General features: G+C 74.5%; 45 protein-coding genes (1 of these 45 only partly in view). 21 read left to right on the forward strand and 24 right to left on the reverse strand.

Annotated features, from left to right (window positions below; genetic code table 11):
* The first annotated feature begins 90 nt into the window (after positions 1–90).
* The 4 genes from H9657_RS00290 (at position 91) to acnA (ending at position 6,792) form a co-directional block, all read left to right on the forward strand.
* A complete protein-coding gene (locus H9657_RS00290) occupies positions 91–2,094 on the forward strand; it encodes an APC family permease (protein WP_191779198.1) in 2,004 nt (667 codons plus the stop codon).
* Positions 2,084–3,346, forward strand: coding sequence for a class I SAM-dependent RNA methyltransferase (locus H9657_RS00295; RefSeq protein WP_191779200.1), 1,263 nt, complete (start codon positions 2,084–2,086; stop codon positions 3,344–3,346). The genes H9657_RS00290 and H9657_RS00295 overlap by 11 nt, the downstream gene beginning before the upstream one ends.
* A 136-nt stretch (positions 3,347–3,482) precedes the next feature.
* Positions 3,483–3,659: a translation initiation factor 2 gene (locus tag H9657_RS00300; protein ID WP_191779202.1), complete on the forward strand. Its 177-nt coding sequence runs from the start codon at positions 3,483–3,485 to the stop codon at positions 3,657–3,659.
* A 313-nt stretch (positions 3,660–3,972) separates the two neighbouring features.
* The gene (acnA, locus tag H9657_RS00305; protein ID WP_191779204.1) at positions 3,973–6,792 is read left to right on the forward strand and encodes an aconitate hydratase AcnA; all 2,820 of its coding nucleotides are present in this window, start codon (positions 3,973–3,975) and stop codon (positions 6,790–6,792) included.
* Between the two features lie 84 nt (positions 6,793–6,876).
* On the opposite strand, the gene H9657_RS00310 is transcribed toward acnA, so the two are convergent.
* Both H9657_RS00310 and H9657_RS00315 read right to left on the reverse strand, forming a co-directional pair.
* Complete coding sequence (locus H9657_RS00310) at positions 6,877–7,773, reverse strand: aminoglycoside phosphotransferase family protein (RefSeq protein WP_318241195.1); 897 nt, start codon at positions 7,771–7,773, stop codon at positions 6,877–6,879.
* A gap of 14 nt (positions 7,774–7,787) precedes the next feature.
* Entirely contained in the window at positions 7,788–8,798 is a 1,011-nt protein-coding gene (locus tag H9657_RS00315; protein ID WP_191779208.1) for a LacI family DNA-binding transcriptional regulator, read from the reverse strand.
* A 147-nt stretch (positions 8,799–8,945) separates the two neighbouring features.
* Here H9657_RS00315 and H9657_RS00320 point away from each other — a divergent pair, with 147 nt between their 5' ends.
* Together H9657_RS00320 and H9657_RS00325 are read left to right on the forward strand one after the other, a co-directional pair.
* A complete protein-coding gene (locus H9657_RS00320) occupies positions 8,946–10,160 on the forward strand; it encodes a Gfo/Idh/MocA family protein (RefSeq protein WP_191779210.1) in 1,215 nt (404 codons plus the stop codon).
* The gene (locus H9657_RS00325) at positions 10,157–11,239 is read left to right on the forward strand and encodes a Gfo/Idh/MocA family protein (RefSeq protein WP_191779212.1); all 1,083 of its coding nucleotides are present in this window, start codon (positions 10,157–10,159) and stop codon (positions 11,237–11,239) included. The genes H9657_RS00320 and H9657_RS00325 overlap by 4 nt, the downstream gene beginning before the upstream one ends.
* A 52-nt stretch (positions 11,240–11,291) precedes the next feature.
* On the opposite strand, the gene H9657_RS00330 is transcribed toward H9657_RS00325, so the two are convergent.
* From H9657_RS00330 to H9657_RS00340, 3 genes are read right to left on the reverse strand one after another with little or no spacing between them, the layout of a single operon-like run.
* A complete protein-coding gene (locus H9657_RS00330; RefSeq protein ID WP_191779214.1) occupies positions 11,292–11,972 on the reverse strand; it encodes an NUDIX hydrolase in 681 nt (226 codons plus the stop codon).
* Positions 11,969–12,673, reverse strand: a complete 705-nt coding sequence (locus H9657_RS00335; RefSeq protein ID WP_318241196.1) for a type 1 glutamine amidotransferase — start codon at positions 12,671–12,673, stop codon at positions 11,969–11,971. The genes H9657_RS00330 and H9657_RS00335 overlap by 4 nt, the downstream gene beginning before the upstream one ends.
* A gap of 5 nt (positions 12,674–12,678) precedes the next feature.
* A complete protein-coding gene (locus tag H9657_RS00340; RefSeq protein WP_191779217.1) occupies positions 12,679–14,133 on the reverse strand; it encodes a GuaB1 family IMP dehydrogenase-related protein in 1,455 nt (484 codons plus the stop codon).
* 89 nt (positions 14,134–14,222) lie between these two features.
* Here H9657_RS00340 and H9657_RS00345 point away from each other — a divergent pair, with 89 nt between their 5' ends.
* The 4 genes from H9657_RS00345 to pflA all read left to right on the forward strand — a co-directional run bounded on the left by H9657_RS00345 (position 14,223) and on the right by pflA (position 20,130).
* Entirely contained in the window at positions 14,223–14,831 is a 609-nt protein-coding gene (locus H9657_RS00345; RefSeq protein ID WP_191779219.1) for a DUF4126 domain-containing protein, read from the forward strand.
* Positions 14,832–14,889: 58 nt separating this feature from the next.
* The gene (dxs, locus tag H9657_RS00350) at positions 14,890–16,764 is read left to right on the forward strand and encodes a 1-deoxy-D-xylulose-5-phosphate synthase (RefSeq protein WP_191779221.1); all 1,875 of its coding nucleotides are present in this window, start codon (positions 14,890–14,892) and stop codon (positions 16,762–16,764) included.
* A gap of 131 nt (positions 16,765–16,895) precedes the next feature.
* Positions 16,896–19,166, forward strand: a complete 2,271-nt coding sequence (gene pflB, locus H9657_RS00355; protein ID WP_191779223.1) for a formate C-acetyltransferase — start codon at positions 16,896–16,898, stop codon at positions 19,164–19,166.
* 79 nt (positions 19,167–19,245) lie between these two features.
* Positions 19,246–20,130, forward strand: a complete 885-nt coding sequence (gene pflA / locus H9657_RS00360; RefSeq protein ID WP_191779225.1) for a pyruvate formate-lyase-activating protein — start codon at positions 19,246–19,248, stop codon at positions 20,128–20,130.
* A 270-nt stretch (positions 20,131–20,400) separates the two neighbouring features.
* Here pflA and H9657_RS00365 read toward each other — a convergent pair whose 3' ends face one another.
* The 6 genes from H9657_RS00365 to H9657_RS00390 form a co-directional block, all read right to left on the reverse strand.
* Positions 20,401–21,318 (reverse strand): type IV toxin-antitoxin system AbiEi family antitoxin, encoded by a 918-nt coding sequence (locus tag H9657_RS00365; protein ID WP_191779227.1) that lies wholly within the window; start codon positions 21,316–21,318, stop codon positions 20,401–20,403.
* 281 nt (positions 21,319–21,599) lie between these two features.
* Positions 21,600–23,717, reverse strand: a complete 2,118-nt coding sequence (locus H9657_RS00370; RefSeq protein WP_191779229.1) for a 3-hydroxyacyl-CoA dehydrogenase NAD-binding domain-containing protein — start codon at positions 23,715–23,717, stop codon at positions 21,600–21,602.
* Complete coding sequence (locus H9657_RS00375) at positions 23,714–24,955, reverse strand: thiolase family protein (RefSeq protein WP_191779231.1); 1,242 nt, start codon at positions 24,953–24,955, stop codon at positions 23,714–23,716. The genes H9657_RS00370 and H9657_RS00375 overlap by 4 nt, the downstream gene beginning before the upstream one ends.
* A gap of 141 nt (positions 24,956–25,096) precedes the next feature.
* On the reverse strand, positions 25,097–26,356 hold the full coding sequence (locus H9657_RS00380; protein WP_191779233.1) for an HRDC domain-containing protein: 1,260 nt from the start codon (positions 26,354–26,356) through the stop codon (positions 25,097–25,099).
* 137 nt (positions 26,357–26,493) lie between these two features.
* Positions 26,494–27,024: a helix-turn-helix transcriptional regulator gene (locus H9657_RS00385; protein WP_318241197.1), complete on the reverse strand. Its 531-nt coding sequence runs from the start codon at positions 27,022–27,024 to the stop codon at positions 26,494–26,496.
* Between the two features lie 54 nt (positions 27,025–27,078).
* Positions 27,079–27,660 (reverse strand): DUF3000 domain-containing protein, encoded by a 582-nt coding sequence (locus H9657_RS00390; protein WP_191779235.1) that lies wholly within the window; start codon positions 27,658–27,660, stop codon positions 27,079–27,081.
* Positions 27,661–27,840: 180 nt separating this feature from the next.
* Here H9657_RS00390 and gndA point away from each other — a divergent pair, with 180 nt between their 5' ends.
* From gndA to H9657_RS00405, 3 genes are read left to right on the forward strand one after another with little or no spacing between them, the layout of a single operon-like run.
* Positions 27,841–29,295 carry an NADP-dependent phosphogluconate dehydrogenase gene (gene gndA / locus H9657_RS00395; protein WP_191779237.1) on the forward strand — a complete coding sequence of 485 codons (1,455 nt, stop codon included), beginning with the start codon at positions 27,841–27,843 and terminating at the stop codon, positions 29,293–29,295.
* Entirely contained in the window at positions 29,292–30,548 is a 1,257-nt protein-coding gene (locus tag H9657_RS00400; protein WP_191779239.1) for a carboxylate--amine ligase, read from the forward strand. Before gndA ends, H9657_RS00400 begins: the two co-directional genes overlap by 4 nt.
* Positions 30,545–31,267 carry a cysteate racemase gene (locus H9657_RS00405; RefSeq protein ID WP_191779241.1) on the forward strand — a complete coding sequence of 241 codons (723 nt, stop codon included), beginning with the start codon at positions 30,545–30,547 and terminating at the stop codon, positions 31,265–31,267. The genes H9657_RS00400 and H9657_RS00405 overlap by 4 nt, the downstream gene beginning before the upstream one ends.
* Before the next feature lie 22 nt (positions 31,268–31,289).
* On the opposite strand, the gene H9657_RS00410 is transcribed toward H9657_RS00405, so the two are convergent.
* The 8 genes from H9657_RS00410 to H9657_RS00445 form a co-directional block, all read right to left on the reverse strand.
* Positions 31,290–31,775: a hypothetical protein gene (locus H9657_RS00410; protein WP_191779243.1), complete on the reverse strand. Its 486-nt coding sequence runs from the start codon at positions 31,773–31,775 to the stop codon at positions 31,290–31,292.
* Positions 31,772–32,569 (reverse strand): dihydrofolate reductase family protein, encoded by a 798-nt coding sequence (locus H9657_RS00415; RefSeq protein WP_318241198.1) that lies wholly within the window; start codon positions 32,567–32,569, stop codon positions 31,772–31,774. Before H9657_RS00415 ends, H9657_RS00410 begins: the two co-directional genes overlap by 4 nt.
* A gap of 72 nt (positions 32,570–32,641) precedes the next feature.
* Positions 32,642–33,847, reverse strand: coding sequence for a uroporphyrinogen-III C-methyltransferase (gene cobA, locus H9657_RS00420; protein WP_191779246.1), 1,206 nt, complete (start codon positions 33,845–33,847; stop codon positions 32,642–32,644).
* Positions 33,844–35,301: a sulfate adenylyltransferase subunit 1 gene (locus tag H9657_RS00425; protein WP_225214340.1), complete on the reverse strand. Its 1,458-nt coding sequence runs from the start codon at positions 35,299–35,301 to the stop codon at positions 33,844–33,846. The genes cobA and H9657_RS00425 overlap by 4 nt, the downstream gene beginning before the upstream one ends.
* On the reverse strand, positions 35,301–36,242 hold the full coding sequence (gene cysD, locus H9657_RS00430; protein ID WP_225214394.1) for a sulfate adenylyltransferase subunit CysD: 942 nt from the start codon (positions 36,240–36,242) through the stop codon (positions 35,301–35,303). Before cysD ends, H9657_RS00425 begins: the two co-directional genes overlap by 1 nt.
* A 2-nt stretch (positions 36,243–36,244) precedes the next feature.
* Positions 36,245–36,964, reverse strand: coding sequence for a phosphoadenylyl-sulfate reductase (locus H9657_RS00435; RefSeq protein WP_191779250.1), 720 nt, complete (start codon positions 36,962–36,964; stop codon positions 36,245–36,247).
* Positions 36,961–37,122 (reverse strand): hypothetical protein, encoded by a 162-nt coding sequence (locus H9657_RS00440; RefSeq protein WP_191779252.1) that lies wholly within the window; start codon positions 37,120–37,122, stop codon positions 36,961–36,963. The genes H9657_RS00435 and H9657_RS00440 overlap by 4 nt, the downstream gene beginning before the upstream one ends.
* Positions 37,119–38,789: a nitrite/sulfite reductase gene (locus H9657_RS00445; RefSeq protein WP_191779254.1), complete on the reverse strand. Its 1,671-nt coding sequence runs from the start codon at positions 38,787–38,789 to the stop codon at positions 37,119–37,121. Before H9657_RS00445 ends, H9657_RS00440 begins: the two co-directional genes overlap by 4 nt.
* 348 nt (positions 38,790–39,137) lie before the next feature.
* On the opposite strand from H9657_RS00445, the gene zapE reads away from it, so the two are divergent.
* The 6 genes from zapE to H9657_RS00475 all read left to right on the forward strand — a co-directional run bounded on the left by zapE (position 39,138) and on the right by H9657_RS00475 (position 47,757).
* Entirely contained in the window at positions 39,138–40,259 is a 1,122-nt protein-coding gene (gene zapE, locus H9657_RS00450) for a cell division protein ZapE (protein WP_191779255.1), read from the forward strand.
* Between the two features lie 592 nt (positions 40,260–40,851).
* Complete coding sequence (locus H9657_RS00455; protein WP_191779257.1) at positions 40,852–41,229, forward strand: hypothetical protein; 378 nt, start codon at positions 40,852–40,854, stop codon at positions 41,227–41,229.
* A 554-nt stretch (positions 41,230–41,783) separates the two neighbouring features.
* Positions 41,784–42,491, forward strand: coding sequence for a P-loop NTPase family protein (locus H9657_RS00460; RefSeq protein ID WP_191779259.1), 708 nt, complete (start codon positions 41,784–41,786; stop codon positions 42,489–42,491).
* A complete protein-coding gene (locus H9657_RS00465; RefSeq protein WP_191779261.1) occupies positions 42,488–44,581 on the forward strand; it encodes a YhgE/Pip domain-containing protein in 2,094 nt (697 codons plus the stop codon). Before H9657_RS00460 ends, H9657_RS00465 begins: the two co-directional genes overlap by 4 nt.
* A gap of 54 nt (positions 44,582–44,635) precedes the next feature.
* The gene (locus H9657_RS00470; RefSeq protein ID WP_191779263.1) at positions 44,636–45,169 is read left to right on the forward strand and encodes a hypothetical protein; all 534 of its coding nucleotides are present in this window, start codon (positions 44,636–44,638) and stop codon (positions 45,167–45,169) included.
* Positions 45,170–45,210: 41 nt separating this feature from the next.
* Positions 45,211–47,757, forward strand: coding sequence for a LuxR C-terminal-related transcriptional regulator (locus H9657_RS00475; protein WP_191779265.1), 2,547 nt, complete (start codon positions 45,211–45,213; stop codon positions 47,755–47,757).
* A gap of 37 nt (positions 47,758–47,794) precedes the next feature.
* On the opposite strand, the gene H9657_RS00480 is transcribed toward H9657_RS00475, so the two are convergent.
* From H9657_RS00480 to H9657_RS00500, 5 genes are all read right to left on the reverse strand, one after another.
* Positions 47,795–48,292 (reverse strand): DUF1269 domain-containing protein, encoded by a 498-nt coding sequence (locus tag H9657_RS00480; RefSeq protein WP_191779267.1) that lies wholly within the window; start codon positions 48,290–48,292, stop codon positions 47,795–47,797.
* 168 nt (positions 48,293–48,460) lie between these two features.
* Entirely contained in the window at positions 48,461–50,257 is a 1,797-nt protein-coding gene (gene treZ, locus H9657_RS00485) for a malto-oligosyltrehalose trehalohydrolase (protein WP_191779269.1), read from the reverse strand.
* Position 50,258: 1 nt separating this feature from the next.
* Entirely contained in the window at positions 50,259–52,778 is a 2,520-nt protein-coding gene (gene treY, locus H9657_RS00490; RefSeq protein ID WP_191779271.1) for a malto-oligosyltrehalose synthase, read from the reverse strand.
* Positions 52,775–54,970 carry a glycogen debranching protein GlgX gene (gene glgX / locus H9657_RS00495; RefSeq protein ID WP_191779273.1) on the reverse strand — a complete coding sequence of 732 codons (2,196 nt, stop codon included), beginning with the start codon at positions 54,968–54,970 and terminating at the stop codon, positions 52,775–52,777. The genes treY and glgX overlap by 4 nt, the downstream gene beginning before the upstream one ends.
* 90 nt (positions 54,971–55,060) lie before the next feature.
* On the reverse strand, positions 55,061–55,852 hold the full coding sequence (locus H9657_RS00500; RefSeq protein ID WP_191779275.1) for a transglutaminase-like domain-containing protein: 792 nt from the start codon (positions 55,850–55,852) through the stop codon (positions 55,061–55,063).
* A gap of 179 nt (positions 55,853–56,031) precedes the next feature.
* Between H9657_RS00500 and H9657_RS00505 the strand changes: the two genes are divergently transcribed.
* Positions 56,032–57,207: a glycosyltransferase gene (locus tag H9657_RS00505; protein WP_191779277.1), complete on the forward strand. Its 1,176-nt coding sequence runs from the start codon at positions 56,032–56,034 to the stop codon at positions 57,205–57,207.
* A gap of 70 nt (positions 57,208–57,277) precedes the next feature.
* A protein-coding gene (locus H9657_RS00510) for a hypothetical protein (RefSeq protein ID WP_191779279.1) crosses the window boundary here: on the forward strand, positions 57,278–57,671 show its 5' portion. Its footprint extends 152 nt past the window's final position; 394 of the gene's 546 nt are visible here — the first part of the coding sequence; its start codon is at positions 57,278–57,280; its stop codon lies beyond the right edge, outside the window.

Consider the following 57,671-nt stretch of genomic DNA (forward strand, 5'->3'; position numbering starts at 1 on the left):
CCGCCCGCGTGCGCAGCGCGGCGACCTGCGGCGGAGGTCTCTGGTCGATACGTGCCCGCCGGGCACCCGGCGGGCATACGATCGCTGATCGTGTCGGACCTCGCAGACGCCGCCAAGCGGCTCGTGCTCGGCCGGCCGGTCCGCAGCGACCGGCTCGGCCACACCCTGCTCCCCAAGCGCGTCGCCCTTCCCGTCTTCGCGTCCGACGCGCTGTCCTCGGTCGCGTACGCACCCGACGAGATCCTGCTGACCCTCTCGCTCGCCGGCCTGTCGGCCCTGACGATCTCGCCGTGGGTCGGGCTGGCCGTCGCGCTCGTCCTGCTGACCGTCGTGGCGTCGTACCGGCAGAACGTCCACGCGTACCCCTCGGGCGGTGGCGACTACGAGGTCGCGTCCGTCAACCTCGGTCCACGCGCGGGCGTCACGGTCGCGAGCGCGCTGATGGTCGACTACGTGCTGACGGTCGCGGTGTCGATCTCCTCGGGTGCGCAGTACGCCGCGACCGCGGTGCCCGCGCTGCGCGGCCACGAGACGTCGTTCGCGATCGTGCTGGTCGTGCTGCTGACGCTCGCGAACCTGCGCGGGGTCAAGGAGTCCGGCACCGCGTTCGCGATCCCCGTCTACCTCTTCATGGGGGCGATCGGGTCGCTCGCCCTGGTCGGCGCGGTGCGGTACTTCACCGGGACGCTCCCCGCCGCCGAGAGCGCCGGCCTCGGGGTCGCGTCGCAACCCGGCTTCGACCAGGGGCTGGCGGGTCTGGCGGGCGGGTTCCTCGTGCTGCGCGCGTTCGCGTCGGGCTGCGCCGCCCTGACGGGCGTCGAGGCCATCAGCAACGGCGTCCCGGCGTTCCGCAAGCCCAAGTCGCGCAACGCCGCCACGACCCTCGCGCTGCTCGGCTCGATCTCGATCGTCATGGTCATGTCGATCCTGCTGCTCGCGCAGGCCACCGGGGTGAAGTTCGTCGACGACCCCGCGACGCAGCTGCTGCGCGACGGCGTGCCCGTCGGCGAGGGCTACGAGCAGCACCCGGTGATCAGCCAGCTCGCCGGCTCGGTCTTCTCGGGCGTGCACGTGCTGTTCGTCGTCGTGTCGGTCGTCACGGGACTGATCCTGGTCCTCGCGGCGAACACGGCGTTCAACGGCTTCCCCGTGCTCGGCTCGATCCTGGCGCGCGACGGCTACCTGCCGCGCCAGCTGCACACCCGCGGCGACCGGCTCGCGTTCTCCAACGGCATCGTCACGCTGGCGGCTGCGGCGATCGCGCTCATCTGGGTCTTCGACGCGCAGGTCACGCGCCTCATCCAGCTCTACATCGTGGGCGTCTTCGTGTCGTTCACGCTGTCGCAGCTGGGCATGGTGCGGCACTGGACGCGCGGCCTGCGGACCGAGCCCGACCCGGCCGCGCGGGCGCGGATGCGCCGCTCGCGCGTCATCAACACCATCGGGCTGGGCATGACGGGCACCGTGCTGGTGATCGCGCTGGTCACCAAGTTCGCCCACGGTGCGTGGCTCGCGATCCTGGCGATGGTGGTCGTGTACGTCGCGATGCAGGGCGTGCACCGGCACTACGCCCGGGTGCGCGCTGAGCTGGCGCTGGACGAGGACCTGCAGGCCGCCCGTGCGCTGCCCAGCCGGGTGCACGCCGTCGTGCTCGTCTCGCACCTGCACCGCCCCACGATGCGTGCGCTGGCGTACGCACGGGCGTCGCGGCCCAGCGTGCTCGAGGCCGTGACCGTCGGTGTCGACGCGGACGAGGTCGCCGCGCTGAGGGCGCAGTGGGACGCCGCCGACCTGCCCGTGCCGCTCAAGGTCCTGGACTCCCCGTTCCGGGAGATCACGCGACCGGTCCTGACGTACGTGCGCTCGATCCGCCGCGACAGCCCTCGCGACCTCGTGGTCGTGTACATCCCGGAGTACGTCGTGGGGCACTGGTGGGAGCACCTGCTGCACAACCAGAGCGCGCTGCGGCTCAAGAGCCGGCTGCTCTTCACGCCGGGCGTCGTCGTGGCGTCGGTGCCGTGGCAGCTCGCCTCGACCGCCGGGCAGACGGGGCTCGAGGACACCGTCCGGGGTACCGTGCCGCGTGGCTACTGACTCACTGCGTACCGGAACGACCGTCGAGCTCGAGATCGGCCCGGTCGCCCACGGCGGCCACTGCGTGGCCCGTCACGAGGGGCGTGTCGTGTTCGTCCGGCACACGCTGCCCGGCGAGCGGGTGCGCGCGCGGCTGACCGACGCGGGGCCGGACGCGAAGTTCTGGCGCGCCGACGCGATCGAGGTGCTCGACGCGTCCCCGGACCGCGTGCCGTCGGCGTGGCCCGCCGCCGGACCGGGCGGGGTCGGCGGGGGAGAGCTCGCGCACGTCGCGCTGCCCGCGCAGCGCGTCTGGAAGGAGACGGTGCTGGCCGAGCAGCTGCACCGGCTGGCACGGCTGGACCTCGCGCCGCGCGTCGAGGCGGCGCCGGGGGACGACGAGCGCGGCGGGCTGGCGTACCGGACCCGCATCGACCTGCACGTCGACGCCGAGGGGCGTGCGGGCATGCGCGCGTACCGGTCGCACGACGTCGTGCCGCTCGCGGACATGCCGCTGGCGACGGAGGACGTCGCGGCGCTGGCGCTGTTCGACCGGCGCTGGCCCGCGGGCTCCCGGATCGAGGCCGTCGCGCCGGCCGACGGGTCGCCGTCGCTCGTGCTGCTCGACGGCGCGCCGTTCGACCTGCACTCCAACCGTCGTGACCTGCGGCCCAACGCGCGAGCGGCCGTGCGCGAGCACGTGCGGCTCGGGGGGACCGACTACACCTACCGTGTCGCCGCCGCCGGGTTCTGGCAGGTGCACCGCGAGGCGCCGGGGCTGCTCGCCGCGCGCGTGCTGGAGGCGGTCGGCGACGTCGCGGGCGCGACCGTGCTCGACCTGTACTCCGGCGCCGGGCTGTTCTCGACGCCGCTGGCCGACGCCGTCGGGGCCGACGGCCGTGTCGTCGCCGTCGAGGGCGACGAGCGCGCCGTCAAGGACGCGCGTCGCAACGCGCACGACCGTCCGCAGGTCGAGCTGCACGCGGGCGACGTCGCCGACGTGCTGACCGGGCGGCGCGGCGCCGTCGCGCCGGTCGCCGCGGCCGACGTCGTGGTGCTCGACCCGCCCCGCACGGGCGCCGGTCGCCGCGTCGTGGACGCCGTCGCGGCCCTGCGCCCGCGCCGCATCGTGTACGTCGCGTGCGACCCCGCCGCGCTGGCCCGCGACATCGCGCTGCTGGGCGAGCGCGGCTGGACGGACGTGAGCGTCACGGGGCACGACCTGTTCCCGATGACGCACCATCTCGAGGCCGTCGCCGTCCTGGACCGCTGAGGCGCCGCCCGGCACGCCCGTCGCGGCCGGTGCGGCGCGCGGGCGGGGCGCGCCGGGCCTAGCGTGGTGGCGGGCCCGCGTGCCGGGCCCCGACGGGACGACGGGACCCGTCGAGGACCGACGACAGGAGCGCACGATGACCGCGTCGCAGGACCTTGCCGGGCGCCTCGCCGAGGCGAGTCGCATCGCGACCCAGGAGCTGCACAAGCAGGGCACGCCCGAGTACGACCGACGCGCGCACGAGCGCGCCGTCGAGGCCGAGCGCAAGGCCGCCGAGGCGCTGCGCGCGAGCCAGCAGCCCGACGCCGGCTGACCGGCCGCAGGCTCCGGCGGGGGTCGCCGCGGGCGGCCCCCGCCCGAGCGCGCCGGCGGCGCCGCGTGCACGCAGCGGGCCGGACGCTGTACGATGTATCTCGACATCAAGATATTCGTCCAGAGGCACGTCCGGACGCCTTGTCGCCGTCGTCGCACCGCACGCAGCGGGCGCCCCCGGGTGCCCCGCCGGTGCGCGACCGCGGGGCCGTTCGTGACACGGCCGCGACGACCCCGTCCTAGGCTGGGTCGCAGGCCACCCCCGGACACGCCGGGCCTTGCAACGCCCGGACACCGCCAGCGAAGGAGCACCCGTGAGCAGCGTCGACAGCTTCGGATCGAAGGGAACCCTCGAGGTCGGTGACGCCTCGTACGAGATCTACCGGCTCGCGGCCGTTCCCGGCGTGGAGCGACTGCCGTACAGCCTGAAGATCCTCGCCGAGAACCTGCTGCGCACCGAGGACGGCGCCAACATCACGGCGGACCACGTGCGCGCGCTGGCCGGGTGGGACCCGCAGGCGCAGCCCGACACCGAGATCCAGTTCACGCCGGCGCGCGTCATCATGCAGGACTTCACGGGCGTGCCCTGCGTCGTCGACCTCGCGACGATGCGCGAGGCGGTCGCGGACCTGGGTGGGGACCCCGAGCGGATCAACCCGCTCGCGCCGGCCGAGCTCGTCATCGACCACTCGGTGCAGATCGACGTCGCCGGCCGTCGCGACGCGTTCGCCCGCAACGTCGAGCTCGAGTACGAGCGCAACTTCGAGCGCTACCAGTTCCTGCGGTGGGGCCAGACGGCGTTCGACGACTTCAAGGTCGTCCCGCCGGGCACCGGCATCGTGCACCAGGTCAACATCGAGTACCTGGCGCGCGTCGTCATGGTGCGCGACGGCAAGGCGTACCCCGACACGTGCGTCGGCACCGACTCGCACACCACGATGGTCAACGGCCTGGGCGTCCTGGGCTGGGGCGTCGGCGGCATCGAGGCCGAGGCCGCCATGCTCGGCCAGCCGGTCTCGATGCTCATCCCGCGGGTCGTCGGCTTCAAGCTGACCGGCGCGATCCCGTCGGGCGTCACCGCGACCGACGTCGTCCTGACGATCACCCAGCAGCTGCGCCAGCACGGCGTCGTCGGCAAGTTCGTCGAGTTCTACGGCGACGGCGTCGCGTCGGTGCCGCTGGCGAACCGCGCGACGATCGGCAACATGAGCCCGGAGTTCGGCTCCACGGCCGCGATCTTCCCGATCGACGGCGTGACGATGGACTACCTGCGGCTCACCGCGCGCTCGGAGGAGCAGCTCGCGCTCGTCGAGGCGTACGCCAAGGAGCAGGGTCTGTGGCACGACCCGCAGTCGGCGGACTACGTCGAGCCCGTCTACTCGGAGTACCTCGAGCTCGACCTGTCGAGCGTGGTCCCCTCGATCGCCGGCCCCAAGCGTCCGCAGGACCGCATCGAGCTCACCGCCGCGAAGGAGTCCTTCGCGACGTCGATCCTCGACTACGTCGACCCGCACGACGCGGCACCGTTCAGCGGCCTGGACGAGTCCGTCGCCGAGACGTTCCCCGCGTCCGACCCCATCGCGGCCGGTGAGCACGAGGACGCGTCCGACAAGCCCTCGCAGGTGGCGGCCGGTGACTCGGTGCGGCGTCCGCACAAGCGCGTGCCGGTCACGCTGGCGGACGGCACGAGCACGGAGCTCGACCACGGCCACGTGGTGATCGCGTCGATCACGAGCTGCACGAACACCTCGAACCCCTCGGTCATGCTCGCCGCGGCGCTCGTCGCCAAGAACGCGGTCGAGAAGGGCCTGACGGCCAAGCCGTGGGTCAAGACGTCGATGGCGCCGGGCTCGCAGGTCGTGACGAACTACTACGAGAAGGCGGGCCTGTGGCCGGCGCTCGAGAAGCTCGGCTTCCACCTGGTCGGCTACGGCTGCGCGACCTGCATCGGCAACTCCGGCCCGCTGGCCGACGAGATCTCGGCGTCCGTCAACGAGCACGACCTGTCCGTCGTCTCGGTGCTCTCGGGCAACCGCAACTTCGAGGGCCGCATCAACCCCGACGTCAAGATGAACTACCTCGCCTCGCCGCCGCTGGTCATCGCCTACGCGCTGGCCGGGACGATGGACTTCGACTTCGAGAACGAGCCGCTGGGCACCACCGAGGCGGGCGAGCCGGTGTTCCTGCGCGACATCTGGCCGACGCCGGAGCAGGTGCAGGCCACGATCGACTCGTCGATCGACCGCCAGATGTTCACGGACGACTACGCCGACGTGTTCGCCGGCGACGAGCGGTGGCGCGCGCTGCCGACGCCCGAGGGCAACGTCTTCGACTGGGACCCCGAGTCCACCTACGTGCGCAAGCCCCCGTACTTCGAGGGCATGGGCGCCACGCCGGACCCCGTCACCGACATCTCGGGTGCGCGCGTGCTCGCCAAGCTGGGTGACTCGGTCACGACCGACCACATCAGCCCCGCCGGCTCGATCAAGGCCGACAGCCCGGCCGGCCAGTACCTCGCGGAGCACGGCGTCGAGCGTCGTGACTTCAACTCCTACGGCTCGCGTCGTGGCAACCACGAGGTCATGATCCGCGGCACGTTCGCCAACATCCGGCTGCGCAACCAGCTGGTGCCGGGCGTCGAGGGCGGCTTCACGGTCAACTGGCTCGAGGGCGGCACGGAGCAGACCACGATCTACGACGCGTCGCAGGCCTACCAGGCCGCGGGCGTGCCGCTCGTGATCCTCGGCGGCAAGGAGTACGGCTCGGGCTCGTCGCGCGACTGGGCGGCCAAGGGCACGCGCCTGCTCGGCGTGCGCGCCGTCATCACCGAGAGCTTCGAGCGGATCCACCGCTCCAACCTCATCGGGATGGGCGTGCTGCCGCTGCAGTTCCCCGAGGGCGAGACGGCCGACTCGCTCGGCCTCGACGGCTCGGAGACGTTCGACATCACGGGCGTCACGGCGCTCAACGAGGGCACGACGCCGCGCACGGTGAAGGTGGCCGCGCACCGCGCGGACGGCACGGTCGTCGAGTTCGACGCGGTCGTGCGCATCGACACCCCGGGCGAGGCGGACTACTACCGCAACGGCGGCATCCTGCAGTACGTGCTGCGCCAGGTGGCCGGCGTCGCCTGACGCGACGGCAGCGAGGTGAGGGGCGTCCCGCTCGGCGGGGCGCCCCTCGCGCCGTTCACGGGTGCGGACGCGCGGGCGCCGGTCTCAGCCCCGCGCGAGCTGCGCGGCACAGTGCCGGCCGACCGCCGCCATGAGCGGGTACTCCTCGGGATGGGCGAGCAGCACGGGCACGTAGGACGCCGCCCAGGCGCGCGCGCGTACCCACGTCGCGTCGTCCCACGCCTGGACCGCCTGCGTGCGCTCGACGAACGCCGCCCGTCCGGCGGCGTCGAACGTCATCCACGCGGTCGCGAGGTCGCTGGCCGGGTCGCCCGCGCACAGGTCCCCGAAGTCCAGCAGCCCCGCCAGGTGACCGTCGCGGCTCACGAGGTTGCCGGGGTGCGGGTCACCGTGCACCCACACGGCGGCCCCGTCCCAGCGCGGTGCGGCGAGGCCCGCGTCGAGCGCCTCCCGCAGCGCGTCGGCGTGCGGCACGGCCGGCGTCAGGCGCTCGACCATCACGGGGTACCGGTCGGCCAGCGGGACGCCGCGGTACGGGTTGGTGGGGGCGTCGGGCGACGCGGGTCGGTGCAGCGCGGCCAGCGCGTCGGCGAGCTCGGTCGCCCAGGCGGTGCGCCCGGCGACCGGCGTCGCGGCCACCGGTGCGCCGGGCAGCCACGGCACGACGCTCCACGTCCACGGGTAGCCCAGCCCCGGACGGCCGTCGTGGACGGGGCGCGGGACGGGCACCGGTAAGCGCTCCGCGAGGACCGGCAGCCAGCGCTGCTCACGCTCGATCAGGGTCGAGGACGCCTCCCGTACGGGGAACCGCAGCGCGAGGTCCTCGCCGAGGCGCCACGTGAGGTTGTCCCAGCCGAACACCCGCCCGTGCAGGGGCAGGTCCGCGAGGTCCGGGTGCTGCTGCACGAGCAGCTCCCGGGCGAGGTCCGCGTCGACGTCGATCTCGATCTTCGGATGGCGAGGCAGCGGGGACGTCGTCACCGGGCGACGGTACGTCATGGCCGAGCCGTCCGGTCCGAGGGCGGCGCGGTCGACTCCCGCCAGACGATCGTGGTGAGCGGGGCCAGGCCCCGGGGTGCCGGCGCCCCGTCCAGCGCCGCGAGGAGCTGCCGCATCGCGCGCCGTCCGGCCTCGGCGCGGTCGGTGTGGACGGTGGTGAGCGACGGTGTCAGGTAGGGCCCGACGGCGGTGTCGTCCCACCCGGTGACGCTGACGTCGCCGGGGACGGACCAGCCGCGCTCCGTGGCACCACGCATCACGCCGACGGCGACGAGGTCGTTGCTCGCGACGACGGCGAGGGGCGGGGCGTCCTGGGGGAGCGACCGGATCGCGTCGAGGCCCGCGCGGCCGGACCAGTCGCCCTCGACCACGCCCAGCGACGTCAGGCCGAGGCGCTCCACCGTCGCCAGGTACGCGCTGCGGCGTGCCACGGCGGAGGCGTAGTGGGACGGGCCCGCGACGTGGAGGAAGCGCGTGTGGCCGAGCGTGGCCAGGTGCTCGACGAACGTCACGACCGGTGAGGCGTCGACCAGCTCGCCGGCCGCGTGCATCTCGTCGTCGAACGTCTCGGACACCGCGACGGGGACGCCGGCCGGCGCGTGCTCCTCGACCGCGGGCAGGAGGGGGGTGAAGGACAGGACCCCCTCGAACTGACCGGACCGCGCGAGCTCGAGGACGCGCTCGCTGCGGGTCTCGACGCTGCCGTCGACGTGGAGCACGTCCATGACGTAGCCCGCCGCCTGCGCCGCGGCGGAGGCGCCCGCGAGCATGGCGGCGGGGTCGTAGGCCGGCAGGCCCATGACGGCCGCCACGCGGCCGGTGCGGCGCATGCGCATCGCGCGGGCGGCGAGGTTCGGCTGGTAGTGCAGCTGCTCGGCGGCCTGCAGGACGCGCTCGCGCGTCGCGGGGGAGATCGACCCCTTGCCCGCGAGCACGTAGGACACGGTCGACTGCGCCACGCCCGCCAGGCGTGCGACGTCGCGGCTGGTGGCGCGCGGTGCGTCCATGTCGATCCTCCGGTGCGGGTGGGGTCGGGACGGCCGGGGCGGCCCGGGCGGCTCCACGGTGTCACGGTTTGACGAACGTCCCCGTGCCCCGCATCCTATCGTGATACGTATCACCGCTGATACGTATCACGAAGAGGAGCTCGGACCATGCTCAACATCGCGGTCGTCGGGACCGGCGGCATCGCTGCGGCACACCTCGCGGGGTACGCGGCGTTCCCCGAGCAGTGCCGCGTCGTCGCGCTGCACGACGTGGTGGCCTCCCGGGCCCACGACACGAAGGCCACCTCCGGGCTCGACGACGCCGACGTCGTCGGCTACGAGGAGCTCCTGGCCCGCGAGGACGTCGACCTCGTGAGCGTCTGCACGCCGCCGTCGTCGCACCGGTACCTCACGGTGGACCTGCTGCGCTCGGGCAAGAACGTCCTCGTCGAGAAGCCGATGGCACCCTCGGTCGCCGACTGCGACGAGATGCTCGCGGCCGCGCGCGAGGCCGGGAAGCTGCTCAGCGTCGTCGCGCAGAACCGGTTCCGCAACGACCTGGCGGCGGTCAAGGAGACGATCGACTCGGGGCTCCTCGGACCGGTGTCGCACGCCCGCGTCGACTCGGCGTGGTGGCGCGGCACGCCGTACTACGACCTGGACTGGCGGGGCACGTGGCAGTCCGAGGGTGGCGGCCCCACGCTCAACCACGCGATCCACCACATCGACCTCCTGCTGTGGATGCTCGGCCGGCCCGAGCGCGTCACGGCGGTCATGACGAACGCCTGGCACGACAACTCCGAGGTCGAGGACCTCTCCGTCGCGCTGCTCGAGTGGGAGCGGACGATCGCGACGCTGACGGCGTCCGTCGTCCACCACGGCGAGCAGCAGGCCTTCGCGGTCCAGGGCCGCGACGCCGCCGTCGCGCAACCGTGGTCGGTGGCGGCCGAGTCCGCCCAGCCCAACGGCTTCCCGGCGCGCGGCGGCAACGCCGAGCTGGTCGCCGCCATCGAGCGGCTCGCCGCCGACCGTGTCCCGCTCGTCCACGAGGGGCACACCGGCCAGCTCGGTGACGTGGTGGCCGCGATCGTCGCCGGCCGTGCGCCGGCGATCACGGGCGAGGACGGGCGCCGCACGGTCGAGGTGGTCACGGCCGTCTACCAGGCCGCGATCGAGCGTCGGCCCGTGGACCTGCCGCTCGATCCCGCGTCGCCCTGGTACACCGGCGAGGCGCTGCTGGCGCGCGCACCGCGCTACCACGAGAAGACCGGGGCGGTGGCGTCGCAGGAGGGCGTGGTCTCCCTCGGCGGCTCGCCCGCCCCGCACGCCCCGCACGCCCCGCACACCCCGCACGCCACGACGTCCGAGGAGCACACCCGATGAGCAGGACCGACGGCTCGACCTACGCCCCCGACCCCGTCCCCGCACCCGTCGTGGGCCCGGGGGAGTTCACCATCGCCGCGATCGGCCTGGACCACGGCCACATCCACGGCCAGGTCGGCGGCCTGGTCGGTGCGGGCGCCGAGCTGGCCTGGGTCTACGACCCGGACCCGCGCAAGAGCGAGGCGTTCGCCGCGCGCCACCCCGGCGTCAGGATCGCGCGCAGCGAGGCCGAGGTGCTCGACGACCCTGCCGTGCACCTCGTCGCCGGCGCCGCCGTCACCTCCGAGCGCTGCGCCCTGGGCATCCGCGTCATGGAGGCGGGCAAGGACTACTTCACCGACAAGGCGCCCCTGACCACGCTCGAGCAGCTCGCCGCCGCGAAGGACGCCGTCGCCCGCACGGGGCGCAAGTACGCGGTGTACTACTCGGAGCGGCTGCACGTGGAGACGGCCGTGTTCGCGTCGCAGCTGATCGCGCAGGGCGCGATCGGGCGCGTGCTGCAGGTCATCGGCACGGGCCCGCACCGGCTCGGCTCGGGACGCCCGGACTGGTTCTTCGACAAGGAGCGGTACGGCGGCATCCTGTGCGACATCGGCTCGCACCAGATCGAGCAGATCCTGCACTACACGGGGGCGTCCGACGGCGAGGTCGTGCGGTCGCAGGTCGCGAACTACCACCACCCCGAGCACCCGGAGCTCGACGACTTCGGCGACGCGATGCTCGTCATGGACAACGGCGCCACCGGCTACTTCCGCTGCGACTGGTTCACCCCCGACGGCCTGCAGACCTGGGGTGACGGCCGGTCGATCATCCTGGGCACCGAGGGGTTCATCGAGCAGCGCAAGTACATGCAGCTCGGCGAACCGCGGTCCACGGGCGGCCACCTCTACCTCGCCAACGGCGAGCAGGAGACCGCCTTCCACCTCACGGGCGAGGTGGGCTACCCGTACTTCGGCGAGCTGGTCCTCGACTGCCTGAACCGGACCGAGAACGCCATGACCCAGGAGCACGCGTTCAAGGCCGCCGAGCTGTCGGTGAAGGCGCAGCTCCATGCGGTCGACCTCACCGGCCGCGGCTGAGGTCGGCGTCGGCGCCGCACGGTGGCGCGCGCGGCGGGGGCCGGACGTCCCGTCAGGGGACGACGGTGCGCGAGCGGTCCCACGGGACCGACCAGCCCGCGGCGTCGAGCACGCCCGCGAGCACGAGCGCCGTGAACCCCCACACGACGACACCGCCGTCGAGCTCGAAGGCGGGCGTGCGCACCCGGCCGCGACCCGCGGCGTGCACGACGACACCGCGGCGTGCGGGGTCGACGAGGTCGGCCACGGGCGCCCGGAAGACGTCGACCGCCTCGCGGTGGTCCACCGCGACGACCCGGGACGGCACGGACCACCAGGCCAGGACGGGCGTGACGAGGTTGTCGCTGACCGGCACCGGGACGTCGGCGAGCGTGCCGAGCACGTCGACGCCGGACGGGTCGAGCCCGGTCTCCTCGACCGCCTCGCGCAGCGCCGCGCCGACCGGCCCGTCGTCCTGCGGGTCGATGCCGCCGCCGGGGAAGGCGACCTGCCCCGGGTGGTGGGACAGGGTCGCGGCCCGCCGGTGCAGCAGCACGTCGAGCTCGGCCGGCACGGGCAGCACGTCCCCGTGCGCGGGAAGCGCGTCCAGCACGCCGAAGAGCACGAGCACCGCCGAGCGCCGTGCCGGTGGCGCGCCGTCGCCACGCCCGGTCGGGACGCCCGGCCACGTGACGCCCTCGCGGGCCACGCGGACCAGGTCGGCGCGCGCGTCCTCGACGGCCCGGGGCGTCACCCGCGCGCCCTGACCTGCTCGGCGAAGGCACCGAAGGCCCGCGCCGAGGCCGCCAGCAGCCCGGGCAGGTGGCGCGCCCCGTCGTCGCGGATCGCCGCGATCTCGTCGTCCTCCAGCCCGGCGATCATGTCGGGTGTCGCGAGCCACAGGTCGAGCATCGCCGCGTCGAGCTCGGGGTGGAACTGCAGGCCGACCGCGCTCCCGGCGCGGAACGCCTGGACGGTCGTGACGTCGCTGGACGCGAGCAGGGTCGCGCCCTGCGGCAGGTCGACCTCGTCGCTGTGCCAGTGCAGCACCGTCGGCTCGGACCCCGCGGCGCCGAGGCCGCCGAGCACGGCGTCGTCCGCGACGACCCGCACGGGCGCGAAACCGACCTCGTGGGCCGTGCGGCGGTGCAGCCGCGCACCGAGCGCGAGCGCCAGCAGCTGGTGCCCCAGGCAGACCCCCAGGACGGGGACGTCGGCGTCGACCGCGGCGGCCAGCAGCCCGCGCTCGGCCGCGAGCCCCGGGTGCCCGGCGACGTCGTCGGCGTCCATGGGCCCGCCCATGACGACGACGCCGGAGACGTCGGCCAGCGCGGGCAGGCGAGGCTCCGCGACGTCCAGCACGGTGCGGACGCCGTACGGCACGTCCGCCAGGGCGCGCGCCACCGCACCCGGGCCCTCGTGCGGGGCGTGCGTGATCACCAGGACGGGACGCACCCGGCTCACCAGCCGTCGGGCAGCGGACGACCCTCGTCGTAGCCGGCGGCGGACTGGATGCCGACGACGGCCCGCTCGTGCAGCTCCGCGAGGTTCGTCGCGCCGACGTACGTCGCGGCCGAGCGCACGCCCGACGTGATCTGGTCCAGGAGGTCCTCGACGCCGGGTCGGCGCGGGTCGAGGTACATGCGCGAGTGCGAGATGCCCTCCTCGTACAGGCCCTTGCGCGCCCGCTCGAACGCCGACCCGCCCTGCGTGCGCGCCGCCACCGCACGCGCCGACGCCATGCCGAAGCTCTCCTTGTACAGCCGGCCCTGCGAGTCGGTCCGCATGTCACCGGGCGACTCGTGCGTCCCGGCGAACCAGGACCCGACCATCACCTGCGAGGCGCCGGCGGCGAGCGCGAGCGCCACGTCGCGCGGGTGACGCACACCGCCGTCCGCCCAGACGTGCTTGCCGAGACGACGCGCCTCGGCCGCGCACTCGAGCACGGCGGAGAACTGCGGGCGTCCCACGGCGGTCATCATGCGCGTCGTGCACATGGCGCCCGGCCCGACGCCGACCTTCACGATGTCCGCGCCGGCCTCGACGAGGTCCCGCACACCGGCCGCCGTCACGACGTTGCCCGCCACGACCGGCACCTGCGGGTCGAGCGAGCGGACCGCGGCGAGGGCGTCGAGCATCTTGCGCTGGTGGCCGTGCGCGGTGTCGACGACGAGCACGTCCACGCCCGAGTCGAGCAGGTGCGCGGCCTTGGCGCGCACGTCGCCGTTGATGCCCACGGCGGCCGCGATGCGCAGCCGTCCCTGCGCGTCGAGCGCGGGCGTGTAGATCGACGAGCGCAGCGCGCCCACGCGTGTGAGCACGCCGACGAGGCGACCGTCGGACACGACGGGGGAGAAGCGGCGCCGCGAGCGGTGGAGCTGCTCGAACGCGTCCTCGAGGCCGTGCGTGCCGCCCTCCTCGATCACGGCGAGGTCCACGGTCGTCGGGTCGGGCGTCATCACCTGGTCGACCTGCGTGAACAGGTCGACGCCCTGGCAGTCCGCCTCGGTGACGACGCCGACCGGTCGGCCGTCGTCGACGACGACCGCGGCGCCGTGCGAGCGCTTCGCGATCAGGCTCAGCGCGGTGTGGACCGTGTCGTCGCGTGCCACGACGGTCGCGGTCTCGACCACGGGGTGGCGCTGCTTGACGGTCGAGACGACCTTGCGGACGACCGCCTCGGGGGTGTCCTGGGGGAGGACCGCCAGCCCGCCGCGGCGGGCGACGGTCTCGGCCATGCGGCGACCCGCCACGGCCGTCATGTTCGCGACGACCACCGGGATGGTCGTGCCCGTGCCGTCGCCCGTGGCGAGGTCGACGTCGAAGCGTGAGACGACCTCGGAGCGCGAGGGCACGAGGAAGACGTCGCCGTAGGTCAGGTCGGACGCGGCCGCGTGGCCGGTGAGGAAGCGCATGGGGTCCCCTTTCCGCGTCATCCTAACGATCGGGTCGCGGCGGCGGGGCCGCGCTCCGCCGTCGGGCCCGCGCCGGTAGTGTCCCGGTCATGCTGGTCGCGCTCACCGGGATCGGCCTGTCGGCCGCGGCAGGCCTCAACGCGTACATCCCCTTCCTGCTGGTCGCGCTGCTCGCGCGCTTCACGGACCTCGTCGCGCTGCCGTCCGGGCTGGCGTGGATGGAGAGCTGGTGGGCCATCGGGATCGGCGCGGTCCTGCTGCTGGCCGACGTCGTGCTCGACAAGGTCCCGGCGGTCGACACGGTCAACGACGCGGTCCAGACCTTCATCCGGCCCGCGACCGGGGGCATCGTCTTCGCCGCGACGTCCGCGGCGGAGCAGCTCGAGGCGTCCTCGTGGTTCCAGGAGAACCCGTGGCTGCCGATCGCGGCGGGCGTCGCGGTCGCCGGGCTCGTGCACGCCGGCAAGGCCGCGGCGCGGCCCGTCGTGAACGCGGGCACGGGCGGGCTCGGCGCACCGGTCGTCTCGACGATCGAGGACGGCGCGTCGATCGGCCTGAGCCTCATCGCGGTCTTCCTGCCGGTGCTCGTCCTTCTCGTCGTGGTGCTGGCGGTCTGGGCGCTGGTCGTGGCCCGGCGACGGTGGCGCAGGCGCCGTCCGCCGCGGACGCGGCAGGACGGACCGCTGGTCGGGACCTAGAGTGGGATGTCCGCAATCCGCCGGACCGCCACCGGACCGGCACGACAGGGAGGCCCACGTGGGGCTGCTCGACCGCATCTCTTCGCCGCAGGACGTGCGCCGGCTCTCGACGCGCCAGGTCGGCGAGCTCGCGAGCGAGATCCGCGCGTTCCTCGTCGACCAGGTCTCGCGGACCGGGGGTCACCTCGGTCCGAACCTCGGCGTCGTCGAGCTGTCCATCGCGCTGCACCGCGTGTTCGACTCCCCGCGCGACACGATCGTGTTCGACACCGGTCACCAGGCGTACGTGCACAAGATGCTGACGGGGCGCCAGGACTTCTCCGCGCTGCGACGCCGCGGCGGGATGTCGGGCTACCCGAGCCGCGCGGAGTCCGAGCACGACGTGGTCGAGAACTCGCACGCGTCGACGGCCCTGTCGTGGGCGGACGGCATCGCCAAGGCCCGCCAGCTGCGCGGCGAGAGCGACCGCCACACCGTCGCGGTGATCGGCGACGGCGCGCTCACCGGTGGCATGGCCTGGGAGGCGCTCAACAACATCGCCGCCGGCGTGGACCGCCGGCTCGTCGTCGTGGTCAACGACAACGGCCGGTCCTACGCGCCGACGATCGGCGGGTTCGCCCAGCACCTCGACACGCTGCGCACGACGCAGGGCTACGAGTCGGTGCTGACCTGGGGCAAGACGACGCTGCGCCGCTCGGGGCCGCCCGGACGGCTGGCCTACGACGCGCTGCACGGCCTGAAGAAGGGCATCAAGGACGTCGTCGCGCCGCAGGGCATGTTCGAGGACCTGGGGCTGAAGTACATCGGCCCGGTCGACGGGCACGACGAGCAGGCCGTCGAGCGCGCGCTGCGCCGCGCGCGGGCGTTCGGCGGGCCGGTGATCGTGCACGTCATCACCGAGAAGGGCCGCGGGTACACCCCGGCCGAGCAGGACGTCGCGGACCGGTTCCACGCGGTCGGCAAGATCCACCCCGAGACGGGTCTGCCGCTCGCGCCCTCGCGGTTCGGCTGGACCAGCGTCTTCGCCGACGAGATCGTGCGCATCGGTCGCCGCCGCCCGGACGTCGTCGCGATCACCGCGGCGATGCTGCAGCCCGTGGGCCTGGCACCGTTCGCCGCCGAGTTCCCCGAGCGCGTGTTCGACGTCGGCATCGCCGAGCAGCACGCCGCGACCTCCGCCGCGGGCATGGCGTTCGCCGGGCTGCACCCCGTCCTCGCCGTGTACGCGACGTTCCTCAACCGCGCCTTCGACCAGGTCCTCATGGACGTCGCGCTGCACCGCGCGGGCGTCACGTTCGTCCTCGACCGGGCCGGCATCACGGGTGACGACGGTGCGAGCCACAACGGCATGTGGGACCTCGCGATGCTGTCGATCGTGCCCGGCCTGCGGCTGGCGGCACCCCGTGACGAGCCGACGCTGCGCGCGGCGCTGCGGCAGGCGGTCGACGTCGACGACGCACCCACGGTCGTGCGCTACCCCAAGGGCACGATGGGGGACCCGGTGCCCGCCCTGGAGGACGTGGACGGCGTCGACGTCCTCGCACGCCACCCCGGTGGGAGCACGCGCGTGCTCGTCGTCGGCATCGGCTCCATGGTCGGCACAGCGCTCGCGGTCGGCGAGCTGCTCGCGGCGCACGGGATCGCGGTGACGGTCGTCGACCCGCGCTGGGCGCTGCCGGTCCCGGCGTCGCTCGTCAAGATGGCCGGGGAGCACGACCACGTCGTCACCCTCGAGGACGGGCTGGTCGACGGCGGCATCGGCGCGCTCCTGGGGCAGCGGGCCCGTGAGGCGGACGTGCGCACGCCGGTGCAGTCGTTCGGCGTGCCGGCGGTCTTCCTGCAGCACGCGTCGCGCGACGAGATCGTCGACGAGCTGCGCCTCGGCCCGCACGACGTCGCGGGCGACGTGCTGGCGGCGCTGCACGCGCGCTGACGCCCGGCCCGACGACGGGTGTGTGCTCGGCGTCACGGGCGGTGCGACCGCGCGGGGACGGAGGTCCCAAGACATCCCATCATTTGGTCCGTAGCGTCGGAGACATCGACCCGGACCCCAGGGAGACCCAGATGTCCATCACCGCCGTACCCAGCGACCGCAGCGACATTGCCGTACCCGCGGCCTGGGAGGGATTCGTCACCGGGCCGTGGACCGACCAGGTCGACGTCCGCGACTTCATCCAGCGCAACTACACGCCCTACGAGGGCGACGCCGGCTTCCTCGCCGGACCCACCGCCCGCACCACGGGCATCTGGGCCAAGCTCTCGGAGATGTTCCCCGCCGAGCGCGAGAAGGGCGTCTACGACGTCGACGCGACGAAGCCGTCGACCATCACGTCGCACGCCCCCGGCTACATCGACGAGACCAACGAGGTCATCGTCGGCCTGCAGACCGACGCCCCGCTCAAGCGCGCGATCATGCCCAACGGCGGCTGGCGGATGGTGCAGACGTCGCTCGAGACCTACGGGTACGAGGCGCCGCAGGAGATCATCGACATCTACACGAAGTACCGCAAGACCCACAACGACGGGGTCTTCGACGTGTACCCGCCGAACGTGCGCGCCGCGCGCTCGTCGCACATCATCACCGGCCTGCCCGACGCCTACGGCCGCGGTCGGATCATCGGCGACTACCGCCGCGTCGCGCTGTACGGCGTCGACCAGCTCATCGCCGCCAAGAAGCTCGAGAAGGCGTCGCTCGACATGGAGCGGTCCGTCGAGGACGTCATCCGTGACCGCGAGGAGCTCTCCGAGCAGATCCGCGCGCTGGGCGAGCTCAAGGCCATGGCCGCCTCCTACGGCTACGACATCTCCCAGCCCGCGACGAACGCCCGCGAGGCCGTGCAGTGGCTGTACTTCGGGTACCTGGCCGCCGTGAAGGAGCAGAACGGCGCCGCGATGTCCCTGGGCCGCACGTCGACGTTCCTCGACGTGTACCTGCAGCGCGACATCGAGGCCGGCGTCCTCACCGAGGAGCAGGCGCAGGAGATCATCGACGACTTCGTCATCAAGCTGCGCATCGTGCGGTTCCTGCGCACGCCGGAGTACGACCAGCTGTTCTCCGGCGACCCCACGTGGGTGACCGAGTCGATCGGCGGCATCGGCGAGGACGGGCGCCCGCTCGTCACGCGCACGTCGTTCCGCTTCCTGCAGACCCTGTACAACCTGGGACCCGCGCCCGAGCCGAACATGACCGTGTTCTGGAGCGAGCGGCTGCCCGAGGGGTTCAAGCGGTTCTGCGCGCAGGTGTCCATCGACACCTCCGCCGTGCAGTACGAGTCGGACGAGCTCATCCGCGCCTCGTGGGGCGACGACGCGGCGATCGCGTGCTGCGTGTCCCCGATGCGGGTCGGCAAGCAGATGCAGTTCTTCGGTGCGCGGGTCAACATCGCCAAGGCGCTGCTGTACGCGATCAACGGGGGACGCGACGAGATCACGGGCAAGCAGGTGGCGCCCGTCAGCGCACCCGTCGAGGGTGACGTGCTCGACTACGACGACGTGCTCGCCAAGTTCGACCGGACGCTGGACTGGCTGGCCGAGACGTACGTGGACGCGCTGAACTGCGTGCACTACATGCACGACAAGTACGCCTACGAGCGCATCGAGATGGCCCTGCACGACCGCACGGTCCTGCGGACCCTCGCGTGCGGCATCGCCGGGCTGTCGGTCGTCGCGGACTCGCTGTCGGCGATGAAGTACGCGAAGGTGACGCCGCTGCGGACCGCGGACGGCCTCATCACCGAGTACGCGGTCGAGGGCGACTTCCCGACGTACGGCAACGACGACGACCGTGCCGACGACATCGCCGTGTGGCTCGTGCGCCGCTTCATGGAGAAGATCCGCGCGGTGCCGACGTACCGCAACGCGCTGCACACGCAGTCGGTGCTGACGATCACGTCGAACGTCGTGTACGGCAAGAACACCGGGTCGACGCCGGACGGGCGCAAGCTGGGCGAGCCCTTCGCCCCGGGTGCCAACCCGATGAACGGCCGGGACACCCACGGCATGCTCGCCTCCGCGCTGTCGGTCGCGAAGCTGCCGTACTCGGAGGCGCAGGACGGCATCTCGCTCACGTCGACGATCGTGCCCTCCGGGCTCGGCCGCACGCCGGACGAGCAGGTGACCAACCTGGTCGGCCTGCTGGACGCGTACGTCCTGTCGGCCGGCTACCACATGAACATCAACGTGCTGAACCGCGAGACTCTCCTGGACGCCATGGAGCACCCGGAGAACTACCCGCAGCTGACGATCCGCGTCTCGGGCTACGCCGTGAACTTCGTGCGGCTCACGCGCGAGCAGCAGCTCGACGTGCTGTCCCGCACCTTCCACGGCGGGGTCTGACCCGTCCCCCGGCCCGGCAGTCTCCCCCCACCGCCGGGCCGGGCCCCCTTCCGGCACCACCGACCTGTGCGAGGCCACGATGACCATCACCACCGAGCAGGCCGGGGCGCCGGTCGTGCCGCTCGGCATGCCGCTCGTCGGCGGGTCGCACACGCGCACGCAGGGTCACGGCACCGCCGGTCTCGAGACCACCGACGCCGAGCGGGGTGAGCGCCTCGCGGCCGTCCGCGAGGGGCGGCTCGGCTCGGTGCACTCCTGGGAGCTCGTCACGGCGGTCGACGGTCCCGGCACCCGCCTGACGATCTTCCTGTCCGGGTGCCCGCTGCGGTGCCTGTACTGCCACAACCCCGACACGATGCAGATGCGGCGCGGGACCGACGTCACCGCCGACGAGCTCCTCGTCCGCATCGCCCGCTACCGCGGGGTGTTCCGCGCGACGGGTGGCGGCGTCACCATCTCGGGCGGCGAGCCGCTCATGCAGCCGGCCTTCGTGCGTCGGCTGGTGCGCGGTGCGGCGGCCATGGACGTGCCGGTCGCGCTCGACACGTCGGGCTTCCTCGGCGCCCAGGCGACCGACGAGATGCTCGACGACGTGTCCCTCGTCCTGCTCGACGTGAAGTCCGGCCTCCCCGAGACCTACAAGCGGGTCACCGGGCGCGAGCTGCAGCCCACGCTCGACTTCGGTCGGCGGCTGGCCGCGCGCGGCAACCGCATGTGGATCCGGTTCGTGCTCGTCCCCGGGCTCACCGACGCGCCGGAGAACGTCCAGGCGGTCGCGGACTACGTCGCGTCCCTCGGCGAGGCCGTCGAGCGCGTCGAGGTCCTGCCCTTCCACCAGATGGGCCGCGACAAGTGGGCCGACCTGGGCATGCGCTACGAGCTCGAGGACACCGAGCCCCCGTCGCGCGAGGCCACGGAGGCCGTCCGCGACGTCTTCCGCGCCCGAGGCCTGACCACCTTCTAGCCCCCACCCCCTCTCGCCGAGAGAGCAATCCCGTCACTCGATGTGGCAGGAGCGCTCGCAGCTCGGGCGCGGGAACCCTCACGCGGGACGCGGAAACCCACATGGGCGTGAGAGAGCAATCCAGTCCGGGACGGCGGCGCCCCTCCTGCCTGGATGCCCGGTCCCCGCCCCGCACCCTCGCCCCCGTGGGCGTGACAGAGCGATCGAGTCGTCGGCAGCACAGAGCATCGGCGCTTCGTCCTGCCGGTCCGCGGACGAGGGCAGGACGGCTCACCACTCCTGGCGTGCGAGCACGGGGCCCGTATGGCCGACGAGCTCGGCCACCGTGCGCTCGAGGTCGTTCCTGCGGCCGAGCACGTCGCCCCGGTGCACGCCGATCACGTGCCACCCGAACCGTCGCCGGAGATCGGCCCGGCGGCGTTCGTCCGCCCTCTGCTGGGCGGCCGTCATGTGGTGATGGGCCTCGCCGTCGTACTCGACGGCGACCCGCACCTCCCGGTAGCCCATGTCGAGCCGGTAGAGCTCCCGCCCCCCGTCACGGATGCTGATCTGCGCCTCCGGACGGGGCAGGCCTGCCTCGAACAGGCGCAGGCGCAGCCATGACTCACCCGCCGACTCTGCCGCTGGATCGCACAGCTCCAGCACGAGCCGTGCGCGTGCGATGTTGCGCGCACCCGACAGCTCGTGTGCCCGTCGGACGAGGCGCCCGAGCTCGACGAGCCCCTGGCCGGTGTACGCGTCGACCGCCGCGAGGCCCAGGTACCGGGGCGCGTACCGCGCCAGATCGAGGGCGGTCCGCGCGGGCGTCGTCGCCGGCACGCCGCCGCTGTCCCGCACGTCCTCGTCCGCCAGCGCCGCGATCCAGCACTGCAGACCGGGACGACGGACCCGCGCCGTGCCGGGCGGGACGACGCACTGCAGACGGGGTGGACGCAGGTGCAGGCCGGGCGCGCGCACGTCGATGCCGTGCAGCCACGCAGCGGTGTCCCGGCAGACGGCCCCGCCGGGTGGCAGCACCGCGCGGACGGCAGCGGCCCGCACCTCGGGATCGGCGAGCAGCGCACGACGAACCAGCACGCTGCGGAACATCGGCACGTACGCGCCCGATGCGACCAGGCGCTGCACCTGGGCCCAGGTCGCACCGTCGGCCCGCAGGCGGCGCATGTCGAGAACCGGTGCAGGGGTCATGCGTCGATGCTCGGCGAGAGCGCCGTTCGCCGGTCCGCGGGACGCAGATCAGGGGACGCACGGTGCTACGGCGAGGTCTGTGGTCGGCTCACGATCCGGTGGTGAGAGAGCGATCGGCTGGCCGGGGGTGTGACGGGATTGCTCTCTCGCGGGCTGGATGGGGGTGAGAGAGCGATCCGGGTTGCCGGGGGTGTGACGGGATTGCTCTCTCGCGGGCTGGGTGCGGGTGAGAGAGCGATCCGGCCGCTCGTGGCGTGACCGGATCGCTCTCTCACCACCTGTCAGGGGGTGGGGACGTCGGCGAGACCTTCGGGGAGGAGGCGGCGGCCCAGGAGGCGCTCGCTGTAGCCGCGCCGGTCGAGGTACGGGGTGATGCCACCGAGGTGGAAGCCCCAACCCGCGCCCAGGATCATGCAGAGGTCGACCTGCTGGGGGGTCGTCACGACGCCCTCGTCGAGCATGTGGCCGATCTCCACGGTGAGCGCCGTCAGGACCGCGTCGAGCACGCCCGCCTCGTCGAGCGGGGCGTCGGTCGCGGTCTCGCGCGCGGTGTCGAACACGGCCTGCACGGCCGGGTCGACGCGCTTCGGCAGGCCCTTGGCAGGGGCCGGCGTGACGACCCTGGTGCCCTCGGCCACGAGCTTCTCGAGGCCGGGGGAGCGCGGGAACCGCTCGCCCAGGTCCTCGCGCAGCGACGTCAGGACGTGCAGCCCGACGGCCGGCCCGACGAGGTCGAACAGCTCGAACGGCGGCATCGGCAGGCCGAGCGGGTCCAGCGCGCGGTCGGCGACCTCGACCGGCGTGCCGTGCTCCACGGCGTCGACGATGATGCCGAGCAGCAGCACCAGCAGCCGGTTGACGACGAAGCCGGGCCGGTCCTTCACGAGGACGGCGGTCTTGCGCAGCTTCGCGACGACGGCGAACGCCGTCGCGAGCGCCTCGTCCGAGGTGTGCTCGGCCTGCACGACCTCGACCAGCGGCATGGCCGCGACCGGGTTGAAGAAGTGCAGGCCGACGACCCGCTCGGGGTGCTGCAGGTCCGCGGCCATGCGCGTGACCGACAGCGCCGACGTGTTGGTGGCGAGGATCGTGTCCGGGGCGACGACGCCCTCGAGCTCGGCGAACACGCGCTTCTTGAGGCCGAGCACCTCGGTGACGGCCTCGATGACGAGGTCGCAGCCGGCGAAGACGCCGATGTCGGTCGACCCGGTGACCTGCGCGACGACGCGGGCACCCGCGTCGGACGTCATCCGGCCCGAGGAGACGAGGCGCTCGACCGTCGAGCGGACGTTGCCCAGGCCCTGCGCGACGCGGTCCTCGTCGAGGTCGCGCATGACGACGGGCACCCCGAGCCGCTGCGCGAACAGCAGGGCGATCTGGGCGGCCATGAGGCCCGCCCCGACGACCCCGACGCGCGTGACCGGCCGCGCGAGCGACGCGTCCGGGGCACCGGTGGGCTTCTTGCCGCCCTGCACGAGGCCGAACGCGTAGACGCTCGCGCGCATCTCGTCGCTCATGATGAGGTCCGCCAGGGCCTCGTCCTCGGCGGCGAAGGCGGCGTCCCTGTCGGCGTCACGGGCGGCCGCCATGAGGTCGAGCGCGCGGCCGGGCGCGGGTCGCGAGCCGTGCACCACCGCGTCGAGGCGCGCACGCGCGGCCGCCACGGCGGCGTCCCACGTGGCGGCGTCGTCGAGCGGGCGCCGTTCGACGCTCACCTCGCCGGACAGCACCCGGGCCGCCCACCGCACGGACTCCTCGAGGAAGTCCGCGGGCTCCAGCACCACGTCGACGAGCCCGATGTCGGCGGCCTGCCGTGCCGTGTACGGCTTGTTGGCGGCGGGACGCGTCAGGACGACCTCGAGCGCCATCTCGATGCCGACGAGCCGCGGCACGACGTACGCGCCTCCCCAGCCGGGCACGAGGCCCAGGCCGGTCTCGGGCAGGGCCAGGGCGCGCACGTCGGCCGCGGCCGTGCGGTAGTCGCAGTTGAGCGCGACCTCGAGGCCGCCGCCGAGGGCGACGCCGTTGACGAACGCGAAGGTCGGGACGCCGAGCTCGCCGAGCAGCCGGTACGCCTCGTGGCCGCCACGGCCGAGCGCGAGGGCCTCGTCGCGCGACGCGACCGTCGCCACCTGGGTGAGGTCGGCGCCCGCCGCCAGGTAGTACGGCTTGCCGGTCACGGCCAGCGCGGCGATCTCGCCCGCGGCCGCGCGCACCTGCTGGGCGCGCAGCACGGCCGTGAGCTCGGCGATGCCCTGCGGCCCGAGCGTCGTCGGCTTGGTGTGGTCCAGCCCGTTGTCGAGCGTGACGAGCGCGAGCGTGCCCAGCCCGCCCGGCAGGCGCACGTCGCGGACGAGGGCGTGGGTGACGCGCTCGGGGCGCGGTGCGGACGTGCTCATCGGGCTGCCTCCTCGGCGTCGTAGGCGGGGTTCTCCCAGATGACGGTGCCGCCCTGGCCGAGCCCCACGCACATGGTCGTGATGCCGTACCGCACCTCGGGGTGCTCCTCGAACTGGCGCGCGAGCTGCGTCATCAGCCGCACGCCGGACGACGCGAGCGGGTGCCCGACCGCGATCGCGCCGCCGTACGGGTTGACGCGCGGGTCGTCGTCGGCGATGCCGAACGCGTCGAGGAAGGAGAGCACCTGCACCGCGAAGGCCTCGTTGATCTCGAAGAGGCCGATGTCGTCGACGGACAGGCCGGCGCGCTCGAGCGCCTTGTGCGTCGCGGGGACCGGGCCCAGGCCCATGACCTCGGGCTCGACGCCCGCATAGGCGAACGACACCATGCGCATGCGCACGGGCAGCCCGAGCTCGAGCGCGACGTCCTCGGCGGCGAGGAGGCACGAGGCGGCCCCGTCCGTCAGGGGTGCCGACGTGCCGGCGGTGACGCGACCACCCGCGCGGAACGGCGTGGGCAGGCCCGCGATCCCCTCCACGGTCGTGCCGGGACGCGGCGGCTCGTCGGCCGTCGCCAGGCCCCAGCCGTGCTCCGGGTCGCGCAGCGCGACGGGCACGAGGTCGGGCTCGATGCGCCCCGACGCGAGCGCCGCGGCGTACTTCTGCTGGCTCGCGACGCCGTACGCGTCGGCGCGCTCGCGGGTCAGGGCGGGGAACCGGTCGTGCAGGTTCTCGGCGGTCACGCCCATGTTGAGGGCGTCGGCCGCGACGATCCGCTCGGCCAGGAAGCGGGGGTTGGGGTCGGCGTCGAAGCCCATCGGGTGGTGGCCCATGTGCTCGACGCCCCCGGCGACCGTGACGTCCTGCGCACCGAACCCGATCGCGGCGGCAGTGGTCGTCACGGCCGTCATGGCGCCGGCGCACATGCGGTCGATCGCGAACCCGGGGACGGTGGCCGGCAGGCCGGCGAGCATCGCGACGGTGCGTCCGAGGGTCAGGCCCTGGTCGCCCTGCTGCGTGGTCGCGGCCAGTGCGACGTCGTCGACGCGCTCGGGCGGCAGCTGGGGGTGGCGGCGCAGCAGCTCGCGGACGGTCCGCACGGCCAGGTCGTCGGCGCGGGTGTGGGCGTACAGGCCGTCCTTGCGGGCGCGGCCGAACGGGGTGCGCACCCCGTCGACGAACACGACGCGGCGGGCTGCGGGCACCCGTGCGTCGGCGGGGCGGGACGTGCTCGGCATCAGTCCTCCTGGGGGACGGCGGTGTCCGGGAGCCGCGCGGGACGCGGTCGTGCGTGATCGGGGACCATGGTCCCTGGACGCGCGAAGTTACTCAAGAGTAACAGCGGCGTCCCGACGATCTCGGGGCCGGGGGAACGCCGCTCAGGCGCCCGCGAGCTCCGTCGCCAGCCGCTCCGCGAGCAGCCCCACCTGCCAGGCGCGCGCACCGCCCGCGGTCATCGCCGCGGCGACGCCCGCCTCGTCCAGCGGTGTCGGCGGCGACCAGCACAGCCGCCGCAGCAGGTCCGGCTGCACCAGGTTCTCCACCGGCACGCTGTGCTCCTGCGAGAGCTCGGCCACGACGGCCCGCGCCGCCGCCAGCCGTCGCGCGGCGGCGGGGTCGCGGTCGGCCCACACCCTCGCCGGCGGCGGTCCGTCGGTCGCCGGGCCGCGCGTCGCCGGCAGCTCGTCGTCGGGCAGCGCGACGGCACGGTCGATCGCCGACTGCCACAGCGCCGCACGCCGCCGCGTCCCCTTGCCGGCGAACGCGGGCAGCGCGACGAGCTGCCCGACCGTGCGGGGCAGGGCCTGCGCGGCGGCCACGATGGCGGCGTCGGGCAGGACGCGACCGGGGGAGATGTCGCGCTCGCGGGCGTTGCGGTCGCGCGTCGCGTACAGCTCGCGGACCACGGCCAGGCGACGCGCGTCGCGGACGTTGTGCAGGCCGGAGACCCGCCGCCACGGCTCCACGCGCGGTGCCGGGGGCGGGGCCGTCCGCACGGCCTCGAACTCCTGGAGCGCCCACTCCGCCTTGCCCGACACCGCGAGCCGCTCGGCCAGCACCTGCCGGACCTCGACGAGCACCTCGACGTCGAGCGCGGCGTACCTCAACCACTCCGGCGGCAGGGGGCGCGTCGACCAGTCGACCGCCGAGTGCTCCTTGGCCAGCCCCAGCCCCAGGGTGTCCGCGACGACCGCCGCGAGGCCGACCCGCTCCATGCCCAGGAGGCGGGCCGCGAGCTCGGTGTCGAAGACGCGGGACGGGTGCATGCCCTGCTCGGCGAGCCCCGGCAGGTCCTGCGACGCCGCGTGCAGCACCCACTCGACGCCGACGAGCGCGTCGGACAGGGCCGAGAGGTCGGGCAGCGCGATGGGGTCGATGAGCGCCGTGCCGGCGTCCTCGCGGCGCAGCTGGACCAGGTAGGTGCGCTGGCCGTAGCGGTAGCCGGACGCGCGTTCGGCGTCGACCGCGACCGGCCCCGTGCCCGCCGCGAACGCCGCGACGGTGGCCGCGAGGGCCGCCGGGGTGGCCACCACCTCGGGCACGCCGTCGGCGGGCTCCAGCAGGGGGACGACGACGGGAGCCGTCTCCTCCGGGCGCTCGTCCGTGCCCGGGGTGCCCTGCGACGCCTCCGCCTCCATGTCGACCACCGTAGGCGACGCGGGCTGCACGTCCGTGCAGGGGACGCGCGCGTCGTGCGTGGCGCGACGTCCGTCCCGGGGCGTCCGGACACGCTCACGGCGCCCGGACGACGCCGTCCGCCGGTCGTCGGGAGCCGTCAGTCGATCATCCGGTTGCGGATCGCGATGGCCACGAGCTCGGCACGGTCACCGGTGCCGAGCTTGCGCGAGATGCGCGCCAGGTGGCTCTTGACCGTCAGGGCGGACAGGCCCAGCTCCTCGCCGATGAGGCGGTTGGTGCGGCCCTCGGCGACGCGCGCCAGCACCGACAGCTCACGCGCGCTCAGCTCGGCGGTGGGCTGGACCGGTGCGGGCGCCACGCGCGCGGGCGCGGTCGAGACCTCGGTCGTGCTGGCGACGCCGCCGCGCAGCCCGCCGGCCAGCAGTGTGCGCAGCTCCTCGCGCCCGGCGCGGCGTGCGAGCACGACGACCCGGTGGGCGCCGCGGCGCTGCAGCGCGCGCACGAGGGTGCCGCCCTCGCCGTCGCCGATCTGCGTGACCACCACGCACATCGGGTGGCGGGCGGGTGCGGCAGCGGGCGCACGCCGCGACGTGGGCAGGCCCGTGACGCCCGGCGCACGACGGGCCGGGAGGTCGCGGACGTCGCGTCGGAGAGGCTCGATGGTCACGTCCGGTGCATCGGCAGCGGCGGCGACGGACTTGAGCCGGGGCACTGCGGACCGTCAGCGGCGCGGCAGCGGGACGACGCCCTCGGGCAGCGGCGGCAGGCCCGCGGCCGTGCACAGCAGGGTGGACCACGCGGTCAGGTGCGGCGCGAGGTGCTCGTCCCACGACGTCCACGACGCGCGGATCTCCAGCTCGGTCTGCTCGTCGCGACGGTCGAGGGCGCCGAAGCTCTGCGACAGCACGCGCGTCACGGTGCCGCCGGCCGCGTGCGGGTCCACGCCCGCCGACGCCAGGGCGTCCTGGAACCACGACCACGCCACCTCGGCGAGCATCGGGTCGTTGCCGACCTCGGCCTCCAGGCTCGCGCGCACGAGCGTGACGAGCCGGAACGAGCCCTCCCACGCCTCCTGGCCCTGGGGGTCGTACAGCACGACGAACCGTCCGGACGCGAGGTCCTCCGCCGCCACCGAGCGGCGCGCCGTGCGGACCTCGGCGGTGAGCGCGGCGGAGAAGGGAGCGATGCGGGCGGGACCCGGAACCTCGTCGAGCACGACCTCGGGTCGTACGGGCACACCGCGCAGCGAACGCAGCGCACGGACGAACTCGGCGGGCACGTCCTCGGGTCCGGCTGGGGTCACGCGGCGAGCGTACGGGCGGGCGTCGCGTCTCGGTCCCCGGCACGCCGACGGCGTGCGGGCGCGTGCCGGACTAGGCTCGACGACGCATCCGCACACGTCCCACGTGCCGGTGCCGGCCGCACGGGCACGGCACCTCCCGGTGGCGGCGCGTGCCCACCCGGCATGAAGGAGCGCTCAGTGATGTCTGTCCCGTCGTCGGCCGTCGGAACCGCGCAGATCGGGGTCACCGGGCTCGCCGTCATGGGCCGCAACCTGGCGCGGAACTTCGCGCGGCACGGCTACACGGTCGCGCTCCACAACCGCACCTTCGCGCGCACGCAGTCGCTCGTGGCCGAGCACGCGGCCGACGGCACGTTCGTGCCGTCGGAGTCGATGGCCGACTTCGTCGCGTCGCTCGCGCGGCCGCGCAAGGTCGTGATCATGGTCCAGGCCGGCGCTGCCACGGACGCCGTGATCGACGAGCTCGTGCCGCTGCTGGAGGAGGGCGACATCGTCGTCGACGCCGGCAACGCGCACTTCCCGGACACGATCCGCCGCGAGGCGGCGCTGCGCGAGCGCGGTCTGCACTTCGTGGGCACGGGCGTCTCGGGCGGTGAGGAGGGCGCGCTGAACGGCCCCTCGATCATGCCCGGCGGCACCGCGGAGTCCTACGCGTCGCTCGGCCCGATCCTCGAGGCGATCTCCGCCAAGGTCGACGGCGTCCCGTGCTGCACGCACGTGGGCCCGGACGGGGCCGGCCACTTCGTCAAGATGGTCCACAACGGCATCGAGTACGCCGACATGCAGCTCATCGCCGAGGCGTACGACCTGCTCCGGCACGGGCTGGGTGCCTCCGCGCCCGAGATCGGCGAGGTCTTCGCCGCGTGGAACACCGGTGACCTGGAGTCGTACCTCATCGAGGTCACGGCCGAGGTGCTCGCGCACACGGACGCGGCCACCGGGGCGCCGTTCGTCGACGTCGTCGCCGACGCCGCCGAGCAGAAGGGCACCGGACGCTGGACGGTGCAGAACGGCCTGGACCTGGGCGTGCCGATCACGGGCATCGCCGAGGCGACCTTCGCGCGTGCGCTGTCCGGCTCGGCCCCGCAGCGCGCGGCGGCGCGGGGTGTGCTGCCCGCCGACACGCTCGAGTGGAACGTGCCCGAGCCGGGCGCGTTCATCGAGGACGTCCGCCTCGCGCTGTACGCGTCGAAGGTGGTGGCGTACTCGCAGGGGTTCGACCAGATCGCGGCCGCCAGCGCGCAGTACGGCTGGGACATCGACCGCGGCGCGATGGCACGGATCTGGCGTGGCGGCTGCATCATCCGCGCCAAGTTCCTCGACCGCATCACGCAGGCGTACGAGCGGGACGCGAACCTGCCGCTGCTGCTCGCCGACCCCTACTTCACGGCGGCCGTCGCCAACGGCGTCGCCGCGTGGCGGCGCATCGTGGCCGCGGCGGCCGTGCACGGCGTCCCGACGCCCGCGTTCTCCTCGTCCCTGGCGTACTACGACGGCGTGCGCGCCGACCGGCTGCCGGCCAACCTGATCCAGGCGCAGCGCGACTTCTTCGGTGCGCACACGTACCGCCGCACGGACCGCGACGGGACCTTCCACACGGACTGGTCCGGCGACCGCGCCGAGCAGACCTGGTGACGCGCCGCACCGGGGCGCAGGTCCCCGCGCCACGGCTGCAGCCCGTGGTGCTCGGGGGCGACGTGGGGGCGTACTCGCTCGCCCGCACCTTCCACGAGGCGTACGGCGTGCGGTCGGTCGTCGTCTCGTCGGTCTCCACCGGCCTCGTCCGGCACTCGCGCATCCTCGAGAACGTCGTGGAGCCCGGCATCGACGACGGCCCGACGGTCGTGCGCCGGCTGCGCGCGATCGCCGAGCAGCACCCCGGCACCGACCGGGTGCTGCTCGGCAGCGCGGACTGGCTCGTGCGCACGATCGTCGAGAACCGCGCGCAGCTCGAGGACCTGTACACGATCCCGTACGTCGACGTGGCGACCCTCGACAAGGTCACGGACAAGGTCCTGTTCGGTGAGCTGTGCGCCGAGCTGGGCATCGACCACCCGGCCACGGTCGTGCACGACGTGCAGGCGGGAGGCACGCCGGACACCTCCGCGCTGCGCTTCCCCGTGATCGCCAAGGCCGCCGACACCGCGGCGTACCACCTGGTCGAGTTCCCGGGCAAGAAGAAGGTCTTCACGGTCGACAGCCCGGCCGAGCTGGCCGACCTGCTCGCGCGCGTGCAGGCGTCGGGGTACCAGGGGCGGTTCGTCGTGCAGGACCTCATCCCGGGCGACGACTCGGGCATGCGGATCCTCACGTGCTACAGCGACACCACGGGCCGCGTGCGGTTCTCCGGGTTCGGGCACGTCCTGCTCGAGGAGCACACGCCCGGCGCGCTGGGCAACCCGGCCGGCATCGTCACGGGGCACGACGAGGAGATCGTCGCGCAGGCGGTCCGGCTGCTGGAGCACCTCGGCTGGACCGGCTACGCGAACTTCGACCTCAAGTTCGACCCCCGCGACGGCCGGACCGTCTTCTTCGAGCTCAACCCGCGCCTGGGGCGGTCGAACTTCTACCTGACCGCGGGCGGGCGCAACACCGCCGAGCTGTACGTGCGCGAGCACGTGCAGGGGCTGCCGCCGCTGCCCGACGGCGCGCCCGACCACCTCACCGAGCCGCACCTGTACACGGTGCTGCCGCGCTGGCTGCTGCGCCGCTACGTCGCCGACCCGGCGCTGCGCGCCCGCACGCGCGCGCTGGGCCGTGCCCACCGCGCGACCAACCCGCTGTGGTACCGCGCGGAGGTGGACCCCCGGCGCCTGGCGTACCTCGCGGTCGCCCAGGCCAACCAGGTGCGCAAGTACCGGCGGTACTACCCGCGGGGCGACGCGTGAGCGACCACCCCGTCGCGCGGTCCGAGGTCGGCGTCATCGGTGGCGTCGGCCCGGCCGCGACGGTGTGCTTCCTCGACCTCGTCGTGCGGCACACGGCGGCCGACCGCGACCAGGACCACGTCGACCTGGTGGTGCTGCAGCACGCGACGATCCCGGACCGCACCGCGTACATCCTGGGCCGGTCGCAGGACGACCCCGGCCCGGTGATGGCGGCCGACGCCCGGCGTCTCGAGCGGCTCGGCGTCGGCTTCGTCGTGGTGCCGTGCAACACCGCGCACCACTTCACCGACGAGGTCGCGGCAGCGGTCGACGTGCCGGTGCTGAGCATCGTCGACGAGACGGTGGACGAGGTCGTCGCGCGGCCCGGCGTGACCCGCGTCGGCGTGCTGGCGACGAGCGGCACGCTCGCGGCGCAGGTCTACCAGCGCGCCTTCGACGCGCGCGGCGTGCAGGTGCTGGTCCCGGACGTAGCCGACCAGGACCTGGTCATGGGGATCATCTACGACCAGGTGAAGGCCGGCCTCCCGGCCGACGTCGCGACGATGCACGCCGTGGCCGACCGGCTGCGGGAGCGCGGCGCCGACGTCGTCGTGCTCGGGTGCACCGAGCTGTCGGTGGTCGCGGCGGCCCACGACCTGCTCGCGGACGACCGGTACGTCGACTCCCTCGACGTGCTCGCGCGGCGCACGGTCGAGCGCGCGGGACACCCGCTGCGCTGACCGGCGCCGCGCGCCGGGGTGGTCAGCCGAGCTCGCTGGTCCCCGCGTACAGGTGCAGCACGGGCACGTGCAGCTCCTCGCGCGCGCGCGACGCCCAGTCGGTGTGGAACGTGTCCTCGACCATGTGCGGGTAGGTCACCACCACGACCTCGCGGACGTCACCGCCGGCGACGGCGGTGCGCAGGGCCGGCAGGGGGTCGTCGTCGGTGACCTCGCCCGTCGCGGTGCGCCCCGCGGCCTCGAACGCCGCGACGCTGCCCGCGATCTGCTCGGCCGCGGTCTGGCGCGCCTGCGTGCGGTCCGGCTCGTGGCCGGTCGCCCGGTCCCAGGCCTCGCGCAGCTCGCCCATGCTGAGCGCGTCGATGATCCAGGGGACGAGCGGCCGCTCGGTGTCGGCGGGCACGAGGACCCGGTAGGTCGGCGCCTCGTCGGGGTGCAGACCCACGATGTGGCGGACGTCGGACTCGGCGAGGGTGTCCTCGGTCAGGACGAGGATGGTGTCGGTCACGACCCCGAGCCTACGGGTGCGCGCAGGTCCCAGCAGGCCAGGAGCGTGCCGTCGGCCGCGTGCAGGAGGTGGCGCAGGCGCGCGGGACGTGCGGGGTCGAGGGCGGCGGGGCCCGTCGCGGGGCGTGGGGCGTCACCGGCGAGCAGCAGCGGGCTCGTCGTCAGGCAGAGCTCGTCCACGAGGCCCGCGGCCAGCAGGTCGGCCAGCAGGTGCGGACCGCCCTCGGCCAGGACGTGGCGCAGGCCGCGCGCCGCGAGCGCGTGCACGCCCGCCCGTAGGTCGGGGGAGTCGGGCTCGTGCGCACCCGGCACGACGACCGCGCGGTCGGCACCCACCGCGGCGCGCGCCCGGTCGGCGCCCGCGGCGCCGGTCACGACGAACGGGGGCTGCGACCCCGCCAGCAGGTCGGCGGGCGGCTCGCCGCGGCGCGTGACCACGGCGAGCGCGATCCGCGCCGGCAGGCCGGCCGCCGCGCGCGCCGCGCGGAGGTGCTCCGCGACGGGCAGCTCGCGGTACCCCTCCGCGCGGACCGTCCCGGCACCGACGAGCACGACGTCGGCCAGCGCCCGGAGCACCGCGAACACGCGGCGGTCCGCCGGTGTGCCGAGCGAGCCGGAACGCCCGTCGCCGCCGGTGGCGGCACCGTCGACGCTCGCGACCATGTTCGCGCGGACCCGGGCGCGCGACCGGTCCCGCGCGAAGAGGCGCACGAGGTCGGAGTCGTCGGGCGCGGCGGCGAGGCGGCGGTCGTCCGGCACGGGCACGAGGACGTCGAGGTCGGAGGCGGCGGGCACGGGCTCAGGCTAGGGCGCGGGACCAGCCGCAGCACCCGGGCACGGCCGGTGTCCCGGTACGTCCGCCGTGCGTCAGGACCGGTCGGGTCCCAGCGTCGCCGCGAGCGACGCGACCGCACCCACGACGATCACCGCGGGGTTCCGCACACCGACGTCGCGGGCGCGGTCGGCGATGTCGGCGACCGTCCCGAGCGTCGTGCGCTGGGTCACCAGGGTGCCGTCCTCCACGACCGCGACCGGCGTCGCCGGGTCGAGCCCGTGCGACGCGAGCAGGCTCATGTGCTCCGCGATCCGCCCGACGCCCATGAGGAGCACCAGCGTGCCGCGCAGCCGGGCGAGCGTCTCCCAGTCGGTGCCGGTGTCGTGGGCCGAGACGATCGTCACCTGGCGCGCCAGGTCCCGGTGCGTGACCGGGACGCCGGCCGCCCCGGGCACGGCGATGGCGCTCGTGACGCCCGGCACGACCTCGACGTCGACACCCGCCGCGAGGCACGCCGCGAGCTCCTCGCCGCCCCGGCCGAGGACGAACGGGTCGCCGCCCTTGAGCCGCACGACCCGCTGCCCGGCACGCGCACGCTCGACCAGCAGCACGTTGATCTCGCTCTGGGTGAGCGTGTGCGCGTGCGGGGCCTTGCCGGCCTCGACGACCTCGACGTCGGGCTCCAGCTCGTCGAGCAGCGCACGGGGTGCGAGCCGGTCGACGACCACGACGTCCGCCTCGGCGAGTGCGCGCCGTCCGCGCGTCGTGATGAGGCCGGGGTCACCGGGCCCCCCGCCGACGAGGGTCACCCGGCCCGGTCCCGGCCGGCGCCGGCGCAGCGGCAGGGCGCCGGTGTCGAGCTGCACCTGCAGCGCCGAGCGCAGCGCGACCGCACGCCGCGGGTCGCCGCCCGCACCGACCGCGACCGTGACGTCACCCGCCCGTGCGACGGCGGGCGTCCAGGCCGTCGACGCGGCGGCGTCGTCGGCGCGCACGCACCACGTCCGCGCGGCCTGCGCCTCGGCGGCCACCGCGTCGTCCGTGCGGCGCTCACCCGTCGCGGTGTGGACGAGCCAGGCACCGGCGAGGTCGCCGTGGGCGTACTCCCGCGGGTGCCACGTGATCGCACCGGCCGTGGCGAGGTCCGCCAGGTCCTCGCACAGCGCCGGCGCGACGACGTGCACGTCGGCGCCGTCCGCGAGGACCCCGCGCGTCCGGCGCGCGGCGACCGGCCCGCCGCCCACCACGACGACGCGGCGACCGGCCAGGTCGACCAGGAGGGGGTGGCGCGAGGTCATATGCCGGCCCCGGCCATCCAGTCGTCGTCGCGCTCGTCGGGTCGCACGGGCGCGAGCCGGTCGAGCAGCGTCGCACCGAGCATGCCGGCGGCGAGCGTGCTGCCGTCGGCCGGGTCGACGACGAGGAACCCGCCCGTCCGCCGGTGCGTCGCGTAGTCGTCGAGCACGACGGGCTCGGCCAGGCGCAGCCGGACCCGACCGATCGCGTTGAGGCCGAGGGAGCGCGGCGCGGCGTCCGTGGAGGTGTCCGTCGCGTCGATCGTGTGCTGCGTGTCGACGGGGTCCCACTGCTCGACGGTGAGGGTGTCCACGTCGAGGCGGGCGTCGACCTCCCGCAGCAACCCGCGGACCGTGCGGGTGCCGATGCGCACGAGCACGCGCGCGCCGGGCACCGAGCGGCGCTCCGTCAACCAGCAGACCGTCCCGACGAGGTCCTGACCCGTCGCGACGCGCTCGCCGGCCGGGACCAGGACGTCACCCCGGGCGACGTCGAGGTCGTCGGCGAGCCGCACGGTCACCGAGCGCGGGGCGTCGGCCGCGTCGAGGGGACCGTCGAACGTGTCCAGGCCCACGACGTGGCTCGTGCGTCCGGACGGCAGCACGCGCACCTCGTCGCCGACGCGCACGACGCCCGAGGCGACCCGGCCGGCGTACCCGCGGTAGTCCGGGTGCTCGGGGGTCCGCGGGCGGATCACGTACTGCACCGGCAGCCGGAGCGGCTCGGTGGACGCGTCACGGGCGACCGGCACGCTCTCGAGCAGCTCCAGGAGCGTCGGCCCGTCGTACCACGGGGCGCGGGGGGAGCGGTCGACGACGTTGTCGCCGTCGAGCGCGGACAACGGGACCGCGTGCACGGTCGGCAGGCCGAGCACCTGCGCGTAGTCGGCGAACTCGCGCGCGATCGACCGGAAGGTGGCCTCGTCGAAGCCGACGAGGTCCATCTTGTTGACGGCGAGCACGACGTGGGGCACGCCGAGCAGCGCGGTCAGGGCGGCGTGCCGGCGCGTCTGCTCGAGCACGCCCTTGCGGGCGTCGACCAGGACGATCGCGAGCTCGGCCGTCGAGGCGCCGGTGACCATGTTCCGCGTGTACTGCACGTGCCCGGGGGTGTCGGCCAGGACGAAGGCGCGCCGCGCGGTCGAGAAGTAGCGGTACGCCACGTCGATGGTGATGCCCTGCTCGCGCTCGGCCCGCAGGCCGTCGGTGAGCAGCGCGAGGTCCACGCCGCCGCCCTCGCCGCCGCGGGCGGCCGTGGCGCGCTCGACGGCGGAGAGCTGGTCGGCCAGCACCGACTTGGTGTCGTACAGCAGGCGGCCGATGAGCGTGCTCTTGCCGTCGTCGACCGACCCGGCGGTGGCCAGGCGCAGGAGGTCGCGCTGCGCGTGGTCGCCCGCAGCGGCGACCACGGTGGTCGGTGCGGGCCGTGCCGGCCCGACCGGTGCGTGCGTGCCCATCAGAAGTACCCCTCGCGCTTGCGGTCCTCCATGGCGGCCTCGGAGGCCCGGTCGTCCGCGCGGGTCGCACCGCGCTCGGTGAGCCGGCTGGCGGCCACCTCGGCGATGACGTCCGCGACGTCGGCGGCCGTCGAGTCGACGGCGCCGGTGCAGCTCATGTCGCCGACGGTCCGGTAGCGGACCTGCCGCCGCTCGACGTGCTCGTCGGGACGCGGTCCGCCCCACGAGCCCGCCGTGAGCCACATGCCGTCACGCGCGAACACGTCGCGCTCGTGCGTGAAGTAGATGTCCGGCAGCTCGATCCGCTCGCGCTCGATGTACCGCCACACGTCGAGCTCGGTCCAGTTCGACAGCGGGAACACCCGCACGTGCTCACCCTGCTTGTGCCGGCCGTTGTACAGGTCCCACAGCTCCGGCCGCTGCCGGCGGGGGTCCCACTGACCGAACTCGTCCCGCAGGGAGAACATGCGCTCCTTGGCGCGCGCCTTCTCCTCGTCGCGGCGCCCGCCGCCGAACACGGCGTCGAAGCGGTGCGCCGTGATGGCGTCGAGCAGCGGGACCGTCTGCAGCGGGTTGCGCGACCCGCCCGGGCGCTCGACGACGCGGCCGTCGTCGATCGCGTCCTGCACGCTCGCCACGACGAGCCGGAGCCCGAGCTCGGCGACCGTGCGGTCCCGGTACTCGATGACCTCCGGGAAGTTGTGCCCGGTGTCGACGTGCATCACGGGGAACGGCACGGGCGCCGGCCAGAAGGCCTTGCGCGCCAGGTGCAGCATGACGATCGAGTCCTTGCCACCGGAGAACAGCAGCACGGGACGCTCGAACTCGCCCGCGACCTCGCGCATGACGTGGATGCCCTCGGACTCCAGCGCGTCCAGCTGGGTCAGCCGCGGCGTGGCGGGGGCCCCGGTCGCGGTCGAGGTGCCGGTGGAGGTCGTCATGGTCATGTGTGCAGCCCGCATTCCGTCTTGTTCGTGCCTGCCCAGCGTCCGGCCCGGGGGTCCTCACCCGGTGCGACCGCGCGCGTGCACGGTGCGCAGCCGATCGAGGCGTACCCCAGCTCGCGCAGCGGGTTGAGCACCACGTGGTGCTCGGCGACGTACGCGTTCACGTCGTCCCAGGTCCACGCGGCCAGGGGGTTGAGCTTGACCTTGGACCGTCGGGCGTCCCACCCGACGACCGTGATGTCGGTACGCGTCGGGGCGTCCTCGCGGCGCATGCCGGTGACCCACGCCGTGTACGGGGCCAGGCCGCGCTCGAGGGGCTCGACCTTGCGCAGCGCGCAGCACAGGTTGGGGTCGCGCTCGTGCAGGCGCGGACCGTGCTCCGCGTCCTGCTCCGCGACGGTGCGCAGCGGCAGGACGGTGCGCAGGTTCACGTCCGTGAAGCCGGCGTAGTAGTCGCGCGTGCCGATCGTCTCGGCGAAGTGGTACCCGGTGTCGAGGAAGATGACGTCGATGCCGGGCGCGGCCTTCGCCGCGATGTCGACGAGCACCTCGTCGCCCATGGACGACGCCAGCACGAGGTCGGTGCCGAACACGGTGCGCGCCCAGCGCAGGACGTCGGCCGGGTGCGCGCCCTCCAGGTCGCGGCCCGCCTGCTCGGCCAGCGTGCGCAGCTCGTCCGGGGTCAGGTCGGTCACGGGGCGCGTCGTGGCGCTCATCGCGCACCCACCAGACCGAGGAAGCGCAGCGCGAAGGCGCGCGCGCACGAGCGGCACTCCCACTGCCCGTGCGTCTCGCCCGCCGGCCACAGGTCCTCGCCCGCGCAGAACGGGCAGTAGTAGGGCACGGCGCGCTGGCCGGCGTCCGGCTCGCTCATCGCAGGTCCTCCTCGTCGGCACGGTGCGCCCACTGCGCGAAGAGCTCGTCGGGCTGGCGCTGCTCGTCGAACCGGCGCGTGACCCGCTCGACGTAGTCCGGCAGCTCCGAGGACGGCACGCGCAGGCCGCGCAGCGTCCGGCCGAGCCCGCTCGTCAGTCCCAGGCCGCCGCCCAGGTGCACCTGGTAGCCCTCCTCGTCGCCGGCGAGGACGCCCTTGAGGCCGATGTCGGCCGTCTGGATGCGGGCGCACGAGTTGGGGCATCCGTTGACGTTGATCGTGATCGGCTGGTCGAACGTCGGCAGGCGGCGCTCGAGCTCGCCGACCAGCGCGGTCGCACGGCCCTTGGTCTCCACGATCGCGAGCTTGCAGAACTCGATGCCCGTGCACGCCATGGTGCCGCGGCGGAAGGTCGACGCGGTGCGCACCTGCAGCCCGAGGGAGTCGAGCCCGTCGACGAGGGCGTCGACACGCGGGGCCTCGACGTCCAGCACCACGAGCTTCTGCTCGGTCGTCAGCTGGACCCGGTCGGAGCCGGCCTCCTCCACGAGGTCGGCCAGCGCGGTGAGCACCGGACCCGACACACGACCCACGGCGGGAGCGGCACCGACGTAGAACCGGCCGTCCTTCTGGGGGTGCACACCGACGTGGTCGCGCCTGCCGGTCGGCGGCGGCGGGGGCTCGGGGCCGTCGGGCAGCGCGCGGCCGAGGTACTCGGTCTCGAGCACCCGGCGGAAGACCTCGGTGCCCCAGTCCGCGAGCAGGAACTTCAGGCGGGCGCGCGTGCGCAGCCGGCGGTAGCCGTAGTCGCGGAAGATCCCCACGACGCCGCACCACACCTCGGGCACCTGCTCGAGCGTGACGAACGCGCCCAGCCGCTTGCCCAGCATCGGGTTGGTCGACAGCGCGCCCCCCACCCACAGGTCGAAGCCGGGGCCGAGCTCGGGGTGCACGACGCCGACGAACGCCACGTCGTTGATCTCGTGCGCGACGTCCTGGTGCGGGGACCCGCTGATGGCGGTCTTGAACTTGCGCGGCAGGTTGGAGTACGCGGGGTCGCCGATGTACCGGTCGCGGATGGCCTCGACGGCCGGGGTGCCGTCGATGATCTCGTCGGCCGCGACCCCGGCGACGGGGGAGCCGATGATGACGCGGGGCACGTCGCCGCACGCCTCCTGGGTCGACAGCCCGACGGACTCCAGGCGGCGCCAGATCTCGGGGACGTCCTCGATGCGGATCCAGTGCAGCTGGATGTTCTGCCGGTCGGTGATGTCGGCCGTGCCGCGCCCGAACTCCTGCGAGACGCCGGCGATCGTCCGCAGCTGGCGCAGGTTCAGCGTGCCGCCGTCGCACCGCACGCGGAGCATGAAGTACTCGTCCTCGAGCTCGTGCGGCTCGAGCGTCGCGGTGCGCCCGCCGTCGATGCCGGGGCGGCGCTGGGTGTACAGGCCCCACCAGCGCATGCGGCCGCGCAGGTCGTCACCGGGGATCGACGCGAAGCCCTGCCGCGCGTACACCGTCTCGATGCGCTCGCGGACGTTGAGGCCGTCGTCCTCCTGCTTGAGCTGCTCGTTCGCGTTGAGCGGCTCGCGCTGGTCGAAGGCCCACTGGCCCTCGGGCCGCTTGGCGGGAGGGGCGGTCGGGGTGCGGGACGTGGTCTGCGCCATGGGCGCCACCTCCGGGGTGCTGGGGGGCGTGCTCGCACGTCCGCGCACGACGGGAGGTCGTGACGACGGGCGCGGACCGCACGCCCGTGGGGGGAACGGGGCGGGTCAGCGGTTCCGCGGACAGCAGGCGCACGGGACCGCGGCGGCGCGACAGCACCGACACAGGCAGCGGGTCCCGGGGAGGTTCACGTGACGAGGGTGACACGCGGCCGGGTGAATCGGGAGGAGTGGTCCGGATCGCGAGACACGTGTTCGAATGGTGGACGGCCGTCCAGGAGCCGCGTGGCCGCACGCCCGGCGGTCGGCCCGCGGGCGCGGCCGTCAGGACGTGGGACGTATCGTCGGTCCGTGACCGCAGTCGACCCCGCCTCCGCGTCCGCCGTCGACCCGGTCGCGCCCCGTGCCACCCCTGCCCCGGGCGGCGGGCTCCCCGGGCTCGCGTCGCTCACCGCGCGCCACCCCCGCGTCCCGGCGGCGCGCCTGCTCGCCGAGCTCGTGCCGCCCCGGCACTTCGCGCACGAGTCCTTCGAGACCTACCTGCCCGACCCGGACCACCCCTCGCAGCAGGGCGCCGTCGACCGCCTGCGCGAGGTCGCCGCGACGCTCGCGCCGCCCGCGCGCGCCGGAGGCTCGTGGTGGCGACGGCGTGCGGCCGCCCAGGCCCCGGCCGTCTACCTCGACGGCGGGTTCGGGGTCGGCAAGACGCACCTGCTCGCGTCGCTCGCGCACGCGGTGGGACTCGAGCGCACGACGTACGGCACGTTCGTCGAGCTCACCCACCTCGTGGGTGCGCTCGGGTTCGCCGCCACGGTCGACGCGCTGGGGGAGCGGCGGCTGCTGTGCATCGACGAGTTCGAGCTCGACGACCCCGGCGACACCGTCATGATGTCCCGTCTGCTGCGCGAGCTCGCGGACCGCGGCGTCGCCATCGCGGCGACCTCCAACACCCTGCCGGGCTCGCTCGGCGAGGGCAGGTTCGCCGCGGAGGACTTCCTGCGCGAGATCCAGGCCCTGGCCGCGCGGTTCGAGGTGCTCCGGATCGACGGCGAGGACCACCGGCACCGTGGCGCGACCACGAGCGCCGCCGTGCTCGACGCCGGTGCCGTACGTGCGGTCGTCGCCGCGCACCCGGACGCGACGCTCGACGACTTCGACGCGCTGCTCGCGCACCTGTCGACCGTCCACCCCAGCCGCTACGGGGCGCTCCTCGACGGCATCGACCTGGTGGGGCTGACCGGCGTGCACCAGGTCGACCGGCAGGACGTCGCGCTGCGCCTCGTCGTCCTCGTGGACCGGCTGTACGACCGCGACGTCCCCGTGGTGCTGTCCGGCGACGGCGCGGACCTGTTCACCGGGGAGATGCTCGCGGGCGGCTACCGCAAGAAGTACTACCGCGCGCTGTCCCGGTGGGGCGCGCTGGCGGCGGCCGGCGCGCAGGGCGACCCCGACCGCGACGCGCAGCGCGCCTGACCTGCAGCGCGTCGCCCAGGCGGTAGCCGAGGAACGCCAGGGCGACGGCCGCGACGAGGACGCCGACGCCGTACGCCAGGGCCGTACCCACGTGCCCACGGGCACCGGTCCCGCCGGCCACCGTGAGCAGCAGGACGGGCCGATGCTCACGACCGTGCCTCCTGCGGGCGTCCCTCGGCGCAGCCCGCGGCCGTCCGGCTGTCGTCCGTGCCGCTGGCCTGCCGTCGCGCGGCCGGGTGAGGCACCACCTCCCCGAATGCGGGCGTCGGGGCGGCCACGGATTTGTCCTACGGCGGCCGGGCGCCATGGCCGCGACAGTTGTCGACCCACGTCGCGCAATGTTCGGTAACCCCTTCTGGGTGCATGTCCGGAAAATAGGTGCCATCCGTCGTCGTCATGCCGTGAATCTGGACGAGCGAGCAGGTCGCGTGTACCAGACGGTCGTGCAGGTCCAATGTCCACGTCAATGGCGCGGGTCTCCTTTTCCGCCCCGAGCAGGGGTTTTGCGCCCCCGCTTGTCACATGACGGGCAGGAGGTAATGTGCAAGACGTTCCAGAAAGGGAAGTCGTCGCGCTCTCGAGAGGCACCACGATGGATCTGACGCCGCTGCGGTGGGTCGCCGCAGGTGCCGCCCGCGAGGGCGTGGCACTCTGCGCGCCGGTCGGCACGACCGACCACCTCGTCGCGCTGGTGCGACGGGCGGTGGCTCATCCGGTGGCCGCGACCTCCGGCCCGACGGTGGTGGCGCGGCTGCAGGACCTGGCCCCCGCGGTGCGGCGCGGCCGCCTGCTGGGCGCGCACGACGTCGCGGGTGTCCCGGCCGGGCTGGGCGTCCCGGACGTCACCGACGGGCAGGACGGCCTCGCCGGGGATCTGCGCGCTGACCACGCGCAGGGTCGCCCCAGCCCCCACGGGCCGCGGACCGCGCCGCACACGCACGGGCCGCCGTCCGGGCACGGGCACCCCTGACCCGGACCCGACGGCCACCGACCGGTGCCCGCCGTGCGCCCGACGCCCCGACCCCGTCCAGTGCCGACGCGGGGGTGCGACTGCTGGGCGCTGCGACGCCCCCGTGGCGCGTGCGCGGCGGCTCGCGTCGCAGGCACGTGCGCCCGACCGACCAGCCGGCGCCGACGCTGCGCCCGACCTGAGGGACTGCGGCCCTGCAGCCGTCCAGGTCCGACGTGAGGAGACACCGTGAGCACGACGCACCCGCACCCTGCGGCACCGCGGTGGAGCTCCCCTGGCCCGCGCGCGGCCCGGGCCGGATCTTCTTCATGCGCAGTGTCGCGCCGTGGCTGTCCACCGGGCGCGTCATGAGCGCGCAGGGCGCGCCCGACGCGGACGCCCAGCACTCGGCGGTCAGCCAAGGCGCGACCGAGACGGCACGGCCTGCGCGCCCCGCCGGGAGGCCCGGACGCCGTCACCGCGGGGCGACGGCCGGCCGGCCGGCCGGTCCGTCGACCTCCGGAGCCTTGCGGCTGACGGTGCGCGACGTCCACGTCGTCGGCCGCAGGGCCCCCATGCTGCACCTGGAGACCCTGACGCTCACGACCGGGGAGTGCGTGCTCGTGGCAGGTGAGCCGGGGCAGGGGCACACGGCGCTCGCCCTGGTCGCGACCGGGCGGCTCGCGCCCTTCGAGGGCAGAGTCGTGCTGACGGACGCCGACGGGGTGGTGTCGACCGCGCGCGACGCGCTGCGCAGCGTATCCGCGGTGGTCGACCTGCCGGGCATCTCCGAGCCGGACGACACGCTGACGACCGCCACCGTCGTGGCGGAGGAGCGGTCGTTCGCGCGCGCGGGCTCACGGCGCTCGGACGTGCGCCGCTGGCTCGCGAGCCACGAGCTGGCGGCGTACGGGGACGTCCGGATGGACGACCTGCCCGGGCCGGTCCGCACGGCCCTCCTGACGTCCCTGACCGCCGAGCGGCCGGGCGTCCGCTTCCTCGTGATCAGCCTCCCCGACCGCCACGGCGGCGAGCCGGCCGCGTGGTGGTCGATCGCGCAGGCGTTCGCCGCGCGCGGCTACGGGGTCCTCGTCCAGTGCTCGCGCTCGTCGGCGCGGGACCTCGGAGCCACCCTCGAGCCGGCGCGGGGCGACGCGTCGCAGCGCGCCACCCCCGTGGAGTCCCTGCGCGCGGGCGTCGACCCGATGGCGGCGCCCCCGGACGTCCCCGAGCTCACGGTCGACCTCGACGAGCGGCCGTCCGCCCCCCAGGACGCGCCGTGATCGTCCTGCGGCTCGCCGGCTCCGAGCTGCGCCGCCTCGGCGCGGGCCTGCTGCCGCGCCTCGCGCTGCTCGCGCTCGTCGTGATCCCCTCGCTCTACTCCGGCCTGTACCTGTTCGCGAACGAGGACCCGTACGGGCGGCTCCACGAGGTGCCGGCGGCCCTCGTCGTCGAGGACCGGGGAGTCACCACGAGGGACCCGGACGACGGCGCGGCGCGGCGCGTGGACTACGGCGCCCAGGTCGCGGACCGCCTGCTCGACGGCGACGCCGGCTTCGACTGGGTACGGACGACGCAGCGGGACGCCGAGCTCGGCGTGCGCTCGGGCCGGTTCGACGCCGCCCTCATCGTCGGCCGGTCGTTCTCTGCCGACCTGGTCTCGTCCGCCGAGTACCGGCCGCAGCGGGCCAGCCTGACGCTCGTCACCAACGACGCCAACAACTACCTGGCGACCACGATCGCCGACACGATCGTGGGCGACGTGCGTGACGCCATCGCGACGCAGGTGGGCACGCAGGCGGCGGACATGTTCCTGCAGGGGTTCGGCTCCATCCACACCGAGCTGAGCACGGCGGTCCAGGGCGCGACGCAGCTGGTCGACGGGGCGGACCGCCTGGTCTCGGGCACGGGCGAGCTGGTGGACGGCACCGGGCGCCTGGCCGCGGGCGCGTCGCAGGCCGCCGCGGGCGCGTCCGAGCTCGCGTCCGGCGCGTCGGCGCTGCCGTCGGCGGCCGATCGCCTCGCCTCGGGGGCGTCGACCCTGTCGGGCGGCCTCGACACGCTGCGCGACGGGACCCGTGCGCTGCCCGACCAGACGCGCGAGCTCGCCTCGGGGGCACAGCAGGTCGCCGGCGGCGTCGGCGAGGTGGCGACCGTGGCACGTGACGCGGCGTCCGCCGTGGCCGGGCTGAGCGCCGACCTGCAGGCCGGGCGGACCCCGCTGGCGGACCGGCTCGCGGCACTCGTCGCCGAGCAGCGCCTCACGCAGCAGGAGGCCGACGAGGTCCTGGCGCTCGCGGGCGACGCCACCGGCGCGGTCGACGAGCTCAGCGCCGCCCTCGGACAGGCGGCAGGACGGGTCGAGGAGCTCAGCGCGGGGGCGGGCGAGGTGGCCGCGGGCGCGTCGCAGCTCGCGGACGCGGCACCCGCGCTGAGCGACGGCATCGCCTCGGCGGCCGCCGGCGGGCAGCGTCTGGCCGCCGGCACGGCGCAGCTCGACTCCGCTGCGTCGACCCTCGTGGGCGACCTGCGGGCGCTGGAGCAGGGGACCGCGGAGGTGTCCTCCGGCGCCGCCGAGCTCGCGACGGCCAGCGGCACCCTGGACCAGGGGGCCACCGAGCTGGGGTCCGGTGTCACCGAGCTGCGCGACCGGCTCGAGCAGGGTCTCGGGGCGATCCCCGACCTCGACGAGGAGACGGAGCGCGCGACCGCCCGCACGATCGGCAACCCCGTCGAGGTCGCGAAGGACCAGCTCGCCCGGGCGGGCAGCTACGGCGCGGGTCTCGCGCCCTTCTTCATGTCGCTGGCCACCTGGATCGGTGGGTACGTGCTGTTCCTCCTGGTCGTGCCGCTGTCCCGCCGTGCGCTGGCGGCCGGTGCGCCGGCCTGGCAGACGGTGCTCGGCGGCTGGCTGCCCGGCGCGCTCGTCGGTGTCGGGCAGGTCGTCCTGATGTACCTGCTGGTGACCTACGCGCTCGACATCACACCGGTGCACGGTGGCGCGACCCTGGCGCTGCTCCTCATCGCGTCGGCGACCTTCATCGCGATCCTGCAGGCGCTCAACGTCTGGTTCGGTGCCGTCGGGGAGTTCCTCGGCCTGGTGCTCATGCTCGTGCAGCTCGTCACCGCCGGCGGCACCTTCCCGTGGCAGACGATCCCCGAGCCGCTGCTCTCGCTGCACCGCGTGCTGCCCATGTCGTACACGGTCGAGGGGCTGCGCCAGACGCTGTACGGCGGTGACCTGGGCACCGCGGCGCGCTATGCGGGGATCCTGCTCGTCGTCTTCGTGCTCGCGCTCGCCGCGACGGCGTGGGCGGCTCGCCGCAAGCGCGTCTGGACACCGACCAGCCTGCAGCCGGAGCTGGTGCTCTGACGGCGCCCGGGCCCAGGGCCGTGGTGGCATCGACGACGACGGGGGGAGGGTGACGTGGACACGGTCTGGTGGGTGCTGGGCGGGGTGGTCCTCGTGGCGACGCTGCTCGACGTCGTCCCCACGGCGCTGAGCGACGACGAGGCGGGGTTCCTCGCCGGGCCGTTCTCCCGGGTGCTGTGGTCGACGCCGCCGGCCCGCAGCGCGGTACAGGCGGCGCTCGCCGTCGGCGCCGGCAGCGTCGAGCAGCGGCCGGCCGCCGTGTGGTCCGTCACGTACGACGTGCGGTACCCGGTGCGTGCTCTCGAGCGGGGCGCCGGCCGTGCGCGCGACCTGCGAGGACCGGACCGGGACGCCGTGCGTGCGGTCACGGCACAGCACACCGCGGCACTCGTCGCAGTGCTCGAGCACCGCGAGGGGCCCACCGTGCGCCAGGTGTCCGTCGTGGACGGCAGGGACGCGTCGGGCGACGTCCTGGCGGTCCTGCACCGCCTGGACCGGGTCGACCAGGCGCTCGTGGTGCTGATCAGCCGGCCGGCACCGGACGCGGTGGAACCCGTCGATGACGACACCGTCCGCGTGGGCGCCTGACCAGCACGGCACGGCTCGGCACGAACAGAGAGGGGGCGCACATGACGACGACGTCGGGGGCGGAACGGGGCACGGTGTGGCGCAGGACGGTGCCGCCCGACACCCGGGCGGTGCGGCGCCCGCGGTGCTGGGCGGCGCTGAACGCAGCCGTCGACCTGCACCCGGTCGTGGTCGTCTGCGCACCGGCGGGGTTCGGCAAGACGACCCTGCTGGCGCAGTGGGTGCCCACCGCTCCGGCTACGGTCGCGTGGGCGTCGCTCGACCCGTTCGACGACGACCCGGGCCGACTGCTCCGGGCCGTCTGTGACGCGGTCGCGCGGGCGCACCCCGCAGCGACGGACGAGCTCGCGGCCGCAGGCCGGGCCGCACCGGGTGCGCTGCTGGACGCCTTGCGCGAGGTGCTGGGCGCCCTGGGCGAGCGCACGGTCGTCGTGCTGGACGACGTCCACCGCATCTCCTCCGCCGGTGCGCGGCACGCCGTCGCGGCGCTGCTGCGCACGCCGGGGCCCCGGTTCGTCCTGGCAGGTCGGCACGTGCCCGACCTGGCACTGGGCCCTGGTCGCATCGAGGGCGCCGTGGGAGACGTGGGCGTCCGCACGCTCGCACTGACGGTGCGCGAGACGTCCCTGCTGGTCTCCGCATGGGGGCCCGCCCCACCGCCGGGTGTCGTCGCCGAGCTGTGGCGCGTCACGGGCGGGTGGCCGGCCGCGGTGCGAGCCGCGTGGCGCGCGGGGCTGCTGCACCGGGGGCACCTGCAGCGACCGCTGCGGCACGAGGACGTCCCGGTGGCCGACTACGTGCGCGAGGAGGTCCTCGGCGGCCTCGGCGCGGAGCTGGACGCGTTCGTCCGCCGCGCGTGCGTCGGGCGCGTGGTCGAGCCCGCGCTGGCCGAGGCCATGGTGCCCGGCGGCGCGGCACTCCTCGACGAGTGCGTCGCGCGCGGGCTCCTCGGCCGCCGGGACGAGGACTCCGGGGCGGGCGGGCTGCCGGCCTGGCACGAGCTGCTCGCCGCCCACGTGCGCGGGATCGTGGCCCGGACGCAGCCGCGCACCGTGCGGGCCGTGCACCAGGCCCTGGCTCGGCACCTCGCAGGACCCGACCCCGCCACCGCCGTGCGGCACGCCGTGGACGGTCGCGCGCCCGACCTGGCGGCGGAGCTGCTCGTCGAGCGCTGGCCCGAGCTCCTGGCACGCGGGCAGCTCGGGGCGACCGAGCGCAGGTGCGTCACGGCGGGCGTCGTCGACGGGGCCGCGACCGCGCTGCTCGTCGGCCGCGCCGTCCGTGCGCAGCCCGGCCCCGAGGAGGGTGACGCCGCAGCGTCCGCGGTCGTCCGCGCGCTGCGGGCAACGTCACCGGCCGCCGCGGCGGTGGGGCGTGAGCCGGACGCCGGCGGCGCCCCGGCCGGTCCGGTCGGCACCGTCCTGGCGTACCTCACGGCGCGGGCCGCGCTGCACGCGCCCGACGTGCCGGCCGCCGGCATCCCCGGTGAGCGGTGCGGGTCGCCCGCGTCCACCGAGGACGTCGTCGACGCGCTCGCGGACGCCGCCGACGACGCGGCCGTGCACGGCTGGCCCGTGCTCGCACTGGCCTGCCGTGCCGAGCACGCCCTGGCCTGCGCGCGCGCGGGACGGGTCGGGGAGGCGCGCGCGGGCGCGCGCGGCGTCCTCGTGGACGGTGCGGCGCACGGCTGGGACCGTTCGCACGTCACCGCGCCGGCGCACCTCGCGGCGGGGCTGGCGGCCTACTGGTGCGACGAGCCGGCGACCGCGCGCCACGAGCTGACCGCCGCTGTCGAGGTCGGCGCCTCCCGCCCGGGCCTCGTGGCGCGTGCGGCGTGCGTCCTGCTGCACCTGAGCCTCGCCGACGGCGACCCCGCCGGTGTGGCGCGGGCGCTGGCCGTCGTCGAGGACGCACGCGCCCTGACCGGGGAGCCCACGCCCCCCGGGGTGTCGCGCGGCTACCTGGAGGCCGTCGCGCGGGTCGCGCAGGGCGGCGGGCGCGAGGCGCTCGCGCTGGCCGACCCCGCCGACCCCGCGCTGTCGTCGCCCGCGGGGTCGAGCTGGCGCAGCGAGGTGCACCGGCGTGCCGGGGACCGGGAGGCGGCGCTGCGCGCGCTGGACGAGGCGGACGTCGAGCCGTCGTGGCACGTCGCCGACCGTGTGGCCGCCCACGCCGCGCGCGCGCTGCTGCAGGTCGACGCGGCGGCGGCGCACCGGTCGCTGGAGAGTGCCCTCGACGACGCGGCCACGGACGGTGTCGTGCGACCCCTGCGGGACCGGGCCGCGGCGCTGCGACCCCTCCTGGCGGCGCACCTGGGGTGGGGGAGCGCGCACGAGGCGCTCGTGACGCGGCTGCTGGTCGCGGAGCACGACGCGCCCGCGCCGCGTCCGTCGGCCTGGGCGCTCACCGAGCGTGAGCTGCAGGTGCTCGCGTGCCTGCCCTCGCGCATGACCGTCCAGGAGATCGGGGGTGCGCTGTTCGTCTCGGCGAACACCGTCAAGACCCACCTGCGCGCCGTCTACCGCAAGCTCGACGTCTCGACACGTCGTGACGCCGTCCACGTGGCCGTGCAGCGCGGTCTGCTCTGACCGGCACCGCACGGCCACGCGTGGGTGGGCGTCAGGGTCAGACGTTCTCCTGGAACGCCTCGCGCAGCTTGTCCTCGTCCTCCTGCGACAGGTTCGTCTGGATGAGCTCGCCGTGGATCCCGCGCTCCTTGAGCCCGGCCACGACCCGGTCCGGCACGTCGCTGTACGCGAGCAGGAACAGTGCGGACGTCCCCGGCGTCACCTTGCTGCGGACCTCCTTGATGAAGTCGTCGTCGATGCCCACGTCCGTCAGGGCCCCGCCGATGGCTCCCGCGGCGGCGCCGACGATCACCCCGAGCAGCGGAACGAAGAAGAGCATCCCGAACAGCAGGCCCCAGAAGGTGCCGCCGAGCGCGCCGATCGCGGTCAGGCTGTTGGCCTGCCGTGTGCGGGGCTTCTTCTTGTCCGGCTGCCAGGAGACCGTCGCGGCATCCTGCACCTCGATGAGGTGCTGCTTCTGCAGCTCGAGCACCGCGGCCTCCGCCTGCTCGGCACCGTCGGGGGAATCGAACTTCCACACGCTGAGAGTGGCCACCGTCGTCTCCTCGTCCGCGACGACCTCCTGCTGCCCGGGCACGTCCCGGGGGACCGTCGCCCCTCCAGCGTCACGTCGCGACCCTGACGGCGCCTCACCCTGCGCGGGTGATCCGGCGAGCGGGGTGCGCGCGGTCCCGCCCGCCGGGCCGCGTCGCGGTGACCGACGTCAGGCGAGGACGACGACCGCGCGTGCCGGCACCTCGACGACCAGCGGGTCGCCCGCGGCAGCGGGGGGCCGGACCACCCCGCCCGCCCAGTCCGCGACGACCTCGACCGGACGTCGCACCGGGACGGGCACGGCCGCGGGGGTGTGCGCGAGGTTCACCACGACGCGTGCGTCCCCACGGTGCAGGACCAGCGCGCCGTGCCAGGGGCCGGCCTCGCCGTCGGGCACCGGGTGGACGTCGAGCGACGTGCGGCTGCGGTCGCCCGAGCCGAGGTCCGGGACGGCGCGACGCAGCGCCACCAGGACGCGGTACCACTCCAGGAGCCGCGCGTGCTCGGGGCGCGTGGGCTCGTCCCAGTCCAGGACGCTCGCGGCGAACGTCGCGGGGTCCTGCGGGTCGGGCACCTCGACGTCGTGCCCGTACAGGTCGGCCCAGCCGTGGCCGCCGAACTCCCGTGCGCGGCCCTCGCGCACGGCGGCGGCCAGCTCGGGCTCCGGGTGGTCGGTGAAGAACTGCCAGGGCGTGGTGGCGCCCCACTCCTCGCCCATGAACAGCAGGGGGGAGAACGGCGAGAGCAGCACGAGCGCGGCCTGCGCGGCCAGCCCGCCCGGGTCGACGCGGGCCGACGGCCGGTCCCCGAGCGCGCGGTTGCCGACCTGGTCGTGGTTGGCGTCGAAGACCACGAACCGGTGACCGTCCACGTCGTCGGGCACGGGAGCCCCCCACGGCTCGCCGCGGAACGTCGAGACCGAGCCGTCGTGGACGAACACGCGGGTCATCGCCGTGCGGAGCGTCTCGGGGGAGCCGAAGTCGACGTAGTAGCCGTGGCGCTCGCCCGTGACGAGCGCGTGGACCGCGTGGTGCACGTCGTCGGCCCACTGGCCCGTCATGCCCCAGCCGCCGTCGTCCGTGGTCGCCAGGCTCACGACGTCGTTGAGGTCGCTCTCCGCGACCAGCCCGATCGGGCGGCCCAGCGCGACCGCGAGCTCGGCGACCTCGTCGCTCAGCTGCGCCAGCACGTGCCGGGGCGAGTCGTCGCGCAGCGCGTGCACGGCGTCGAGGCGGAAGGCGTCGACGTGGAAGTCGCGCGCCCAGCGCAGCACCGAGTCGCAGATCCAGCGGCGCACGTGCTCCGACCCGGGGCCGTCGAGGTTGACCGCGTCACCCCACGGCGTGCTGTGGGCGTCCGTGAAGTACGGCCCGAGCTCGTGCAGGTAGTTGCCCGACGGCCCGAGGTGGTTGTGGACCACGTCGAGGCACACGGCCAGGCCGAGGCCGTGGGCGGCGTCGACGAACGCCTGCAGGGCGGCAGGACCGCCGTACGGCTCGTGCACGGCGTACGGCGCGACGCCGTCGTACCCCCACCCGTGCCGCCCGTTGAACGCGGCCACCGGCAGCAGCTCGACCACGTCGACCCCGAGCGCCACGAGGTGCTCGAGGCGCTCGACCGCCGAGATGAGCGTGCCGCCGGGCGTGAACGTGCCCACGTGCAGCTCGTACGTCACGGCGCCGCGCACGTCGACGCCGCTCCAGCCGTCGTCCGTCCACGCGAACCGGTCGGTGTCGAACACGCGCGCCGGGCCGTGGACGCCGGCGGGGAGCCACGCCGCCCGCGGGTCCGGGCGCGGGTCGCCGCCGTCGAGCGAGAACGCGTAGTCGGTGCCGTGGGCCAGCGTGACGTCGGACTCCCACCAGCCGTCGTTCCCGGCCCGCAGCGGTGAGCGCGTGCCCGCGGCGGGCAGCACCAGGTCGACACCGCGGGCGAACGGCGCCCACAGGCGGGGTGTCAGCGGCATGTCAGGCTCCCTCCCGGACGAGCAGCGCGACCGGGAGCCGCTCGAGGACGTCCTCGACGCTCTGGACGCCGCCCTGCACGACCCGGTCGGTCAGGACGTCGTGCCACGTGCCCTCGGGCAGGGCGACGGTGTGGTCCGCCCACCCGCCGAGCCGCTCGACGGCCGCGGCCAGCCGGGTCGCGACCACCGCGACCCGCGGCTGCCCGGCGACGGTCCGCGCGTACGTCAGCGAGTAGCCGGACGAGTGGGGCAGCGGCACGAACCCCGCGTCGGGGCCGACGAAGGCGTCGGCGACGTCACGTCGCACGCGCAGCGCACGCGACGTCACCAGCATCTTCTCGTCCGCCAGGCCACGTGGTCCGGCGCCCTCGTCGAGGCGGCCCAGCCGCGCCGCGAGCTCGTCGGCGTCGACCCAGCGGCGGTTGTCGGGGTCGACCAGCACGGGGTCGGGCACCTCGGTGCCCTGGTACACGTCCGCGACGCCCGGCAGCGTCAGCTGCACGAGCTTGGTCCCCAGCGTCGCGGCGCGCACGGCCTCGCGCGTGCGCACGTCCCAGTCGCCCAGCAGGCCGAGCACCACCGGGTCCGTGCGGGCCTGCCGCGCCACCGACAGGACGGACGCCTCGTACGCCTCGTCCGGTGCGGTCCAGGTCGTGTGCGACTTGGCCTCGCGGACGGCCTTGGTGAGGTACTCGACGAGCCGGTCCTCCGCGATCGGGCCGTCGTCCGTCCACGTGCCGGCGAGCGTCTGCCACAGCAGGTACTCGGTGCGCCCGTCCAGGAGCGCACCCCGGTACGACGCGGACGCGCGCCGCAGGTCGTCGACCAGCACCGACCACTCGCGCGGCAGCTCGGACAGCACGCCGAGGCGCGCACGCGTGTCCTCGCCGCGCTTGGTGTCGTGCGTCGACAGCGTGGTCATCCCCAGCGGCGCCGATGCCTGCGCCTGCGCGGCCCACGCGGCCAGCTCGGTCGGCGTCGTCGCGAACCGTGCCGGCTCCCCGCCGACCTCGCACAGCGCCACCAGGTGCGTCCAGCGGTAGAACGCCGTGTCCTCGACGCCCTTGGCCATGACGGCCCCGCAGGTCTGCTGGAACCGGACGACGAGCTCGTCGCGGCGCGGGTCGCGCGTGCGGCCCGCGGACCCGGCCTCACGGCCGAGGAGCAGGTCGACGAGCACGTCCATCGTCGCGTCGCGCTCGGTGCCGAGCCTCCGCCGCGCGCGCTGCGCCACGGCCGTCATGACGGTCACCGACGTCGTCGGCGCCGGCTCACCCGGGACGACGTAGGCGCGGTAGCGGTCGAACGCGACGAGCAGCTCGACGAGGCACTCCTCCAGCGCGCGCCACGTGTGGTCGCGCAGGCGCAGGTCGTCGTGGCAGATCTCCGCCGCGAGGTTGGTCAGCCGGTGGACCTCGGCGTACAGGGGGCCGTCGACGACCTCGCGCTTGGCGGTCTCCTCGACGTCGTCGAACGCGTCGGACACGTCACCGGTCAGCCGGTGCATGACCGAGCCGAGGATCCCCGCGCCCCCGGGGTCGACGAACGTCTGCTGCACGCGCCACAGCGCCTCGTAGCCCGTGGTGCCCGCGGTCGCCCAGTCGTCGGGGAGCTCCTCGGTGCCGGCGAGGATCTTCTCGACGACGACCCACGCGCCGTCGGTCGCCTCGCGCAGCCGCGCGAGGTACCCCGCGGGGTCCGCGAGACCGTCGGGGTGGTCGATGCGCAGACCGTCGACCACGCCGTCGCGCAGCAGCCGCAGCACGAGCGCGTGCGTCGCGTCGAAAACGTCGGGGTCCTCGACGCGCACCGCGACGAGCGTCCCGACGTCGAAGAACCGCCGGTAGTTGAGCTCCTCGTCGGCGACCTTCCAGTACGCGAGGCGGTAGTGCTGGCGCTCGACGAGCTCGGCGAGCGGCAGCTGCTCGGTCCCGGCCCGCACGGGGAACACGTGGTCGTGGTAGCGCAGCACCGTGCAGGTGCCGACGCCGGGCACGTCGAGCTCCTCGAGCCGCAGCTCGCCGCGCGCGAGGACGGCGCCGATCCGGTCGCCGAGCACGGGCATGAGCAGCGCGCCGTCGCCGGCGGACCAGTCGACGTCGAACCACGTCGCGAACGGCGAGTCGGAGCCGTCGGCGAGCACGGACCACAGCGCCCGGTTGTGCCACACGGGCGTCGGCACGGCCATGTGGTTGGGGACGATGTCGAGCACGAGACCCAGGCCGGCGTCGTGCGCGACGTCGGCCAGGCGCCGCAGGCCCTCCTCACCGCCGAGGACGGGGGAGACGCGGTCGTGGTCGACCACGTCGTACCCGTGGGTCGAGCCGGGCGCCGCCGCGAGCACCGGGGACAGGTACACGTGCGTCACGCCGAGGCTCGCGTAGTACGGGACGCGCGCCGCGACGTCGTCGAACGTCAGGTCGGCGCCCAGCTGCACGCGGTAGGTCGAGACGGGCACCGGGTGCCCGGGCCGCACGGAGCGGCGCTCGGGCACGGCCCGCTCGGTGGTGACATCGCTCATGCGCCACCCTCCCGGGCGGACCGGCTCGCCTCGCTCGAGGCCGTCGCGGCGGACCCGCTGCCGGACGACGACGGCCGGTCGACCTCGGGCGGCCGCGTGAGCAGCACCATCGAGCGGGGTGCGAGGGTGACGCGTCCGCGGGAGCGGATCTCGCGACCGGGCCGGACCTGGGAGTCGGTGTCGAGCACGGCCGTCCACACGTCGCCGTACTCGGCGCCCGGGAGCTGGAACTGCCGCTTCTCCCAGTGCCCGTTGAACAGCAGGAGGAACGAGTCGTCGACGACCTCCTGCCCGCGCATGTCGGGCTCGCTGATCGCCTCGCCGTTGAGGAACACCATGACCGCGAACGCGTGGTCCGAGCTCCACGCCTCGTCGGACATCTGCCCGCCGCTCGGCGTCATCCAGGCGATGTCGCGCAGGTCCGACTGGCCGCCGTGCTCGGCCGCGCCGGCGAAGAACCGGCGCCGCCGGAAGACGGGGTGGTCGCGGCGCAGGTGGATGACGCGGCGGGTGAACTCGAGCAGCGACTGCCGCTCGTCGTCCAGCTCCCAGTCGACCCACGTGATCTCGTCGTCCTGGCAGTAGCCGTTGTTGTTGCCGCCCTGCGTGCGGCCGATCTCGTCGCCGTGGGCGATCATCGGCACGCCCTGCGACAGCAGCAGCGTCGCGAGGAAGTTGCGCTGCTGGCGGGCACGCAGGGCCAGGACCTCGGGGTCGTCCGTCGGTCCCTCGACGCCGCAGTTCCACGACCGGTTGTGGCTCTCGCCGTCCCGGTTGTCCTCACCGTTGGCCTCGTTGTGCTTCTCGTTGTACGACACCAGGTCGCGCAGCGTGAACCCGTCGTGCGCGGTCACGAAGTTGATGCTCGCGATCGGCCGGCGGCCGGTGTGCTCGTACAGGTCCGAGGAGCCCGACAGGCGGCTCGCGAACTCCCCGAGCGTCGAGGGCTCGCCGCGCCAGAAGTCGCGCACGGTGTCGCGGTACTGGCCGTTCCACTCGGTCCACAGCGGGGGGAAGCCGCCGACCTGGTAGCCGCCCTCGCCGAGGTCCCACGGCTCGGCGATGAGCTTGACCTGGGAGATGACCGGGTCCTGGTGGACCAGGTCGAAGAACGCGGACAGGCGGTCGACCTCGTGGAACTGGCGGGCCAGCGTCGCCGCGAGGTCGAAGCGGAAGCCGTCGACGTGCATCTCGGTCACCCAGTACCGCAGCGAGTCCATGATGAGCTGCAGCACCGCGGGGGAGCGCATGAGCAGCGAGTTGCCCGTGCCCGTGGTGTCGAAGTAGTGCGACTGGTCCTCGTCGACGAGGCGGTAGTAGCTCGCGTTGTCGATGCCGCGGAAGCTCAGGGTCGGGCCCATGTGGTTGCCCTCGGCGGTGTGGTTGTAGACCACGTCGAGGATGACCTCGATGTTCGCGGCGTGCAGCGCCTTGACCATCGACTTGAACTCCTGGACCTGCTGCCCGCTGCCCGCCATCGACGCGAACCCGTTGTGGGGGGCGAAGAACCCGATCGTGTTGTAGCCCCAGTAGTTCGACAGCCCCCTCTCCTGCAGCGAGGGATCGTTGACGAACTGGTGCACGGGCATGAGCTCGATCGCGGTGATCCCGAGGCCCGACAGGTGCTCGACGACCGCCGGGTGGCCGAGCGCCGCGTACGTGCCGCGCATCTCCTCGGGCACCGCCGGGTGCAGCTGCGTCAGGCCCTTGACGTGCGCCTCGTAGATGACCGACTCGTGGTACTCGTGCTCCGGCGGCCGGTCGTGCCCCCAGTCGAAGAACGGGTTGACGACGACCGAGGTCATGGTGTGCCCCGCGGAGTCCGACTCGTTGCGGCTCTCGGGGTCGCCGAACGTGTAGGAGTACAGCGACGGGTCGCCGTCGATCTGCCCGTCGATCGCCTTGGCGTAGGGGTCGAGCAGCAGCTTCGACGGGTCGCAGCGGTGCCCCGCGGCCGGGTCGTAGGGGCCGTGGACGCGGTACCCGTACTTCTGCCCGGGCGCGATCGCGGGCAGGTAGCCGTGCCACACGTACGCGTCGACCTCGGGCAGGTCCACCCGGGTCTCGGACCCGTCGGCGTCGATGAGGCACAGCTCGACACGTTCGGCGACACCGGAGAACAGTGCGAAGTTGGTTCCCGTGCCGTCGTAGGTGGCGCCGAGGGGATAGGGGCGTCCGGGCCAGATCTGCATGGCGACAGCGTGCCAGCCACGACGGATGTCGGCTCTTCGAGCGGGTGTGCTCGACGTCACGTCCGTCGCGGGCCGGCGTGCGGTGCCGCGTCAGCCGAGGGAGACCAGGTGCCGGACGTCGTCGTCGGGCAGCACGTCGGCCACGGCGGTGACGACGAGCTCGCGCAGGGTCGCGGTCCCGCGGTGCACCGAGAGGAAGGCGGTGTCCGAGGCGTCCCGGCCCGTGGCGATCCGCACGAGCGACGAGCGCGGTGCGAGCGTCGTGGCGTCCACGACGCGCCACCGGCCCTCGACGTAGGCCTCGGCGACCGCGTGGAAGTCCATGGGGTCCAGCCCGGGCGCGTACACGGCGACGACGCGCGCCGGGACGTCGAGGCCGCGCAGCAGGGCGACCACGAGGTGCGCGAAGTCCCGGCAGACGCCACGGCGGGCCAGCAGCGTGCGGACGGCGCCGTCGGTGGGCAGGCTGGCGCCCGGGACGTACGCGAGCCGCGTGCCGACCCACGAGCTGACGGCGGCGAGCAGGTCGACGCCCGCCAGCCCGCGGAACTCCGAGCGGGCGGTCGGCGCGAGCTCGTCGGACTCGCAGTACCGGCTGGGACGCAGGTAGACCAGCTCGTCCGACGGGGCGGCGGGCACCTCCTCGGCGCGGCCGGTGACCGTCGCGCGGTAGTCCACCGTCAGCAGGCCCGGCTCCACGTCGAGCACGTGCAGCCGCGTCCCGTGCGGGTCGATCACCTCGCGCGGCACCACCGCGCGTCCGGCCGAGGTCACGGCCAGCTGCTCGCTCGGGTCGTGGACGTCGGCCACCGCGATCTCGAGGACGAGGCGGGCGGGGGAGGTGACGTCCACGGTCAGGTGGGCGGTCGCGTCGCGCTTCACGTGCGCCATGGTGGCAGAGGACGCCGCCGCGCGCGCGGGGCCGCCGGCGCGGTCCGCGGGCCCGCGCGCGACACGGGGCCGGGGCCCGAGGTCCCCTCGCCGTGACGGCTTCGTCGGCTATCGTGTCAGGAGCCCTGCCGGTGTCGGACGGGGACGGCAGAGAGCAGAGCGAGGCCCCCATGACCGCAACGCCCGAGCAGGCGGACACGCTGGTGACCGTCATCGTGCCGACGTTCAACGAGGCTCCCAACGTCGCCGAGCTCGTCCGTCGCGTCGGTGAGGCGACCCGGGGGCTGCGTGCCGAGCTGCTGTTCGTCGACGACTCGACGGACGACACGGCCGACGTGGTGCGGGCCGTGGCCCCCACGGCGGAGCTGCCGGTCCGCGTGATCCACCGCGAGGAGCCGGTCGGCGGTCTCGGCGGGGCGGTCCTCGAGGGCGTGAAGGCGACCACGTCGCCGTACTTCCTCGTGATGGACGGCGACCTCCAGCACCCGCCCGAGCTGATCCCCGCGCTCGTGGCGCGCGCGCAGGAGCCCGAGGTCGACGTGGTCGTCGCGTCGCGGTACATCGGTGACGGCTCGAGCGAGGGGCTGTCGGGCGTCGTGCGCCAGGCGGTGTCGTCCACCTCGACCGCCGTGACGCGCGCGATGTTCCCGGTCCGGCTGCGCGACTGCTCCGACCCCATGACGGGCTTCTTCGCCGTCCGCACGGCGGCGGTCGACATCGAGTCGCTGCGCCCGCGCGGGTTCAAGATCCTCCTCGAGATCCTCGCGCGTCACCCCATGCGGGTCGTCGAGGTCCCCTTCGTGTTCGGGTCGCGCTTCGCGGGTGAGTCCAAGGCGAACCTCGCGCAGGGCGTGCACTTCATGTGGCAGCTTGCCGGGCTGCGCTTCGGGCGCATGTCGCGGTTCGCGATCATCGGCGGCATGGGCGCCGTCGCCAACGTCGCGATCGTCGCGCTGCTGACGACGCTCGGCGCCCCGTGGCTGCTGGCCGCGATCGTGGCCGCCGAGCTCACCATCGTCGGCAACTTCCTGCTCCAGGAGCGCTTCGTGTTCCGCGACCTGCGGCACGAGGGCAAGGGTGTGTGGGCGCGGTTCGGCCAGTCGTTCACGTTCAACAACGTGGAGACGCTCATCCGGATGCCGATCATGGCGCTGCTGGTCGAGACCATGCACGTCGCCGCGGTGCTCGCCACGGCGATCACCATCGCGGTCGCGTTCGTGGTGCGCTTCACGTTCCACTCGCGCATCGTCTACCGCCCGCGCGAGTCCAGCCGGCGCACGCAGATGGTCGAGCGCGAGGCCGAGCAGGCGGGGGACGCCCCGGCGCCCCGCACCGAGAGCGTCTGACCCGTCGGTCCGGCGTGCGGCCGGGCGCGCGGCACCGCAGGATCAGGTGACGCCGACCCGGGAGGACGCCATGACCCCGCAGCCTGACGCCCAGCTCGACCTCACGCTGGTGCGGACGTACATCAACGACCACATCACCGGCGCCCGCGCCGTCTCGGCACGCGTCGAGCGCATGAGCCGCAACCCGGACGCCGGCGACGACGCCCCGGCCCTCGCGCAGCTCGCGCGCGAGCTGCGGCAGGAGCGCGAGGTGCACGAGGCCACGGCCCGCGACCTCGGCCTGCCGCTCTCGCGGTGGAAGCACGTCGGTGCGGCGGTCGCCGAGCGTCTCGGCCGGCTCAAGCTCAACGGCCGGGTGCTGCGACGCTCACCGCTGTCCCTGGTCCTCGAGCTCGAGATCCTGCGCTCGGGGCTGGAGGGCAAGCGCCTGGGCTGGACGACGCTGCGGGAGCACGCGGACGCGC

This window comes from Cellulomonas avistercoris, from assembly GCF_014836445.1.
Taxonomy (GTDB): Bacteria; Actinomycetota; Actinomycetes; order Actinomycetales; family Cellulomonadaceae; genus Cellulomonas; species Cellulomonas avistercoris.

What these genes read in the sequence shown, in the direction of transcription:
- H9657_RS00300 (WP_191779202.1), top strand. Translation starts at nt 3,483, where the DNA reads ATGACCGCGTCGCAGGACCTTGCCGGGCGCCTCGCCGAGGCGAGTCGC.
- H9657_RS00315 (WP_191779208.1), bottom strand. Translation starts at nt 8,798, where the DNA reads ATGGACGCACCGCGCGCCACCAGCCGCGACGTCGCACGCCTGGCGGGC.
- H9657_RS00320 (WP_191779210.1), top strand. Translation starts at nt 8,946, where the DNA reads ATGCTCAACATCGCGGTCGTCGGGACCGGCGGCATCGCTGCGGCACAC.
- H9657_RS00325 (WP_191779212.1), top strand. Translation starts at nt 10,157, where the DNA reads ATGAGCAGGACCGACGGCTCGACCTACGCCCCCGACCCCGTCCCCGCA.
- H9657_RS00340 (WP_191779217.1), bottom strand. Translation starts at nt 14,133, where the DNA reads ATGCGCTTCCTCACCGGCCACGCGGCCGCGTCCGACCTGACCTACGGC.
- H9657_RS00345 (WP_191779219.1), top strand. Translation starts at nt 14,223, where the DNA reads ATGCTGGTCGCGCTCACCGGGATCGGCCTGTCGGCCGCGGCAGGCCTC.
- pflB (WP_191779223.1), top strand. Translation starts at nt 16,896, where the DNA reads ATGTCCATCACCGCCGTACCCAGCGACCGCAGCGACATTGCCGTACCC.
- pflA (WP_191779225.1), top strand. Translation starts at nt 19,246, where the DNA reads ATGACCATCACCACCGAGCAGGCCGGGGCGCCGGTCGTGCCGCTCGGC.
- H9657_RS00365 (WP_191779227.1), bottom strand. Translation starts at nt 21,318, where the DNA reads ATGACCCCTGCACCGGTTCTCGACATGCGCCGCCTGCGGGCCGACGGT.
- H9657_RS00370 (WP_191779229.1), bottom strand. Translation starts at nt 23,717, where the DNA reads ATGAGCACGTCCGCACCGCGCCCCGAGCGCGTCACCCACGCCCTCGTC.
- H9657_RS00375 (WP_191779231.1), bottom strand. Translation starts at nt 24,955, where the DNA reads ATGCCGAGCACGTCCCGCCCCGCCGACGCACGGGTGCCCGCAGCCCGC.
- H9657_RS00380 (WP_191779233.1), bottom strand. Translation starts at nt 26,356, where the DNA reads ATGGAGGCGGAGGCGTCGCAGGGCACCCCGGGCACGGACGAGCGCCCG.
- gndA (WP_191779237.1), top strand. Translation starts at nt 27,841, where the DNA reads ATGTCTGTCCCGTCGTCGGCCGTCGGAACCGCGCAGATCGGGGTCACC.
- cobA (WP_191779246.1), bottom strand. Translation starts at nt 33,847, where the DNA reads ATGACCTCGCGCCACCCCCTCCTGGTCGACCTGGCCGGTCGCCGCGTC.
- H9657_RS00425 (WP_225214340.1), bottom strand. Translation starts at nt 35,301, where the DNA reads ATGGGCACGCACGCACCGGTCGGGCCGGCACGGCCCGCACCGACCACC.
- cysD (WP_225214394.1), bottom strand. Translation starts at nt 36,242, where the DNA reads ATGACGACCTCCACCGGCACCTCGACCGCGACCGGGGCCCCCGCCACG.
- H9657_RS00435 (WP_191779250.1), bottom strand. Translation starts at nt 36,964, where the DNA reads ATGAGCGCCACGACGCGCCCCGTGACCGACCTGACCCCGGACGAGCTG.
- H9657_RS00440 (WP_191779252.1), bottom strand. Translation starts at nt 37,122, where the DNA reads ATGAGCGAGCCGGACGCCGGCCAGCGCGCCGTGCCCTACTACTGCCCG.
- H9657_RS00445 (WP_191779254.1), bottom strand. Translation starts at nt 38,789, where the DNA reads ATGGCGCAGACCACGTCCCGCACCCCGACCGCCCCTCCCGCCAAGCGG.
- H9657_RS00455 (WP_191779257.1), top strand. Translation starts at nt 40,852, where the DNA reads ATGGATCTGACGCCGCTGCGGTGGGTCGCCGCAGGTGCCGCCCGCGAG.
- H9657_RS00460 (WP_191779259.1), top strand. Translation starts at nt 41,784, where the DNA reads ATGCTGCACCTGGAGACCCTGACGCTCACGACCGGGGAGTGCGTGCTC.
- H9657_RS00475 (WP_191779265.1), top strand. Translation starts at nt 45,211, where the DNA reads ATGACGACGACGTCGGGGGCGGAACGGGGCACGGTGTGGCGCAGGACG.
- treZ (WP_191779269.1), bottom strand. Translation starts at nt 50,257, where the DNA reads ATGCCGCTGACACCCCGCCTGTGGGCGCCGTTCGCCCGCGGTGTCGAC.
- treY (WP_191779271.1), bottom strand. Translation starts at nt 52,778, where the DNA reads ATGAGCGATGTCACCACCGAGCGGGCCGTGCCCGAGCGCCGCTCCGTG.
- glgX (WP_191779273.1), bottom strand. Translation starts at nt 54,970, where the DNA reads ATGCAGATCTGGCCCGGACGCCCCTATCCCCTCGGCGCCACCTACGAC.
- H9657_RS00505 (WP_191779277.1), top strand. Translation starts at nt 56,032, where the DNA reads ATGACCGCAACGCCCGAGCAGGCGGACACGCTGGTGACCGTCATCGTG.